This is a genomic window from Achromobacter sp. 2789STDY5608621 (genome assembly GCF_001299375.1).
Classification (GTDB): domain Bacteria; phylum Pseudomonadota; class Gammaproteobacteria; order Burkholderiales; family Burkholderiaceae_B; genus Achromobacter; species Achromobacter insuavis.
Genome location: NZ_CYTU01000037.1, coordinates 1 through 54,678 on the forward strand (window position 1 = coordinate 1; position 54,678 = coordinate 54,678).

The following is a 54,678-nucleotide window of genomic DNA, read 5'->3' on the forward strand; positions in this document are numbered from 1 at the left end:
CGGCGCCCCCGCCGCCGGGGCCGCCCGACTGGCGGGCGAGCGCGGCCTGGACTACCTGTTCGAGCCGATGCTCGAGGGGTTCTATTTCCAGGCGCCCGAGCAGACCTCGCGCGCCCTGTCGATGGCGCTGTGGGCCTTCGGCGCGCGCCGCAGCCGCACGCTGGCGCTGGCGCAAGGCATGCAGTCGCTGCCCGAGGCCCTGGCGGCGCCGCTGGACCTGCGGCTGGACACGCCCGTCACCGCGCTGGACGTGACGCCCGGCCGGGTCTGCGCGCACACGCCGGCGGGCCCGTTCGAGGCCGACAAGGTCGTGCTGGCGGCGCCGGCGGCGCAGGCGCGCGCGCTGTACCGCGGCGACAGCGAGGCGCAACAGGCCCTGCTCGCCACGCCCTACAGCGCCACCCTCAACATCGCCATCGCGTTGCCCGGCGGCCTGCCCGCGCCGCAAGGGCTGGAGGACGTCTACGGCCTGCTGATCCCGCGCCGCGAGCGGCAGGTCATCGCCGCGGTCGGCATCGAGTCGCGCAAGGCCGCCACCTTGGTGCCGGCCGGCGGCGAACTGCTCAACGTCATGCTGGACGGCCGCGCCGGCGCGCGCCTGCAGGACGCCGACGAGCGGCGCGTGCTGGCGGAAGTGCTGCCCGAACTGGGCCGCCATTTCCCCGGCCTGGTCGGCCGCATCGACTTCACCCATTTCTGCCGCTGGCCGGCGGCTGAGCCCCTGTCGGCGGTCGGCCGGGCGCGCGCCATCCGTGATTACCGCCGGCAATGGCGCGACGCCGACCCGGTGGTGCTGGCCGGCGATTACCTGGCCATGCCCACCACCGACGGCGCGGCCCACAGCGGCGAATGGGCGGCCGCGGCCCTGTTGCGAAACCGCGTCACCGGGGCCGATTCCGCTCCCGTCAATCGGTCCGACAATCGCCGCAGATGACCGGAAATGCGTGACGGTTGACTGAGAATGCTTGAGTGCAATCTACACAGGCAACCGGGAACAACGCGGGCAGCACGCCCCCCCGTCGTTCCCGTTGTTTTTCCCCACTCAAGGAGTTCTCCGGATGAAAAAGACGCTGCTCGCGGCCGCCATGTTGACCACTCTTGCCGGCGCGGCCCAGGCTGAAACCTCGGTCACCCTCTATGGCGTCATCGACACCGGCATCGGCTACAACAAGGTGTCCGGCTCGGTCAACGCGACCGACCCCATCACCGGCGCGCCCCGCGCCGTCGACGTCGGCGCCAGCCGCATCGGCATGATCAACGGCGTCCAGTCCGGCTCGCGCTGGGGCCTGCGCGGCTCCGAAGACCTGGGCGACGGCCTGCGCGCCATGTTCACGGTCGAAAGCGGCTTCGACTCGGGCAACGGCACGTCCCAACAAGGCCGCCTGTTCAACCGCCAAGCCACCATCGGCCTGGCCAACGACAGCTGGGGCTCGCTGGAATTCGGCCGCCAGACCACCGTCGGCGGCACCTTCCTGGGCGATATCGACCCCTTCTACACCAGCTTCACCCAGGCCAACATCGGCACTTCCTTCAGCGCCGCCAACACCATGCGCTGGGACAACATGGTCATGTACCGCAGCGCCTGGTCGGACGGCTTCCAGTTCGCCCTGGGCTATTCCTTCAACGCCGACAGCACCGACAAGAACCAGAGCGGCTTCCGCACCGGCGACAACGCGCGCGGCATCACCGCCGGCCTGCGTTACGTCCAAGGCCCGCTGAACGTCTCGCTGACCTATGACCAGCTCAACAGCTCGAACTCGGCGCGCCAGCTCGACGCCGATGGCGACCCTGTCATGGTCGCCGGCAAGCCGGCCGAATTCGACCACTCCGTCACGCCGCGCCAGTACGCCGTGGCGGCCTCCTACGACCTCGAAGTGCTGAAGCTGGCCGCAGCCTATGGCCGCACCACCGACGGCTGGTTCGTCGGCCAGGACCTGGCGGCCAACACGGCGGTCAACGACCAGCTGGGCACCTTCCACTACGCGGCCGGCTTCAAGGCCAACTCCTACATGCTGGGCGCGACCCTGCCGCTGGACGGCATGAGCAACCTGTTCGGCTCGTGGCAGCATGTCTCGCCGTCCAACGACAAGCTGACCGGCGATGACGCCAACATGAACGTCTGGAGCGTGGGCTACACCTACGACCTGTCCAAGCGCACCATGGTTTACGCCTATGGTTCGTACGGCAAGAACTACGCCTTCATCGAAGGCTTGAAGAGCACCGCTGGCGGCGTCGGCTTGCGCCACCTGTTCTAAGCATCCACGCCGGGCCGGCCCTGCCGGCGCCACGCGCGCGACACCGCCACGGATCCGCTCCGTGGCGGTTTTTTTTGGCTTCGGCCTGCGACGACGCGCGGCGCCCTGGCCCGTTTGCCCGGTTTTTCAACGACGAGTGGCCGCCCCTTTCACGATACAAATAGACAGAAAATCACGGTTTTTGCCAGGAAATAGGACTTTTTGACCTACACTAGGGGCTGGGAACCACGTTGGGCGTCATGCTCAACGTGTTGTTCCCTTTATTTTTTCCCTCTACAGCAAGGAGTTCCACGGATGAAAAAGACGCTGCTCGCAGCCGCAATGTTGACCACTTTTGCAGGCGTCGCTCAGGCAGAAACGTCAGTCACTCTCTATGGTGTCATCGACACCGGCATTGGCTACAACAAGATCAAGGGCAGTGGCTATGACGGCAGCAAGCTCGGCATGATCAACGGCATCCAGGCCGGCTCCCGCTGGGGCCTGCGCGGATCCGAAGACCTGGGCGATGGCCTGCGCGCCGTGTTCACGCTGGAAAGCGGTTTCGATTCGGGCAACGGCACCCGCGGCCAGAGCGGCCGCCTGTTCGGCCGCCAGGCCACCCTCGGGCTGGCCAACGACGCCTGGGGCACGATCGAATTCGGCCGCCAGGCCACCGTCGGCTCGAACTACCTGGCCGATATCGACCCCTTCTACACCAGCTACACCCAATCGAACCTGGGCCTGGGTTTCAGCGCGGCCAACACCATGCGCTGGGACAACATGATCATGTATCGCAGCCCCTCGATGAGCGGCTTCCAGTTCGCCGCGGGCTATTCCTTCAACGTCGACGATACCAACAGCGACGAAACCCATTTCCGCACCAACGACAACTCGCGCGGCATCACCGCCGGCCTGCGCTACGTCGAGGGCCCGGTCAACGTCACCCTGACCTACGACCAGCTCAACGGCTCGAACCGCGGCTCGATCGACCACGGCGCGACGCCGCGCCAATACGCCATCGGTGCGTCGTACGACCTGGAAGTGGTGAAGCTGGCCGCCGCCTACGGCCGCACCACCGACGGCTGGTTCGTCGGCCAGGACCTGCCGGCTGGCACGCCCTTCAGCGACGAGTTTGGCACCAACCGCTACGTGGACGGCTTCAAGGCCAACGCCTACATGCTCGGCGCCACCTTCCCGATCGGCGGCGCCAGCAGCGTGTTCACCTCGTGGCAGCACGTCTCGCCGTCCAATGACCGCCTGACCGGCGGCGACGCCAACATGAACGTCTGGAGCGTGGGCTACACCTACGACCTGTCCAAGCGCACCAACCTGTACGCCTATGGTTCGTACGGCAAGGACTACGCGTTCATCGACGGCCTCAAGAGCACCGCGGCCGGCGTCGGCATCCGCCACGTGTTCTAACGCCGGCGCTGCCGGCGCCCCGGCGGCTCGCCGTAGGCGCGCCGGTACATGGCGATGAAGGCGCTGTCGCTGGCATAGCCCACGGCATGCGCCACTTCCGTGACAGACGCGCCCTCGGCCAGCCGGGCCCGCGCCATCAGCAGGCGGCATTGCGTGCGCCAGCGCGTGAACGGCAAGCCGGTCTCCGCCAGAAAGGCGCGCGCCAGCGTACGGCCGCTGGCGCCCACCCGGCGGCCCCAGTCATCGATCGACAGCGCGCAGGCCGGATTTGCCAGCAGTTCGCGCGCGATCGGCGCCAGCCGCCGATCGCGCGGCATGGGCAGATGCAGCGGCGCCGCGGGCGCCGCCGCCAGTTCATCCAGCAACGCGCCCACCAGGCGCTGGCGCGGCCCGTCCAGCGCCTGGTCGGAGGGCCATTGCGTCACGCGCACGATCATTTCGCGCAACAGCGGATTGACGTCGAAGATGCGCGGCTCGCGCGGCAGGTCCGGATAGACCGCCACATCGAAATACAGGCTGCGATAGGCGAACGTGCCCTGCATGGCCGTGCGATGCACGCACCCGGCCGGCAGCCAGGCTGCCTGCAGCGGCGCCAACTGCCCCACCCGGTCGGTGAGATACAGCGTCACCCCGCCTTCCGCCTGATACAGCAATTGCGCGCGTTGGTGCGCATGCCAGTCCGACGCGTGCGCGCGCGTGTCGATCGCCATGCCCACCACGGGGCAGGCGACGAGGTCCGGATCTTCGACGGCATCGGGGGAATAGACAGGCATGTCCGATTGGCGATGTTTTATGGCGCGATAGCGTGATTTTGCGCGCCGCCGCGCGCCTACGCTAGCGGCTTTTCGCATCAAGTCCGTCGCATGTCTTCCCGTCTTTGCTCCCCGTCCGCCTGCGGCGCCCCGCCGCCGTCCTGGCTCGTCATCGCGCTGCTGGCGCTGCCGCAGATCGCCGAGACCATTCTCGCCCCCGCCCTGCCGGATCTGGCGCGCCACTGGCGCCTGGATGCCGCCGCCACGCAGCCGGTCATGGGCGTCTTCTTCGTCGGCTTCGCCGCCGGGGTGTTTCTATGGGGACATCTCGCCGATACCTGGGGCCGCCGCCCCGCCATGCTGGCCGGCCTGGTCACCGGGCTGGCGGGCACGCTGGGCGCGCTGGCCGCGCCGCATTACGCGGCGCTGCTTGGCGGCCGCTTCGTCCAGGCGCTGGGCCTGGCGGCGTGCTCGGTGGTGACGCAGACCGCGCTGCGCGATTGCCTGGACGGCCCGCGGCTGACGCGCACCTTCGTCACGCTGGGCGCGGTGCTGGCCTGGTCGCCCGCCGTCGGACCGCTGACGGGCCAACTGCTGGCCGACCGGCATGGCTATGCCGGCGTGCTGGCAACGCTCGCCGTCGTGATCGCGCTGCTGCTGGGATCGGTCGTCTGGCGCTGGCACGAAACCCGCCCGGCGCGCACCGGCCACGTGCCGCTGGCGGCGCTGGCCGGCCAGATGCTGGCCGACGCCGCGCTGCGCCTGGCGGTGCTGCGGGTCGCCGGCCTGAACCTGCTGGTGTTTTCGTTCTATGCCGCCGGCCCGTTCATGACGGGCCCGCTGCCGGGACTGGGTTTCGGCTGGGTGGGCCTGGGCGTGGCGCTGGTGGGCAGCCTGGGCGCCGCCGCCAACCGCCGGCTGCCCGCCGCCGCGGACGCCGAGCGCCGGGTGCGCTACGGCCTGCGCTGCGTCGCGCTGGGCACGGCGGCGCAGGCCGCCGCCATGGCCTGGCGCCCGGAACCGGGCTGGCTGTGGGCGGCCGCGGCGCTGCCGGTGTTCGCGGGCTATGGCCTGGCGATCCCCAATCTGCTGGGGCCGGCGCTGCGCCGCTACGGGCATTGCCTGGGGCGCGCCGGCGCCCTGTTCGGCCTGGCCTACTACAGCCTGCTGGGGTTGGGGTTGGCGGCCACCTCATGGCTGCCTTTCGACACGCCCCGGCCGTTGTCCCTGGCGTGGCTGGGGTTGGCGCTGGCGTTGCTGCTGGCGCGCTCGAAGCCGGCTTGAATGCGGCCCTCTGCGCAAGACGTCGCGGCGCGCTAGCGCGCGGGCGGGTCGGGCGTCTCGACCGCCAGCCCCTCGGCGCGCCAGTCCGGGAAACCGGCGTCGAGCCGCCGGGCGCGCAGGCCGTGCGCCCGCAACGCGGTGACGGCGTCGGAAGACAGCACGCAGAACGGGCCGCGGCAATAGGCCACGATCTCGTGCGCGGCCGGCAATTCGCCGAGCCGCTCGAGCAACTCGCCGGCGGGGATATTGATGGCGCCAGGCAGATGGCCTTGCGCGAACTCGTCGGCGGGCCGCACGTCCAGCAGCGTCATGCTGCCTTCGCCCAGGCGGTCGAGCAGTTCGTCGCGCGAGATGGCTTCCAGCCCGTCGCGGCGATCCTGGCTGTCCGCCACCAGGCGCCGGATCTCGCTCCGGTTGTGCTGCGCCACGGCCCCGAGGGCATTGAGCAGCCCGGCGATGGGCGCGGTGCCGAGCCGGTAGTACACATGCTTGCCGTCGCGCCGGGTCGCCACGAAACCGGCGCGGCGCAACTGCTGCAGGTGCTGCGAGGTATTGGCGACCGACAGGCCGGACAATTCGGCCAGCCGTTCGACCGGGCGCTCGCCCTGCGCGATATGCTCGAGCAGCACCAGGCGATGGGCGTTGCCCAGCGTGCGGGCGAGTTCGGCCAGTTCGGCCGCGAGAGGGGTCTGGAGGGGTGGCGCGGTCATTGGCGGCGATCTTAGCATTGGGGCCGCGTCAATCAAGCGGGACCTTGAACGACGCCTGGCGTGAACCTGGCGTGACGGTGCAATGAACACGAAACACGTGACTGTCATCATTGGATACTTCTTCAGCCGACCCCGAAACGCTCATTCATGTCCCGCTCGCCCAACTCCGTCCTTCCCCGCCCTTTCACCGCGCGCTGGCGCCCCGCCCTGCGGATCCTGGCCCTGGCCGCGCTGCCGCTGGTGCTGGCCGCCTGCAACGGCAGCAAAGACGATGATGACGACAGCCCCGTCGTCCAGAATCCGGCGCCGCCGACCGACACCCGCAACCAGGCCTATCTGGCGACCAAGCCGGGCGACGTCATCAAGGTCCGAATCGAGGAACTGCACCCGACCCAGGCCGCCATCGGCTACGACCAGATCTACTACAAGCTGGGCCGCTGGCAAGGCGACTTCAACCGTCCCACCTGGGCGGCCGACGCGACCAAGCAGCTGGATTATCTGAACCGCACGGTCGGCAAGAAATTCAGCGACTACTGCGAGGACATGGGCGCCAACACGTCCCAGGCCTTTACCTCCATCGCCCAGCTGCAGGCCGCGCGCCTGGACCAGCCGGCCACCTTCAACTGCACCGCGGCGATGGGCGCAAACCCCACCAACCTGAAGACCGTGGTGGTCGGCTGGGACGGCAATCTGTACCTGACCGACGGCCACCACACGTTCTCGTCGCTGCGCGAGATCGCCGACGGCGGCCCCAAGCTGCCGGTATGGGTCAAGGTCGACGCCAACTACAGCGGCATCGGCACCGCCTCGGCCTTCTGGCAGCGCATGGTCGACGAGCGCAAGGCCTGGCTGCGCGACGGCCAGAACCAGCCCATCACCGTGGACCAGCTGCCGACGCGGGTGGGCATCGCCAACGCGCAGGAAGCCGGCGGCATGCAGGAAGACCGCTATCGCTCGCTGGTGTACTTCACCCGCGACATCGCCTACAGCAACGGCAGCCTGCCGGAGTTCGCGGAGTTCCTGTGGGGCGACTGGCTGCGCCGCCAGGTGGCCGGCGGCCAGCTGCCCGGCCTGGATCAGTACGCCATGGCCGCCCCGGCCACGCCCGCGCAGATCCTGACGGTGAGCACGCTGAGCGCCGCGCTGGCCCCCACCGGCGCCAACGACGGCTATGCCGCCGCCGTGCGCAACGCCGCGCTGAAGATGACCGCGCTGGCCGACACCGACATCGTGTTCCAGGACCGCACGGCGGCCAGCCTGGGCCGCATCCAGCTGGTGGCTGGCGCCCCCAGCGGCTCGCCCACCAAGACCGCGCGCGACACGCTGGAAGAACTGCCGCGCAACGACGTCAAGGCCGACGCCACGCCGCAAGGCACCCCGCGCGGCGCGGGCAAGCTGTGGTTCGCGGTCAACTACCGCGCCTGCGGCAAGCCGGCCACCGGCACCTGCTGGGGCTGGTAGGCGCCGGGGCGGCCACGCCGCCTCAGCGGTCGATCTGCATGGCCGGCCGGGCTTGCACCTTGCCCAGCCAGGCCTGCACCTTCGGGTGCGCCGCCACGCGCGCCCCGAGCATCGTGCTGTAGCCGATCACCGAGCCCACCACCAGGTCGGCCAGCGAGTATTCGGCGCCCAGTATCCAGGGCTGGCGCGCCAGGTGACCGTCCAGCACCGCCAGCAAGACGTCCAGGTCGGCCAGCGCCCGTTCCGCCTGGCTCGGATCGCGTTGGCCTTCCTCGCCGTAGCCGACGTGGAACAGGCGCCACAGCACCGCGCCGTACGACACATAGGCCCACGCGCTCCAGGACATGGCGGCCAGCCGTTGCGGCGTGCCCGCGGCGGGCCACAGGCCGCGCTCGACGCCCCATTGCTCGCCCAGCCACAGCTGGATCGCCAGCCCTTCGAACAGCGGCGCACCGTCCACGGTCAGCGTCGGCACCTTGCCATTCGGATTGATCGCCAGGAATTCGGGGCGATGCTGCTCGCCGGCGCGGATGTCGACCTTCACGCGTTCGTGCGGCACCTGCAGTTCGGCCAGGGCGGCGGCGATCGGGGAGGCGCTGGACTGGGGGTACCAATAAAAGACGATGGACATGGAAAAACTCCGGTTTCGTGGATTCCCGCCGCGGCCCCATGGCCGCTGGCGACGGGATGAACTGTAGAATCCATTGCGGACAGTTTCCGCCCTCGATTCGCTTTATCGTCGACGCCATGCTCACCTCCAGCAACCGCCTCCTGCGCCTGCTTTCGCTATTGCAGACCCGCCGCCACTGGGCCGGAGGCGAGCTGGCGCAGACGCTGGAAGTGCACCCGCGCACCCTGCGGCGCGACATCGACCGGCTGCGCGAACTGGGCTACCCGATCCAGGCCAGCAGCGGCGTGGCCGGCGGCTACGCCTTCCGCGCCGGGCACGCGCTGCCGCCGCTGCTGCTGGACGACGACGAGGCGCTGACGGTGGCGATCACCCTGCGCACCGCCGCCACCGGCACGGTCGGCGGCATCGAGGAGGCCGCGCTGCGCGCGCTGGTGAAACTGGAACAGGTGATGCCGTCGCGGCTGCGGCACAAGATGGATGCCTTGCGCTCGGCGCTGGTGCCGCTGGCCCGCCACACCCCGCTGGTGGACGCGGGCCTGCTGGCCGCGCTGGCGGCCGCCTGCCGCGACCAGCTGCGGGTGAGCTTCGGCTACACCGACGGCCGCGGCCAGGCCAGCACGCGCGAGGTCGAGCCGCAGGGGCTGGCGCACACGGGCTGGCGCTGGTATCTGGTGGCCTGGGATCCGGCGCGCGATGACTGGCGCACGTTCCGCCTCGACCGCATCGCCGGCCAGGTGACGCCGGGCGCGCATTTCCGCCCGCGGCCGCCGCCCGATGGCGGCGACCTGCGCGGCTACGTGGCGCGATCGGTGGGCCAGGCGCCCAACGCCGAGGACGCCCGCGTCATCCTGCACGCGCCGCGGGCGGCGATGGCGGCGCGCATTCCGCCGTGGGCCGGCGAACTCGATGCGCTCGATGACGGCCGTTGCCTGCTGCGTTGCGCCGGCCAGTCGCCGGACATGCTGGCCTACTGGTTGATGACGCTGGACGTGGAGTTCGACGTGCTGGCGCCCGCGGCGCTGGCGCAGCGCCTGCGGCAGGCGGGCGAACGCGTCGACCGCATGCTGCAACGCCGCGCCGCGCGCGACGAGGGCCTCTGACCCCCTGCGTCTGAACCCTGCGTCTGAATCCTGCGTCTGAACCCTATTCCCCGGCCCCTCGGGCCGATGCCGAGGAATGGCACCCGAACCGGTTGTTTATCCGCTGATTGCCCCGATGCGCGCGGGCCGCAGTTCGAGTATCTTGTGACTCCCTCGCACATTCCGGAGCCCCTGCCGCCATGAGTCTCGAACCGACCTCCTCCCCGTCCCAGCCCGCCACCGCCGCCGCGGCGCCGCCCGCCGACGTCTTCCTGCAATTCCTGGTGAACCTGGTGAACAACGGCGGCCAGCTCAAGAGCATCGGCGTGACGCTGCAGATGGGCGGCATGCTGGTGTCCGGCGAGATCGTGTCGGGCGCCGAATACTTCGACCGCTTCGCCGAAACCTTCGCCGACTCGCTGTCGGACGCGGACGGCCAGGCGCGGCAATCGGTGCGCACCTCGCTGGCGGAACTGGGCGACGTGTTCCGGCTGCCGCAACCGGCCGAACCCCTGCCCAACTACATCCACCTGGCCGACGCCCTGTTCTTCACCGCCGACGGCACCCCGATCGCCGGCCAGCCGACGCTGTGGCGCGGCCGCAGCAGCGCCGTGGACGGCTTCATCCTGGGCCGCCTGCAGGCCGCCTGAGCCGGGCGGCCGCGCCAGGGCCTGCCGAACACGACAGGACGCCTCGCACGCGTACCCCTCCGTGCGGGGAGCGCTTCCTAGGGCGAGACGCAGGCGTTGAAACTGCGCCAGGCGGCGCCATCGGCCGCCAGCCAGACCGCCAGGCATTGTGCGCTGAGCGGCGCGGACAGCGTGGCGCCGCGAAACAGCAACCCGGGATGCGAACGCAGCCAGACGAAATCGTGGATGTCCGCGATGTCGTCGGCCACCACTTGCAGGTGGGTGTCGGCGAGACATGCCATCAAGGCGTTGAAGCGGCGTTGCAGCCCGCGGTCGGCGCCGAGTCCGCGCGGGATTTTCAACACCAGGCCGGTCGCGCAAAGCTCGCCACAGGCCACCGGCTGGCCGCCGCAAGTGGCAGGCAGCAGCTGCGCGCGCAGGCCGGGACGGAATTCGGCGTAGCTGGCCACGGCCTGCGCCTGCGGCATCAGGCGCAGGATCAACGGCAACTGGAAGGTGAGACGCCGGGCCGCCAGGTGCGTCCTGTCACGGCGGGCGGCGGCGCCGAAGCAAAGCTGTTCGCGCGACAGGCCCAGGTCGAGATCGGTGCACAGGCGCTGCGCCAGGTCGGCGTCGCCCGGGGCGGTCAGCGCATGATCGAAAGACAGGTCGATGGGCGCGTCAGGCCGGGAAGCGAAAGCCGCCGCGGCCCGCAAGCGGGCACGCTGGGGCGCCAGATCGACGGCGCGCCAGGGCATGAAACTGTCGGCGACCGCGTACTCGTGCACCCGGCCCTGCGCGGTGAAGACCGGCTGGAACCGCAGGAACAGGGATTCTTCGGGCGGGAAGCAGGCGTGAGTGGCGTCACGCATGGCGGGACCGGACCACGGGCGCCGGCCAGAGGCGGCGCGTGGGGGAGAACATCATGGAACCTCATCGGGGCGCGGCCAGGCCGCAATGCCGGCCGTGTCGGACGGAAGACCGGCAGGGATGTGGACGATGGTGCCAAAGGCGGGGCAGCGATTGAACAGGAATATTCTCAATCGGCCGCGTGATCGCGCCTGGATGGATCCGAGCGGGCGCCGGCTGCCCAGGTGCGGCCGGCACGCCCGTCCTGCTTGCATTTTTGAGATTCCTCCCACCGCCCGCGGCCGTCATGAACCCTAAAATTCTGTCCCCTCGTCCGGCTTCGGCGCCGCCGGCTCCGCCCGCGGCCGCCGATGCGGAATAATTCGTCGGTCCCTCCCGCCAACCCGACCGCGCCCCGCATGCAAAGACTCCGCGTCGTCATCGCCGACGATCACCCCCTGGTCCTGATGGCCATGACCGAACTGCTGAAGCAGTACCTGGGCTTCGAGGTCGTCGCCGCGCTGGACTCGCCGACGGCGCTGGTCGAGCAGCTTGCGCGCGACGCGCCGCAGGTGGTCATCACCGACTACGCCATGCCCGGCGACGACCTCTACGGCGACGGCATCCGCTTGGTCAAGTACCTGATCCGCCACTATCCCGGGGTCCGCGTGGTGGTGCTGACCATGGTGTCCAATCCCATGATCGTGTCGGCGCTGTACGACGCCGGCGTCGATGCGGTGGTCTTCAAGCACGACAGCCCGACCGAGATCGTCAGCGCCCTGCAGGCGCTGCAACGCGGCCGCAAATACTATCCGCCCGGCCTGACGCGGCGGCCGTCGCCAGCGGGGCGCGGCGCGCTCATCGGCGACCGCATCAACAGCCTTTCGCCCAAGGAGTTCGAGGTGCTGCGGCATTTCGTGCGCGGCGAGTCGATGATGCAGGTGGCCGGCAGCCTCAAGCGCAGCGTCAAGACCGTCAGCGGCCAGAAGATCTCGGCCATGCGCAAGCTGGACGTACGCACCGACCAGGAACTGGTGGCGTTCTGCGTCGAGCACGGCATGTTCCAATGAGGGTTCGATGAACCCGATAGAGAAGATGGGCATGACGCGGCAATCCCCGGAAACCGTCATCGGCCAGGCGCTGGACCGCCAGGCGATGCAGGCGCTGATCGAGCGGGCCGACGGCCAGCCGCTGGCCTTCGACGACTGCGACTTCCAGGAAGCCGACCTCTCGCGCCTGGATCTGCGCGGCGCCCGCTTCACCGCCTGCGCCATCGCCGGCGCCTCGTTCCAGGGCGCGACGCTGGCCGACAGCGTCTGGCGGCGCTGCCGTGGCGGACAGGCCGTGTTCGCCTCGGCCGACGCCAGCGAGGCGCTATTCGAGCATTGCGACCTGAACAATGCCAACTGGCGCCGCGCGCGCCTGGCGAGCGCCCGCTTCCAGGGCTGCAAGCTGACCGGCGCCGACTTCGACGGCATCGCCTGCCTGGGCTGGACGCTGGAAGACTGCCTGCTGGTGGGCGCGCTGGTGCGCGGCATCTCGTTCCGCAAGTGTGCATTGCAGCAACTGGACTTCTCCGACGCCGACCTGACCGGCTGCGATCTGCGCGACACGGTGTTCCATGGCGGCAGCCTGCGCAACGCCACGCTCAAGAACGTGCGGTTCGAGGGCGCCGACCTGCGCGAGGCCGACCTGGGCGGCATCGACCTGTCCGCCGCCGCGCGGCTGGCCGGCGCGGCCATCTCCAAGACCCAGGCGGCGGCGCTGCTGGCCGAACTGCGCATCACCGTCATCTGACGGCGGCCGCGCCGTCCGCGCGGACGCCCGCAAGGCGCCCGGTCCCGCTACACTCCTGGCGACAGGCCGGTCATCGGCACCGGTCCGCGACCAGGGAACCGCCATGCTCGAAACAGACAGCATTCAAGCGCGCAGGTCCAACGGACAGAAGGCCCGGGAACGCGTCAAGCGTTCGGCCCACGCCGCCCTCGGCAATGTCGACCGGGACCCGATCCGGTTGCTGCGGATCAACAGCGCCGGGCGGGTGCAGGCCCTGATCCCGCTGCGCTACGGCCGCATGGCGGCCTCGCCCTTCACCTTCTTTCGCGGCGCCGCCATCCTGCAGGCGCACGACCTGGCCGGCACCCCGCATACCGGCATCTCCATCCCCATCTGCGGCGACGCCCACCTGCTCAACTTCGGCGGCTTCGCCACGCCCGAACGGCAGCTGCTGTTCGACCTGAACGACTTCGACGAAACCGCCACCGGCCCGTGGGAATGGGACGTCAAGCGGCTGACGGCGAGTCTGGCGGTGGCGGCGGCGCACATGGGCTATGGCCGCGGCGACAGCGCCGACATCGTCATGGCGGCCGCCAGCGAATACCAGCTGCGCATGAACGAGTACGCGCAGAACAGCACGCTCGACGTCTGGTACCAAGGCATCACCTTCGAGCGCATGCTGCAGGACGCGGAAACCCCCGAGGGCCGCCGGTTGATCGGCCGCGCCATGGAGAAGGCCGCCGGCCGCACCAACGAGAGCATGCTGCACAAGATGGCGTACCTGGACGGCGGCCACTGGCGCATCCGCGACGCGCCGCCGGCCATGTTCCACCCCAGCGGCCCGGTGACGCTGCTGGGCAAGGCCGAGCACTGGCCGGACACGCCGACCTGGAAGAAAAAGATGGCCAAGTGCTACGCCGGTTATCTCGACAGCCTGGCGCCGGACCGGCGCGAACTGCTCAAGCACTTCGCGGTGCAGGACGTGGTCTTCAAGGTGGTGGGCGTGGGCAGCGTGGGCACGGTCTGCCTGGTGATGCTGATGGTCGACAGCTGGGGCAATCCGCTGTTCCTGCAGGTCAAGGAAGCGCGCCAATCCGTGATCGCCCGCTATGCCCGCGACAAGGCGCCCGCGCATGACGGCTATCGCGTGGTGGCGGGCCAGCGGCTGCTGCAGGCGGCCAGCGACATCTTCCTGGGGTGGTCGACGGGGCCGCGCGGCAGGCACTATTACTTCCGCCAGTTGCGCGACATGAAAGTGTCGGCCGACGTCGAGAGCTTCAACCAGAAGATCCTGACCGGTTACGCCCGCATGTGCGGCCGCGCGCTGGCGCGGGCCCATGCCAAGGCCAGCGGGCACTCGGTGGAGCTGGCCGCGTACATGGGACGCGCGGGCCAATTCCCCGAGGCGCTGCTGGCGTATGCGCAGGGCTACGCGCGGCAGAACGAGAAGGACTACCGCCGCTTCCTCGGGGCCTGCCGCGCGGGCAAGCTGCCCATGCGCACCGACGAGGACATGGCGGCGGACTTCCGCGTCTGACCGCGCCCGGCCGTCAGGCGCCGGCCACGCCCATGGCCGGATCGCTCACCGTGTGCGCGCCGGTCTCGACGCGGCCGGCGAAGCGGCGGTAGAACGCCGGATCGCTGGAGCAGGTGACGGCGAAGTCATACCACTGCCCGCTGGCCGCCAGCCCCCAGTTGCGAGTGGCCTTGCCGCCGCCCGCCACGTCCAGCGTCACCGCCGCGTCCTGGCGGTACGCCTGCGGCGCGACCGTAAAGGTGCAGGCCTTGGCGCCGGTGTTGAGCAGCTCGGCGTAGACCTCGCCGTTGGCGATGTCGTAGCAGACCCGAATCTCGGGCAGCGCGCCGCTGTCGGCGATGCGGTTGGTGTCGCCCTTGAAATGGCGGTGGTAGCCGTTGGGGCCGAGCACCCACAGGTCGTACATGCCCAGGTTGTCCTGCAATGCGTTCCAGGTGTCCGACAGCGTCTTGCCGGCCTCGACCGCGTAGCGGCGCGGCAGCCGATCCAGGTGATAGCGGTCATAGACGTGGAACACCGCGCCCTGCGTGCCGGTGTTGGCGAACACCAGTTCCACCGTGCCGGCCGCGGCGCAGCGCGCGCTGGTGTGCAGTTCGTACGGCAGCGCGCGCGACGGCCGCGTGCCGCTGGCCTGCAGCGGCAGCTGCATGTCGGTGGGCAGCGGCATCTGCGGCAGGGCTTCCTGCGCGGTGCGCAACTGGTCGGCGGCGGCGCGCGTGGCGCGTCCGGCCAGCGTCGGCAGCGCCTCGGTGTTGGGCGTCTTGAAGTTGAAGGCGCTGGTCAGGTCGCCGCAGACCGCGCGGCGGAACGGGCTGATGTTGGGCTCGGCCACGCCGAAGCGCGCTTCCAGGAAACGCAGCACCGAGGTGTGGTCGAACACCTGCGAGTTGACCCAACCGCCGCGGCTCCAGGGCGAGATCACGTACATCGGCACGCGCGGGCCGGGGCCGTAGACGCGGCCGTCCTTGGTCGCCGGCTGGGTCGTGCTGCCGGCGGGCGAGGCGTGCGTGAAGTACTCGGGCGTCAGGTCGGCATCAGCCAGCGTGGTCTTGCCGGCCGGGCTGCCGCCGGCGTCGCGCGACGGCGCGGACGGCGACGGCACGTGGTCGAAATAGCCATCGTTCTCGTCGAAATTCACCAGCAGCACCGTCTTGCTCCAGACCTCGGGCACGGCGGTCAGCGCGTCCAGCACTTCCTGCAGGAACCAGGCGCCCTGCACCGGGCTCGACGGGCCGGGGTGTTCGCAGTAGATCGACGGCGCGTTCATCCAGGACACCTGCGGCAGCTTGCCGTCGCGGATGTCGCGCTTGAAGGCGTCCAGGTAGTTCTCGGGCGCGGCGCCCGGCAGCGTGTTGGCCACGCCCTTGTAGAGCGGATTGGCGGCATTGTCGGTGGCCGGGTCGTAGGCCTTGTACGGCAGCGCCTGGCCGGTGTTGGCGTAGGGCACGCCCGGCTCGCCGCCGCTGGACACCGGAAAGCCGGAGCTCACGTTGGCCTGGCGGAACGCGCGGAACGCGCCCAGCATGTTGTCGCCCCATTCATCGGGCATGTTCTGGTACGAGATCCAGCTGACGCCGGCCTGCTCCAGCCGCTCGGCGTAGGTGGTCCAGGTGTAGCCCTTGTTGACGTTGGCCGGCAGGCCGTCGATCCAGTCCCACTCGTTGTTGACGAAAGCGGTGTTGGTGGGCACGGCGCCGTTGGTGCCGGTCAGGTGGAACGAGCGGTTGGCGTCGGTGCCGGTATGCATCGAACAGTGATAGGCGTCGCACAGCGTGAACGCGTTGGCCAGCGCGAACTGGAACGGGATCTCGCGTTCCTTGAAGTAGCCCATCGAGATGTCGTTCTTGTGCGTCGGCCATTGCGCCATGCGGCCGCCGTCCCAGGCTTTCTGGCTGTCGTCCCAGCTGTGCGGGGTGCCGGAGGCGCGCTGCGCGTTGTTGGTGGTGCCGTCGATGTGGAACGGCGTCAGCACGGCGCCGTTGGCGCGTTGCTGCTGCCAGACCTTGCGGCCGTTGGCGAGCGGAATCGGGAAGCGGTCGCCGAAGCCGCGCACGCCCTTGAGCGTGCCGAAGTAATGGTCGAACGAGCGGTTCTCCTGCATCAGGATGATGACGTGCTCGACGTCCTTGATGGTGCCGGTGGCGTTGTTGGCGGGGATGGCGAGCGCGCGGCGGATGCTGGGCGGAAAGGCGGCGAGCGCGGCGGCGGCGAAGCCCGCGCCCGTGGCGGTCTGGAGGAAATTGCGGCGGGAGGTCATCAGTTCTACTCGGGATCGTGGAGGTCGGCGCTACCGCCGCTTACGGGGCGCAACGCAGCTGCGGCGCGGTCGGTTGGGTGACCGGCGGCTGCGCGGGATCGTCGGAGGAATCGTCACCGCCACAGGCGGCGAGCGTGGCGGCCGCGAGCAGGACCGCGGCAAGGGTTCTTGCAAGACTCGTGGAGGGCATGGGGAGGTTCTTTGGAAAGAGGAGGACCGACCTTGCCGCGACCAGCCGGCAAGACCCCAGCGAGTCTAGGAATGCGACGTGACAGCGCCGTGAAAGGTGGCGTGCCGAAACGGGCCGCGGCGCGTGCGCGCGGCCTCAGTGTGTGTCCAGATGCGTCAGCGCGCGGGCCGGCTGAAGCGCTGCTCCACCACCACGCCGCCCCATTGCGTGCCCTCGGCTTCCTCGGTCAGCACGAAGCCTTCGGACTCGTACAGATGGCGCGCGGCGTCCAATCCCTTGAAGGTCCACAGATACGTTTCGTCAATATCGAGCGTGTCGACGAAGCGCATCGCGCGCGTCAGCAGCGCGCGGCCGACGCCGAGTCCGCGCAGCGATTCATCGACGATGAACCAGCGCAGATGCGCGGTGCGTTTTTCCAGGTCGCTGTCGATGGCGATGGAGGCCAGCGTGCGGTTGCCGTCGGCATAGCGCCACAGGTTCTTGCCCGGTGCCGGCAGCGCCTCGGCGAAGGCCGCCAGGCCCGTCGCCACCAGGCGCTCGAACACCACGCCGAAGCCGGCGGCCTGCGCGTAGTAACGCGCGTGCAATGCGGCCACGTCGCCGATACAGCCCGGCGCATAGCCTTCCTGGATCTGCAGCTCGATGGCGTCGCTGGCCTGGGCGGCGCGCGTGTTCGGATTCTCGCGCGCCAAGGCGTCGGCATAGAGCGACAGGTAGCGCACCAGGATCTCCTGGTCGGGCGGCGCCAGTTGCCTCAGGGCCCGCGACACCTGCTCGGTGGCGAACTGGTCGATGCGGTTGCGCAGGTCCAGGCCCGCCGGCGTCAGCGACAGGCGCGAGGCACGCGCGTCGCCGCTGTCGGTCTCGCGCGCCACCAGGCCGGCCGCTTCCAGCTTGGCCACCTGGCGGCTGGTGTTGGACTTGTCCAGCCGCAGCACCAGCGCCAGGTCGCGCGCCTGGATGCCAGGCTGCAGGCCGATCTCGATGATGGCGTGCACCGCCGACGGCGCCAGCTCGCTGCCGGCCAGCGAAGGCCGCATGAAGCCGAGCTCGCGCACCAGCTTGCGCGAGAATTCCCGCAGGTCGCGGATGGTCTGTTCGCGGGATCGGGTGGGAAAGTCGATAAGATCCATGGTGGCGCGTCCTGAAGTTGCGGGTCGCAACCAATTTACTTGCGAATCGCAACCAATACAAGCCCCCCTGCTGCCTCATGAAAATCCAATTGCTGTCCGATCTGCACCTGGAATCCGACCCCACTTTCGTCGCGGACCCGACGCCGGGCGCGGACCTGCTGGTGCTGGCGGGCGACATCGGCTCGTACCAGCCGCGCTCGCGGCTGGCCACGGACGACTTCGGCCTGGGCCGCTATGCGCCGCGCCACGGCTGGCCGACGCCGGTGGTGTACGTGCCGGGCAACCACGAATACGACAACCTCGACTTCGACGAGACCCACGAGCGGCTGCGGACGCTGTGCGAGGCGCTGGGGATCCAGTGGCTCGAGCGCGAGACCCTGGTGATCGACGGCGTGCGGCTGGTGGGCACCACGCTGTGGAGCGACTTCGACGCGCTGGCCGCGCCGGGCGACACGCTGACGCAGGCGCTGGCCAAGCGCGGCAAGGCGTTCCGGGCCGCCGATTTCTACCTGGAAAAGGCGCAGATGCGGCGCCACGGCGCGCCCTTCATGGCCGAGCAGATGCGCGAGCAGGGCCTGGCCTGTCAGGCCTGGCTGGAAGCGGCGCTGCGCGCGCCGTTCGACGGCCCCACGGTCGCCATCACCCACTTCGCGCCGAGCCTGGCCAGCGCCGATCCGCGCTACGGCGTGACGCCGGGCACCGCCGGTTTCTGCAACGCGCTGGACCACCTGCTGCCGCTGGCCGACATGTGGCTGCACGGCCACCTGCACTGCCCGCTGGACTACGTGAAGGACGGCTGCCGCGTGGTCGCCAATCCGCTGGGCTACGCCCGCAAGGGCGAGCAGGAGGGCTACCTGCCCGACGCGTTGTGGGACGTGCCGCGCGCGTAGGCTGGCATCGCGGCGGCGTTCAGCGCGCCGCGGTATCGAGTTCGGCCAGCACCTGCCGGGCGACCTCGTCGAGCGAACGCCGGCAGTCCATGGCCACCCGCTGCAATTGGTCGTGCGCGGCCTGCTCGCTCAGGCCGTGGCGGCTGACCAGCAGCCACTTGGCGCGCTCGACCCGCCGCCGTTCCTCCAGCGCGCCGCGCGCCAGCGCCAGCGCGTCGTCCGACTGGCGCAGGCGCTGCGCCTGATCGCGCATCAGGTCGAGGATGGACCGCTCCATGGCCTCGCCCACGCCGTCCTGCGGCGGCACGTCGAGAATGCGGCCCTGCAGCTGGAACAGCATCGCCGGCGCGTCGTCGCCGGCGCGGTCGGCGAAGCGGCTCAGCAGCAGCCGGTGGTTGTCGAGCTCGGCGCGGGTCTCGACGATGCGGCGATGGCATTGCAGCGTCAGGGCCTCGGCCAGCAGGCTTTCGACCGCGCGCATGGCATCGATGCGCTCGGTGCACAGGCCGAACCACAGCTCGGCCAGGCCGGCGTCGACGCGTTCGGCCTCGGAGGTCCGCAGCGCCATGTCGCGCAGCCGCAGCACCGGGCCGGCGCTCTGCTCCAGCCGCTCCCACGCGGCCAGCGCATCCGCGCCGGCGTACTGCGCGAAGCTGTCGAAGCAGCGCTTCTGCAGATCCGCCAGCTCCAGCACGCGGGCCTTCTGCGCTTCGGTGAAATAGCCGGCGGTGTAGCCCATGACGCCATAGGCGCGTTCCTGTCCGCACAGCTCCTTGCCCTGCATGAAATTGAGCAGCGCCACCAGCAGCCGCGTGACGCCCGCGTCGAGCGACGAGTCGGCGGCTTCGAACACCAGCGCGAACAGGCTGGCGATGAGCCGCGTGAAGACCGCGCCGGCCTCTTCCGCCGCCACGCGGCGGTCACGGATGGCGCGGCGCGTGCGCGGCAGCTCGTCCAGGCGGTACAGCGCGTAGGCGATGCAGTTGAGCAGCCGCGCCTTGCCGGCGCTGCGGGTGGCATCCGGTTCCAGCCGGTCGAGGAAGCGGCGCACTTCCTCCTCGACCGCGCAGGCGTCGGAGCTCAGGCCGGCCAGGGTCTGGCGCAGCGCGTCCTGGCCGCCGCACAGATACAGGTTGGACGAACCGCGCTCCTTCTGCAGCACGTGCACCAGCTTGCTGACCAGGGTGGCCAGCTCACAGGTGCTGGCCAACGCTTCGAGTCCGTGCAGCTCGCTGCGGCGGGCCGCCAGGAGGAAGCGCAGGGTCGAGGGCATGGCGTGCTGCGACATGGCGACGATCCTCAGGCCGCGGCGGGCGGCTGGACTTCCACCGCGTCGCCGTTGAAGCGCACCGGCCAGGCCCGCAGCGATTGCTCGGGATACTCGACACAGACGCCATCGCGCAGCCGGAAGTGCTGCTTGTACAGCGGCGAGGCCACCACCAGCTCGCCGGCCAGGTGGCCGACGATGCCGCGGCCGATCACGTTGGCGCCCGACTTCGGGTCGCGGTTGTCGATGGCGTAGAGCGTTTCGCCGGCCACCGCCGGCAAGTAGAACAGGGCCACCTGGCGGCCATCGACCAGCGCCACCACGCCGGAATCGGCGACCAGGTCGCGGCGGGTGCAGACCGGCTGCCACGCGTCCGGCGGGGCATTGAACGGCGCCTCCTGGCGCAGGGCGATCACGACATTCGAGCGCATCAGGCAAGCTCCTCGGCGATGGGAATCACGCGCGCGGCGGGCGCGGGCCGCGGCTGGCCGCGCTCCTGCACGAAGCGGATGTCCGGATCCGCCGCGGCGCTGTTGACGAAGGTGCGGAAACGCTTGAGCTTTTCCGGGTCGGACAGGGCGTTGGCCCATTCGCATTCATAGCGGTCCACCACCAGCTGCATCTGCGCCTCCAGTTCGGCGCCCAGTCCCAGGCTGTCATCGATGACCACGGCCTTCAGGTAGTCCAGGCCGCCTTCCAGCGATTCGCGCCAGACCGAGGTGCGCTGCAGCTTGTCGGCGGTGCGGATGTAGAACATCAGCAGGCGGTCGATGTAGCGGATCAGCGTGGCATCGTCCAGGTCCTGGGCGAACAGTTCGGCGTGGCGCGGGCGCATGCCGCCGTTGCCGCACACGTACAGGTTCCAGCCGTTCTCGGTGGCGATGACGCCGATGTCCTTGCTCTGCGCCTCGGCGCATTCGCGGGTGCAGCCCGAGACCGCGAACTTGAGCTTGTGCGGCGCGCGCAGGCCCTTGTAGCGGTCTTCGATGCGCAGCGCCATGGCGACGCTGTCCTGCACGCCGTAGCGGCACCAGGTGCTGCCGACGCAGGACTTCACGGTGCGGGTGGACTTGCCGTAGGCGTGGCCGGTCTCGAAGCCGGCGGCGATCAGCTCGGCCCAGATGTCGGGCAACTCGTGCAGTTGCGCGCCGAACAGGTCGATGCGCTGGCCGCCGGTGATCTTGGTGTAGAGCTGGTACTTCTTGGCCACGGCGCCGATCGCGATCAGGCCGTCGGGCGTGACCTCGCCGCCCGGGATGCGCGGCACCACCGAATAGGTGCCGTTCTTCTGCATGTTGGCCATGAAGGTGTCGTTGGTGTCCTGCAGCGGCACCCGGTTCGGATCCTGGATCGGGCGGTTCCAGCACGACGCCAGGATCGACGCCACCGTCGGCTTGCAGAGATCGCAGCCGACGTGGCCGCGGCCGTGGCGCGCCAGCAGGTCCTCGAACGATTCGATGCCCTGCACCCGGACGATCGAATAGAGCTCCTGGCGGGTGTAGGGAAAGTGCTCGCACAGGCTCTTGTCCACCGCGACGCCGCGGCTCGCCAGTTCGTGTTCCACCACCTGCTTGAGCAGGGCCGCGCAGCCGCCGCAGCCGGTGGCGGCCTTGGTGCAGGCCTTGACGCCGCCGACGTCGGTGCAGCCGCCGTCGAGCGCGTCGCAGATGGCGGCCTTGCTGACGTTGTGGCACGAACAGATGGTGGCGGTGGCCGGCAGCGCGCCGGCGCCCAGCGCGGGCGCGGCCTGGCCGGCGGGCAGGATCAGGCTGGCCGGGTCGGCCGGCGGCGCGATGCCGTTCTGCGCGTATTGCAGCAGCGTGTCGTAGTAGCTGTTGTCGCCCACCAGCACCGCGCCCAGGACGCGCTTGCCGTCGGCCGACACCACCAGGCGGCGGTACGAGGCGCCCGCCTCGTCGATGTAGCGGTAGCTGCGCGCGCCGGGCGTGGCGCCATGGGCATCGCCGATCGAACCGACGTCCACGCCCAGCAGCTTGAGCTTGGTCGACATGTCGGCGCCGGCGAACGGCGCGCTGTCGTCGCCACAGAGCTCGGCGGCGGCCACGCGCGCCATCTGGTAGCCGGGCGCCACCAGGCCGAAGATGGCGCCGTCGAACGCGGCGCATTCGCCGATCGCGTAGATCGACGCATCGCTGCTGCGGCAATGGCCGTCGACGGCCACGCCGCCACGCTCGGCCACCGTCAGTCCGGCCTGGCGCGCCAGGCCGTCGCGCGGCCGGATGCCGGCCGAGAACACGATCAGGTCGGTTTCCAGCGGCGCGCCCTCGGCAAAACGCATGCGGTAGCGGTACTGCGTGCCATCCTTGATTTCCTGCGTGGCGCGCGACAGGTGCACGCCCACGCCCAGCGCCTCGATGCGCGCCTTGAGCGCGCCGCCGCCGGCCTCGTCCAGCTGCACCGGCATCAGGCGCGGCGCGAACTCGACCACGTGCGCCTCCAGCCCGAGCGACTTGAGCGCATTGGCCGCCTCCAGGCCCAGCAGGCCGCCGCCCACCACCACGCCGCGCCGGGCGCCGTCGGCCGCCGCGCGGATCTGGTCCAGGTCATCGAGCGTGCGGTACACCAGGCGCGAGGCCCCTTCGGCGCCGGCGATCGGCGGCACGAAGGGATAGGAGCCGGTGGCCAGCACCAGCTTGTCGTAGCCATGGCTGCCGGCGGCCGTCACCACCTGTCGCGCGTGGCGGTCGATGCGCAGCACCGGCTCGCCCAGCCGCAACGACAGGCCTGGCCGCTCATAGAACGCGGCGTCGCTCATGGCCATCGATTCGGCATCGCGGCCGCCGATGTATTCGGACAGGTGCACGCGATCGTAGGCGCGCCGGGTCTCTTCGCCGAACACCAGGATGCGATAGCGCGCCAGCGCGCCGCGCTCGATCAGTTGCTCGACGCAGTGATGGCCGACCATGCCGTTGCCGATGACGATCAGGGTCTGCATGGGAGTCGTGGAGGTCGCTGTGCTCATGGGGCTATCCAGGCTGGGCCGTTCGGTTTTCAAAAGACAAACGGCGCCCGGGACTGGTGGGTCCGGGCGCCGTTGCCTGCAAAGCTTGCGTTGTCTGGCCGGACACGGGCCCGGTATGGCAATCAAAGCAATAAGCGTGCCATCGCGATGCCGCCCGCGCGGCGGCCGCCACCCACGCCGCCGCGCACCCAAACGGGTCGGCGGCGCACCACGGCGGTGCAGCCACGCACCACCGCGCGCGCCGCCGGTCCGCGTGCGGCGCGGTCCACCGGCGGCGACCGACTGGCATGGAACTTGCATCGACAGGGCATCGACCCGGCCACGCCGGGAACCAACCAGGGCAATGGCGCCCTGCCCGCCCGGCCGCTGGCCGCGCAGGCAGGGCGCTTTCTTTTTTGGGAACCGAGCATGAGCGGCAGCCAGCGCACCGTGGACACCGTCTGCCCCTACTGCGGCGTGGGCTGCGGCATGACCCTGCACGTGGAACGGGAGCAGGTGGTGAAGATCACCGGCAACCGCGAGCATCCCAGCAACTTCGGCCGCCTCTGCACCAAGGGGTCGTCGGCCCACCTTGCCCTGCGCCAGTCGGGCAGGCTGGAGCACGCCTACGTGCGCGACCGGCGCGGCCAGGACCTGGCGCCGCGGCCGATGGCGGACACCCTGCGCGACACCGCCGGGCGGCTGCGCGCCATCATCGACGCGCACGGCCCCGACGCGGTATCGCTGTACGTATCGGGACAGATGTCGATCGAGGCCCAGTACCTGGCCAACAAGCTGGCCAAGGGCTTCATCGGCACCAACAACATCGAATCGAATTCGCGCCTGTGCATGGCCAGCGCCGGCAGCGGCTACAAGCTGTCGCTGGGCGCCGACGGCCCGCCCGGCTCGTACCAGGACATCGACCGCGCCGATCTGTTCCTGGTGATCGGCGCCAACATGGCCGACTGCCATCCGATCCTGTACCTGCGCATGATGGACCGGGTCAAGGCCGGCGCCCGCCTGATCGTGGTCGATCCGCGCCGCACCACCACCGCCGAGAAGGCGCATCTGCACCTGGCGATCAAGCCGGGCACCGACCTGGCGCTGCTCAACGGCCTGCTGCATCTGCTGCATGAGGCCGGCAAGACCGACGCGGCCTTCATCGCCGCGCACACCGACGGCTGGGAGGCGATGCCGGACTTGCTGCGCGACTACGCGCCCGAGCGGGTCGAGGCGCTGACCGGCATTGCCGCCGCGCAACTGCGCCAGGCCGCCGACTGGATCGGCGCGGCGCCGGAATGGATGAGCTGCTGGACCATGGGGCTGAACCAGAGCACCCACGGCACCTGGAACACCAACGCGCTGTGCAACCTGCACCTGGCCACCGGCCGCATCTGCCGGCCGGGCAGCGGGCCGTTCTCGCTGACCGGCCAGCCCAACGCGATGGGCGGACGCGAGATGGGCTACATGGGCCCCGGCCTGCCGGGCCAGCGCAGCGTGCTGTCGGCCGCCGACCGCGCCTTTGTCGAAGCGCGCTGGGGCGTGCCGGCCGGCACGCTGCATACGCGGCTGGGGCAAGGCACCATCGACCTGTTCCAGCGCATGGCGGCAGGCGAGGTCACGGCCTGCTGGATCATCTGCACCAACCCGGTGGCCAGCGTCGCCAACCGCGCCAACGTGGTGGCCGGGCTGCGCGCGGCGGAACTGGTGATCGCGCAGGACGCCTACCTGGACACCGAGACCAACCGCTACGCCGACATCCTGCTGCCCGGCGCGCTGTGGGCCGAGGCCGACGGCGTGATGATCAATTCCGAACGCACCCTGACGCTGATGCCGCGGGCCGTGCCGCCGCCCGGCGACGCGCTGCCCGACTGGCGCATCATCGCCGGCGTGGCCTGCGAGATGGGCTACGGCCACGCGTTCCAGTACGCCAGCGCGGAGGAGGTGTTCGAGGAGATCGCCGGTTTTTCCAACCCCGCCACCGGCTACGACCTGCGCGGCGCCAGCCATGCGCGGCTGCGCGAGACGCCGCTGCAATGGCCCTGTGCGCGCGCCGACGGCCCCGAGCGCAATCCGATCCGCTATCTCAACGACGGCGTCAGCCAGCCGTGGCGCGAAGAGGACGATGGCGCGCGGCCGCGCCTGGCGTTCGCCACCGCCAACGGCCGCGCGCAGTTCCACGCGCGGCCGCACGCCGATCCGGCCGAGCTGCCCGATGCCGACTATCCCATGGTGCTCAACACCGGGCGGCTGCAGCACCAATGGCACACGCTGACCAAGACCGGCAAGGTGCCGATGCTGAACAAACTCAACCCCGCGCCGTTCGTGGAGATCCACCCCGATGACGCGACAGCGCTCGGCATCGCTGCCGGCGACAACGTTGAGATCCGTTCGCGCCGCGGCCGCGCGGTGCTGCCCGCCGTCGTCACCGACCGGGTGCGGCCCGGCAACTGCTTCGCCCCCATGCACTGGAACGACGTGTATGGCGACGATCTGTGCATCAACGCCGTCACCAGCGACGCCATCGATCCGGTGTCGCAGCAGCCCGAGCTGAAGTTCTGCGCGGTGGCGCTGTGCCGCGTCGCGGTGCCTGCCGGCAGGGCGACGAGCGCCGTAGCGCCGGCCACGTTGGCCATGACGGAAATGGCGGCCGACAATGTTGCCGGCCTGGCCGCGGCACACGCGGCCCCGGCGTTGACAGCGGCCGGGAACCTGGAGACCGGCCCGGCCCTGCAGCCCGTCGCCGTGTCGGCCAGCGGCGCCGCCCCCGCCGAGGCCATGGCCGCGCTACTCGGCCTGACGAGCGGCGCGGAACCGCCCGCGCTGGATGCGCGCCAGCGCCACTACCTGTCGGGTTTTCTCAACGGCTTGCGGCAGGCCGGCGGCGCTCCCGGCATTCCGGAGCTGCCCGTCCACGCGCCTTTCGACGAAGCCACCCGCCTGTGGCTCAACGGCCTGCTGCATGGCCTGTACAGCCGCGCGCCGCGGCCGTTGGCGCCAGCGACCACGCCTGCCACCGACGCGGCGGAGGCCACCGTCCGCATCATCGGCCCGCGCCCGCGCGTGACGCTGCTGTGGGCCTCGCAGACCGGCAATGCCGAATCGCTGGTGGAACGCAGCGCCACCGCGCTGGCCGCGGCCGGTTTCGAGCTGCGCACCGCCTGCATGGCGGACTGCACGCTCGACGCCCTGGCGCGCGCCCAGCACCTGTTGCTGATCACCAGCACCTTCGGCGACGGCGACGCGCCGGACAACGGCCAGGACCTGTGGCGCGCGCTGTCGGCCGCCGACGCGCCGCGGCTGGCGTCGCTGCGCTATGCGGTGCTGGCGCTGGGCGACAGCAACTATGACGCCTTCTGCGGCCACGGCCGCCGGCTCGACCAGCGGCTGGCGCAGCTGGGCGCGCGGCCCTTGCTGGCGCGGGTCGATTGCGACACCGACTACGAGGCGCCGGCCGACGCCTGGCTGGAAAGCGCCATCGCCGGCATCCATGCGGCCAACGCCGAACAGCATGGCCATCCGGCCGGCGGCCTGATGCCTGACGACATCGCGGCGGCGCTGACTGCCGACGCCCCGTCCGGCAGGGCGGCCCCCGCCGCGCCGCCCGAACCTGCCGCCCCGCCCATCGGCGCGCGCCCGGCGCCGCCCTCCCGGACGCGCCCGGCGCCCGCGCGCCTGATCGGCAACCAGCGGCTGAACGCCAGCGGCGACAAGGACACGCGCGCGCTGACGCTGGACATCGCCGGCACCGGGTTGGACTACCAGGCCGGAGACGCGCTGGGCGTCTGGCCGGTGAACTGCCCCGAGCTGGTGGAGGAACTGCTGGCGCAGGCCGGCCTGTCGGGCGACGCGGTGGCCAGCGTGCCGGGCGTCGGCGACATGCCGCTGGCCCGGGCGCTGTCCACGCATTACGAAATCGCGCGCCCCGCGCCGGCCACGCTGGCGCTGATCGCGGAACACACCCGCGATCCCGGCCTGCGGCAATTGCTGGCCGAGGAGTGCCGCGCGGACCTGCGGCAATGGCTGTGGGGCAAGCAGCTGGCCGACGTGCTGCACGCGTTTCCGGCGGCGCTGCCGGCGCAGGCGTGGCTGGGCGCGCTCAAGCGCATGCAGCCGCGCCTGTACTCCATCGCCTCCAGCCCCAAGGCGCATCCCGGCCAGGTCCACCTGACGGTGTCCGCGGTGCGCTACGACAACGGCCGGCGCCAGCGCAAGGGCGTCTCGTCGACCTTCCTGGCCGACCGCGCGAGCGACGCCGACGTGCCGGTCTTCGTGCAGGAGGCCAGCCACTTCCGGCCGCCACGGCAGGGCGACACGCCGATGATCATGGTCGGCCCCGGCACCGGCGTGGCGCCGTTCCGCGCCTTCCTGCAAGAGCGGCGGGCGCGCGGCGATGGCGGCCGCAACTGGCTGTTCTTCGGCGAGCGGCACGCGGCCAGCGATTTCTACTATCGCGACGAACTGCAGGCGCTGCGCGACGACGGCCTGCTGACGCGGCTGGACCTGGCGTTCTCGCGCGACCAGGCCGCCAAGATCTACGTGCAGGACCGCATGCGCGAGCACGGCGCGCGGCTCTGGGCGTGGCTGCAGGAGGGCGCCCATTTCTATGTCTGCGGCGATGCAGGACAGATGGCCCGCGACGTAGACGCCATGCTCAGGCAGGTGGTGCGGGAACACGGCGGCATGGATGCCGACGCGGCGGCGGCCTACGTGGCGCGCATGACCGCGGACAAGCGCTATGTGCGCGATGTGTATTGAAGCGAAGCGGCGCGGCGCGCGGCCGCAATGATCGGCCGGCGCGTCGGCCGGCTCGTGTAGGCATCACCCACGCCGGCATGACCGACGGTTGCGTGCTAGCGGGCGCCGCCGTGGGGATCGTGCGGATCGTCGGCCGCCAGCCCGGCGCCCACGCCCATCATGCCCATGCCCGCGGCGGCGCCACCACCGCCCCCTGCACCCCCGCCCCCGCCCTTGCCGCCGCCCGCCTCGCCACGGGCATTGCCGCCCTTCGCGCCGCCAGCGGCGGGCCGGGTCGGGCCCTGGCGCGGAATCGCCAGGCCGACCGGCACGGGTTCCAGGTTCAGCACGCGGCGGATGAAATCGCGCAACGACACCACCAGCTCGGCGGTCTCGATGCGGCGTCCGGCCACCAGGTCGGCGGCCGCCTGGGCCGCGAGCCGCACCTGGTCCTCGGTGCCCAGCAGGATGATGTCGGACAGCGCCGCCTCGACCGCGTCGCGCACGCGCCGGCGGCGCTCGCCGCCGGGGCCGTCCAGCGCCGCCGGCCGCAGCGGGTCGGCGGCATCGGGGTCGATCTCATCGTCGTGCGCGCCGCTGGCGACGGCCGCTTGCGGCGCGCCATGGCGCAGGTCGCGCAGATGGCTGGGGTCCACCACCAGGTTGCCGGTGAAGGACCCGCCCAGCGTCTTGTAGGCCGCGATCAGGGTGCGCAGGCGCTCGTTGATCTGGCGGTTCTCGCGTTCGCGCCGCTGCTGGATGGTCTGCATCACCAGCAGGCGGATCCCCACCCCGATCAGGGTGATGACCGCCAGGCCCAGCAGCGTGGACAGTACGGTTTGCCAGGAGCTGAAATCGAGATTGCGCATATAGGGTCCTCGTCGCTCCCGGCAAGCGGGATCAAGGCGCCGGATTCGGGTGGCGCACGTGGATCTGGTCGATGGCCTGCAGCACGTCGGACGACAGTTCGACGTCGACGCTATCGATATTTTCCTTCAATTGCTGCAGGTTGGTGGCGCCGATCAGGTTGCTGGTGACGAACGGGCGCTGGTTGACCCAGGCCAGCGCCAGGTGCGTCGGCGAGATGCCGTGCTGGCGCGCCAGTTCGACGTACTCGCGGGTGGCGGCCTCGGCCTGCGGGTTGCTGTAGCGGGTGAAGCGCGTATACAGCGTCAGGCGGGCGTTGGCGGGACGGGCGCCGTCCAGGTACTTGCCGCAAAGCATGCCCATGGCCAGCGGCGAATAGGCCAGCAGGCCCACGCCTTCGTGGTGGCTGAATTCCGACAGGCCGATCTCGTAGACGCGATTGAGCAGGCTGTAGGCGTTCTGGATCGTAGCGATGCGCGCCAGGCCGAGATTGTCGGAGGCCTTCAGGAACTGCGACACGCCCCACGGCGTTTCGTTGGAGACGCCGACGTGGCGCACCTTGCCGGCGCGCACGAAGTCCTGCAGCACCGACAGGGTTTCCTCGATCGGCACGGTGTGGTCGTCCTTGACCCACGGATACGACAGCTGGCCGAAGGTAGCGGTGGTGCGGTCGGGCCAGTGCAGCTGGTACAGGTCCAGGTAATCCGTCTGCAGGCGCTTGAGGCTGGCGTCCAGCGCCTCGGTCAGGTTCTTGCGATCGAGGAAGGTCTTGCCGTCGCGGATGTGGCCGGGACGCTTGGGATCGCGCACCGGGCCGGCCACCTTGCTGGCCAGCACGATGTCCTGGCGCCGCTTGCTGCGCGCCAGCCAGGTGCCGATGTAGGTTTCGGTCAGGCCCTGGGTTTCCGGCTTGGGCGGCACCGGGTACATTTCGGCCACGTCGACCAGGTTGACGCCGCGCTCGAGCGCGTAGTCCAGCTGCTGGTGGGCCTCGGCCTCGGTATTCTGCTCGCCCCAGGTCATGGTGCCCAGGCCGATCAGGCTGACGTCCAGGTCGGTACGGCCGAGTTTGCGGTATTTCAAGTTCTGCTCCGTGCGGAATCTCTGAAGGGAACGGTTACCTTACCGCAACTCTGTTGGCGTTTTGCTGACGGCGCCCCGCCGTTGGCCCACCCCGTGGACGCCGGCGCGGCCCCGACCCGGCGCCGCGCCGTCCCGCGTCAGGCGATGGCCTGGCGCACCCAGCCCAGCACGTCATCGTGCCGCGGCGCCCAGCCCAGTTCGCGGCGCGCCTTGCCCGCCCGCACCCGGCTGTTGGAGCCGAGCGCGTAGGCGCCCAGGTCCTTGCCCCAATAAGCCACCGCCTGCGCCGGATCCCAGGCCTGGGCCGGTCCCAGCCCCAGGGCCTGGCCGATGGCGCCGACCAGGTCGACGAAGGCGGTCTCGCCGTTCTCGACGAAATAGAAGCTGCCGGCCGGCGCCTTCTCCAGCGCCAGGTGATACAGCGCCGCGACATCGGCGATGTGCACGTTGGACCAGCGGTTCAGGCCCCGGCCGACGTGGCGCGCGATGCCGCTTTCGCGGGCCTGCGCCACCAGCGGCGGGATCTGCACGCTTGCGGCGCGCGGCCCCTCGGTCGAACCGTAGATCAGGGTGTGGCACAGCACCACGCTGCGCACGCCCGGCGCGCTGGCGTGGATCAGGTCATTGATGGCGATGCGCGCCACCTTGCCCGGCACCGGCGCCACCGGCGTGGTTTCGTCGAACACCGCGTCGGACGGCTCGCCCAGCGCGTCGTCGGCGACCAGGCTGCTGCCGCTGGTATGGATGAACGCCTTGCCGCTGCCCGCCAGCGCGCCCAGCAGGGCCTCGACGGCGCCGCGATGGTCGCTGTCGGCGGCGTTGATGACCGCGTCGGCGGCGCGCGCCTCGGCCGCCAGCAGCGCCGCGTCATCCAGCGTGCCCAGCACCGGTTCGATGCCGAAGCCGCGCAGTTCGGCGGCGCGGTCGGGATTGCGGATCAGGCCGCGGACCTGGTGGCCGGCCCTGGCCATCGAGGCGGCGACGGCGCCGCCGATGAACCCGCTGGCGCCGGTGATGAATAGCTTCATGGAATGGCTCCTTGTGAAATCTGGTTGGCGCGCGCGGCGCCGATGGCGTGCCTCAGTCCCAGGCGGCGGCCAGGCCTTCCGGGCTGACTTCGCGGCCGTTGCGTTCCAGCGCGGCGATCTGCGCCATGTCGGCGTCGGTCAGGCGCAGGTCGCGGGCCAGCAGGTTGCTCGCCAGGTTCTCGCGCCTGGTCGACGACGGGATCACGGCGAAGCCGCGTTGCAGCGCCCAGGCCAGAGCGACCTGCGCCGGCGTGGCGTTGTGGCGCTGCGCGATCTGGCCGATCACCGGATCCTTCAGCACCTTGCCGTAGGCCAGCGTCATGTACGACGTGACGGGGATGCCCTGCTGGTTCAGGAAGTCCACCAGCGCCGCATTCTGCAGGTAGGGGCTGAGCTCGATCTGGTTGGTGGCGATGGCGTCCTTGCCGACGGCGGCGATGGCCTCGCGGGTCTCGGCAATGGGGAAGTTGGAGATGCCGATCTGGCGCGTCAAGCCCTGCTCGCGGGCATCCATCAGGCCGGCCATCATCTCGGCGATGGCGACGCCGTTGCCGGGCGCGGGCCAGTGGATCAGGGTCAGGTCGACGTAGTCGGTGCGCAGCTTGGCCAGGCTGTCCTTCAGGCTGGGCACGAGCTTGGCGCGGCCATAGTTCGGCACCCAGATCTTGGTGGTCAGGAACAGGTCGGCGCGGGCGATGCCGCTGGCCTCGACAGCCTGGCCGACCTCGGCCTCGTTCTCATAGATCTGGGCGGTATCGACGGCGCGGTAGCCGACGTCCAGCGCGTTGCGCACGGAATCGATGACGACCTGGCCCTGCAGGCGGAAAGTGCCGACGCCAAAAGACGGGATGCTCATGTAAAACTCCTGGGTAGGTGTTGGAATGCACCCAGTGTGCCCGCACGATCCTTGCGGAATAAGCCCTGTATCGGCGAAAGACTTTTGATATAACGTCAAATATGAAAACGACACTCGACGAAATGCAGGTCTTTATCGCCATCGTCGACAGCGGCTCGATCACCGCCGCCGCCGATGCGCTGCAGCAGACCATTTCCGCCACCAGCCGCACCATGACGCGGCTGGAGGAAAAGCTGCAGACCACGCTGATGCGCCGCACCACCCGGCGGCTGGAACTGACCGAGGAAGGCCGCGCCTACCTGGAGCAGGCCCGCAAGATCATCGCCGCGGTCGAAGAGACCGAGGAGCAGATGCACGCGCGCCGCAACCAGCCGGCCGGGCGGCTGCGGGTCGACGCCGCCTCGCCCTTCATGCTGCACGTGATCGTGCCGCTGGTGCCTGGCTACCGCAAGCGCTATCCCAAGGTCGAGCTGGAACTGAACAGCAATGAGGGCAACATCGACCTGCTGGAACGCCGCACCGACCTGGCGCTGCGCATCGGCAGCCTGAAGGATTCGTCGCTGCATGCCGTGCCGATCGGCCGCAGCCGCGTGCGGGTGCTGGCCAGCCCCGGCTACCTGGCGGCGCACGGCACGCCCAAGCGCGTGGCCGACCTGGCGGACCACAGCCTGCTGGGCTTCTCGCAACTGGAATCGCTCAACGAGTGGCCGCTGGAGGATGCCGACGGCCAGCCGCTGCACATCCAGCCGGCGATCCGCTCGTTCAGCGGCGAGACGCTGCGGCAACTGGCGCTGAACGACGCCGGCATCGTCTGCCTGTCGGACTTCATGACGCGCGCCGACCGCCAGTCCGGCGCGCTGCGCCAGCTGTTTCCGCGCCAGACGCTGGACGTGCGCCAGCCGGTCAACGCGGTCTATTACCGCAACACCGCGATCTCCTCGCGCATCAAGTCGTTCATCGATTACCTGGTCGAGTCGCTGGGGCCGCGCGGCTTCGACGAATGAGCGCCGCCCGCGCCGGGCCCGCGGCGGCGGCTCCGGCATAATGGCTGCCTGAACCGCAATCTCACGCATCACCCATGAAAAGCAGCTCCCCAGGCGGACTCGTCTACTCCACCGACGGCGGCCGGATGTGCCCGCAATGCCGCCGCCCGCTCGCCGATTGCCAGTGCAAGGCGGCGGCCCGGCCCGTGCCGGCCCCTGGCGGCGTGCGCGTCTCGCGCGAGACCAAGGGCCGCGGCGGCAAGGCCGTGACCGTGGTCAAGGGCCTGCCGCTGGACGACGACGCCCTGGCCGCGCTGGGCAAGCAGCTGCGCACCGCCTGCGGCTCGGGTGGCACCGTCAAGGACGGCGTCATCGAGGTGCAGGGCGACCATTGCGACCGCATCCTGGCCGCGCTCGACAAACTCGGCCATCGCGCCAAGCGCGCCGGAGGTTGACCCTCATGATCCTGGACCCCGCCATCGTCGACAGCTGGCACGCCCACGTCTATTTCAATGCCGACAGCCGCGACGCGGCCTGGGCGCTGCGCGAACAGGCCATCGCCGCGTTCGGCGACAGCATCCAGATGGGCCGCTTCCACGAGCGCCCGGTCGGCCCGCATCCGCAATGGAGCTATCAGCTCGCCTTCGCGCCGGCCACGCTGCCGCGGGTGCTCACCTGGCTGGCGCTCAACCATGGCGCGCTGGATGTGTTCCTGCATCCCAACACCGGCGAATCGCTGCGCGACCACCGCGACTGCGCGGTGTGGATCGGCCACAGCCACACGCTGAACCTGGCCGCGCTCGGCGGCTGATCCCCGCGCGCTTGCCGTGCTCGGCGCGCATCCGCGACCCGCCGGACGCGCCCCCTTCCGCCTGACGACGCCCGACATGAACCTGCACTACCGCCCAGCCCATCCCGACGACGCCGCCGCCTGCATCGACCTGCGCGGCCGCACCCGCGAGAACGCCTTCTCGGCCGAAGACCTGCGCGCGCTCGGCATCACGCCTGAAAGCTGGCGCGACGGCATCCGCGACGGATCGCTGCCCGGCGTGGTGGCGCTGGCGGACGGCGCGCTGGCCGGCTACTGCTTCGGCGATCGCGACAGCGGCGAGATCCTGGTGCTGGCCCTGCTGCCGGCCTGCGAGGGCCGCGGCATCGGCCGCGCATTGCTCGACCAGGTCATGCAGACGCTGCGCGGGCTGGGCCACGAACGCCTGTTCCTGAGCTGCGCGGCCGATCCGGGCGTGCGCTCGCACGGCTTCTACCGGCGGCTGGGGTGGACGCCCACCGGCGAGATCGACGCGGCCGGCGACGAAGTGCTGGCCTATCGATTCCGCTAGGGCCTACGCGAAGCGCGCCATCAGGAAATCAATGAACGCCCGCGTGCGCGCCGACAGGTCGCGCTTGCTGGGGTAGTACACGAACAGGTCGGCCGAGGGCAGGATGAACTCGGGCAGCACCACCCGCAGCCGCCCGCTCTCCAGGTACTTGGCCAGATCCCACTCCGAGCGCACCAGGATGCCGTGGCCATCGAGCGCCCAGTTCAGCACGATGTCGCCATCGTTGCTGGACAGCGCGCCATGCACCTTCACGGTCTCGGCGCGGCCGTCGCGGGTGAAGCGCCAGACGCCATAGGCGTCCTCGTTCTGCCGGTGGATGATGCATTGATGACTGGCCAGGTCGCGCAGGCTGGCGGGCGTGCCGTGCCGCGCCAGGTAGCGCGGCGCCGCGCACAGGAAGCGCCGGTTCGACAGCACGCGCCGGGCGACCAGGCGCTGATCGGGCAAGGCGCCGAAGCGGATGCCCAGGTCCACGCCGCTTTCCACCAGGTCGATGGGCCGGTCGGTGACGTCCAGCTGCACCTCGACCTGCGGATGCTGCGCGGCGAACTCGGACACGATGGGCGCGATCGCGGTGCGGCCGAAGCCGAGCGTCGCGTTGATGCGCAGCAGGCCCTTGGGCACGGAACCGCTGGACGACACCACCTCTTCCATTTCGCGCACGTCGGCCAGGATGCGCGTGGCGTAGTGCAGGTAGGTTTCGCCTTCGGGCGTGAGGCTGATGCTGCGGGTGGTGCGGTTCACCAGCCGCACGCCCAGCCGCGCCTCCAGCTGCGCCAGGCGCTTGGTGGCCGCCGGCGGCGTCAGGTCGAGCAGGCGCGCCACCGTCGACAGGTTGCGGTGGCGCGCCAGCAGCACGAAGAACTCCAGGGAAGATGCCAGATCGTGGTTCACGGCGGGAAACGCCTCATGCGGACGAGGCCGGCGACGGCAGGCGAGCGCCGGAATCTTTAACTTCAAGTTAATAAAGTAGTGCCTGATAGCGAATCATAATGCCGCATCAAGCCAATAATCTACGGTTTTCCCATCCCCGCCCCCGGCCAGGAGACACCATGAAAATCGTCGAAATCCGCGAGAAGACCGTCCCGATCAGTTCCCCCATCCGCAACGCCTACATCGACTTCAGCAAGATGACGCTGAGCCTGGTGGCCGTGGTGACCGACGTGGTGCGCGACGGCCGGCGCGTGATCGGCTACGGCTTCAACTCCAACGGCCGCTATGGCCAGGGCACGCTGATGCGCGAACGCTTCATCCCGCGCGTGCTGGAGGCCGACCCCGCCAGCCTGCTCGACGACAGCGGCGACAACCTCGATCCGCACCGGGTCTGGGACGCCATGTACATCAACGAAAAGCCGGGCGGCCATGGCGAACGCTCGGTCGCCATTGGCACCATCGACATGGCGGTGTGGGACGCGGTCGCCAAGATCGCCGGCAAGCCGCTGTTCCAGCTGCTGGCCGAGCGCTACGGCAATGGCCGCCCCGACCGCCGCGTGTTCGTCTATGCGGCGGGCGGCTACTACTATCCGGGCCAGGACCTGGGCAAGCTCAAGGACGAGATGCGCGGCTACGTCGACCGCGGCTACACCGTGGTCAAGAAGAAGATCGGCGGCGCCTCGCTGGACGAAGACCTGCGCCGCATCGACGCCATCCTGGGCGTGCTGGGCGATGGCAAGAAACTGGCGGTGGACGCCAACGGCCGCTTCGACCTGGACACCGCGATCCGCTACGCCAAGGCGCTGTCGCAGTACGACCTGTTCTGGTACGAGGAAGCCGGCGACCCGCTCGACTTCGAACTGCAGGCCACGCTGCGCAACTACTACGACAAGCCGATGGCCACCGGCGAGAACCTGTTCTCGATGCAGGACGCGCGCAACCTGATCCGCTACGGCGGCATGCGGCCGGACCGCGACTGGCTGCAATTCGACTGCGCCCTGAGCTACGGCCTGGTGGAATACCTGCGCACGCTCGACATGCTGCGCCAGCACGGCTGGTCGGCCAGCCGCTGCATTCCGCACGGCGGCCACCAGATGTCGCTGAACATCGCCGCCGGCCTGGGCCTGGGCGGCAATGAATCCTATCCGGACCTGTTCCAGCCCTATGGCGGCTTCCCCGACGGCGTGCGGGTCGACAACGGCTACGTCACGCTGCCCGAACTGCCCGGCATCGGCTTCGAGGGCAAGGCGGACCTGATCGCCGAGATGCGCAAGCTGGCGGAGTAAGGCGGCCGCCAGACGCCGGGACGCCGCGCGTCCCGGCGCGCGGATCAGGCGACGCCCGCGACGCCCGCGTCGCCCTCGTCCAGCGGCGTGCGCAGATAGCGCCCCGGCGTCATGCCGAAGGCGCGCTTGAACATGGCGATGAAATTGCCGGGCGTGGCGTAGCCCAGCGCGTCGGCCACCTGCGCCACCGGCTGGCCCGCGCTCAGGCGTTCCAGCGCATGGATCAGGCGCAGTTGCTGGCGCCACTGCGCGAACCCCAGGCCGGTCTCGTCGCGGAACAGGCGCTGCGCGGTGCGCGGCGCCAGGCCGGCGTGCGCGGCCAGCACGTCCAGCGGCCGGCTGTCGGCCGGGTCGTCGGCCAACGCCTGCGCCAGCCGGGCCAGGCGCCGGTCGCGCGGCCACGGCAGGTGCAGGCGTTCGCGCGGCGCCGCCTCGATCTCGTCCAGCAACACCGCCGCGAAGCGCGCGCGCGCCGGATCCAGCGCCAGCTTGTCCGGCCAATCGGCCGCGCGCAGGACCATGGCGCGCAACACCCCGTCCACCCCCAGCACGCAGGGCGCCGCCGGCAACGCCGCGGCGGCCCGCGGATGCACCAGCGCGACCCAGCCGCTGGCGGCGCCCGCCACGCTGACCCGGTGCCGCAGCCCCGGCGGGATCCAGCCCGCGCGCTGCGGCGGCAACAGCCATGCGCCCGCCTCGGTGCGCACCCGCATCGCGCCGCTGTCCACCCCGAACAACTGCCCGCGGGCATGGGCGTGCCAATCGTATTCGCGCGAGCCCAGCCGGAACTCGCTGCCCGGCGCGTCGGCGCCATGGAACACGTACACGGCCGGGCCGTCGAGCAATTCGCTGTAGTCGGGCGCGGGGGCAGCGGTCTGGCGGGTTCGCATGATTTGTTGGCGCGCCGGCATTACCGGCGCGGACGCGCTTGCGCGCAAGCTGTGGGGGTGCCGGCGACGCCGGCTTGCTTCGAGGACATTATGCAGAATCTCCACGTTTCCATCATCGGCGCCGGCCTGGGCGGACTGTGCCTGGCGCAGGGGCTGGCGCGGGCCGGCATCGAGGTCGACGTCTACGAGCGCGACGCGCGCACCGACAGCCGGGTGCAGGGCTACCGCCTGCGCATCGACGCCACCGGCCAGGCGGCGCTGGCGCACTGCCTGCCGCCCGACCTGTACGCCCTGTTCCAACACAGCTGCTCGACCCACGACCAGCCCGGCGGCATGTTCGACGCGCAACTGCGGCCGCTGCCGCAGCGCGCCTCGGCCACCTGGCGTCTGGACGGCGCCGACACCCCGCCCGACCGCTCCGCCCACCGCCAGACGCTGCGCGAGATCCTGCTGTCGGGCCTGGGGCCGCGGGTGCATTTCGGCCATGGCTGCGCCGGCCTGGACGCGGCGGGGCTGCGCCTGGATGGCCTGCCCGCGCGGCCCGGCACGCTGGTCGTGGCCGCCGACGGCGTGCATTCCGCGCTGCGGCGCCAGCATCTGCCGCAGGCCGCGCCACGGGACACGGGCACCGTCACGATCTTCGGGGTGGCGCCGCTGGGCAGCCTGGCAGGCGATGCGCTGCCCGCGGATCTGCGGGCCGGCGCGGGCGTGGTGTTCGGACCCGGCTATGCGCTGGTGCTGGACGCCATGCGGCTGCCGGCGCTGCCGCCGCTTGCGCAGCGGATCGCCCCCGCCAGCCGTCTCAGTGATATCCCCAACTACCAGTACTGGGCCGTGATCGGCGAACGCGCCGCGGTGCTGGGCGAGGACTCGCCCCTGCCCGACGCCGACGCGGCCCCGCGGGATGCGGATGCCGGCCGTCGCTGGCAGCGCGCCGCCGAGCGGCTGCTCGCCCCGGTGCATCCCGCGCTGGCCGCCATGGCGGCCGCCAGCGATCCGGCCGGCATCGCCCTGAAGACCGTCTACAGCGCGCCCGCCCTGCCCCGCTGGACGCAAGCGGGCCTGACCTTCCTGGGCGATGCCGTCCACGCAATGAGCCCGGCGGGCGGATTGGGCGCGAACACCGCCCTGGCCGATGCGCAATCGCTGGCGGCGTTGCTGGCGCAGACGCGACAAGGCCTGCCGCTGGAGCAGGCCTTGCAACGCTATGAGGAGAGTCTGCGGCAACGCGGAGCGCTGGCCGTCGGCCAATCGACGCAGGCCGCCGCGCGCATCATGGGGCGGGACGGCTGACGCCCAGGGCGCGGATGCGTGGGCGATAATCAGCGGCTTGAAGCCGCCTCCCGACTCTCGACCCGACATCCCTCAGCCACCATGCGCATGCGTTCAACGTCCGGCCGTCGCCTCATTGCTGCTCTTGTCCTGAGCGCATCGCCCCTGGCGCATGCGCAGGACTGCCAGGCGGACGACTACTCGCCGATATGCACGGACATGCGGGCGCAGGCCGCCTACGAGCAGGCCGACAGCGACCTCAACGGCGTGTATCAACGGCTTCTGAAAACCCTGTCGCAACCCCGGAACGAGGTGCTTGACTATCCCCCGCTGAAGACCCGGTTCGTCGAGGCCCAGCGGCGGTGGGTGCGCTTTCGCGACAGCGAGTGCGCCGCGTGGTACCTGATCAATCAGGCCGGGACCGGGCGCAATGCGGACCAGATGGCATGCCTTCTGCGCAGGACGCAACAGCGGACCCAGCAATTGCAGGAGTGGCAGGCCAATCTGCCCTAGCGCGCGCATGACGCTCGCGCCGGGCATCCGACCCGGCCCTGTCGGCGCCGCGGGCGGCGTCGACAGGGCCAGGCGTTCAACGCGCGATCACGGCTCGGCGGGTTGCTGCTCCAGCGCCGGCGCTTTGCGCGCCTTGCGCAGGAACGACACCAGCTGCCACACGACGGCCGCGCCGATCAGCGCCAGCAGCGTGCCGCTGATCGGCCGCGTCAGGAACACGCCGAACTCGCCGCGGCTGAGCAGCATGGCGCGGCGGAAGTTCTCTTCCAGCATCGGGCCGAGGATGAAGCCCAGCATCAGCGGCGCCGCTTCCATGCCCAGGCGCAGGAACAGGTAGCCGATCAGGCCGAAGATCGCCGTGATGTAGATGTCGTCCAGGTTGTTGTTGATGCTGAACGTGCCGATGCAGCAGAAGAACAGGATCGCCGGGAACAGCACCGTGTACGGGATCTTGAACACCGACAGCCAGTAGCGCACCAGCGGCACGTTCAGGATCAGCAGGAAGCAGTTGCCCACCCACATGCTGGCCACCAGGCCCCAGAACAGGTCGGGGTGGGTGCCGATCATGTTGGGACCGGGCTGGATGCCCTTGACGATGAACGCGGCCAGCATCAGCGCCATGACGGCGTTTTCGGGGATGCCGATGGCCATCAGCGGGATGAAGCTGGTGCGCGCGGCCGCCTCGTCGGCCGCCGCCTGGCCCGCCACGCCTTCGATGGCGCCGTTGCCGATCTCGTGGCGGTACTTGCTGAAGCGCTTGTCGGCCGCATAGGCGGCGAACTGCGCGATCGTCGGGCCGCCGCCCGGCAGGATGCCCAGCACCGAACCCACCACGCTGCCGCGCAGCGCGCTGGGGATGATGCGCTTGAACTCGGGCCACGTCGGGATCAGCTTGATCTTGCCGTTGAACGGCGTCAGCGTGTTGCGGTTGTCCAGGTTCTTGACGATCTCGGCGATGCCGAAGCAGCCCAGCGCGATGCTGATGAGGCCCACGCCGTCCTGCAGGAAGGCCAGGTCCATCGTGTAGCGCGCCACGCCGCTGTTGACGTCGGTGCCGATCACGCCCAGCAGGATGCCGATCATGGCCATCGCCAGGCCATTGAGCAGGCTGCCGCTGCTGACGAAGCTGACGCAGAAGAAGCCCAGCAGCATCAGCGCGCAGTAGTCGGCCGGGCCGAACAGCAGGCCGACTTCGCCCAGCGCCGGCGCCATCGTCGACAGCACCACGATCGCCACGGTGCCGCCGATGAAGCTCGACACGCCCGCGGTGAACAAGGCCAGGCCGGTCTTGCCCTTCAGGTTCATCTGATACCCGTCGATGCAGGCGACGATACTGCTCGCATGCGGGATCTTCATCGTGATCGCGCTGACGCTATCGCCGTACTGCGCGCCGTAGTAGATGCCGGCGAGCATGATCAGCGCACCGCCGGTGGGAATGGAATACGTCAGCGGCAACAGCAGGCTGATGGTCGACAGCGGGCCCAGGCCCGGCAGCAGGCCGACCAGCGTGCCGACCACGCAGCCGATCGCGCAGTACATCAGGTTCTGCAGGGTCAGCGCGTGCTCGAAACCGAACGCGAGATTGTTCAACATCTCCATCATGATGGCTCTCCCTCAGTACAGCGGCAGGTTCAGGCCGAGCAGGTTGCGGAAGGCGAATGCCACCGCGATCAGGCCCAGCGAGATCTTGATATTGCGCACCACCGAGTACGAGGTGCCCGCCAGCGTCGAGCAGAACACCAGGAAGACGATGCCCACGATCATGTTGATGAAGCCCGACACCACCGCGAAGCCGCACAGGCTCAGCATGATGATGGCGATGTTCTTGATGCTGTAGCTCAGCGGCACCGGCGGCACGAAGCGCGAACGCACCACCGAGATCACCCCGATCACGCCCAGCAGCGAGCTGACCATCAGCGGGAACAGGCCCGGCCCCGAGCGGCTGAACGACCCCAGTTGGTACTTCAACGCCGCCAGCCCGAACAGCAGGGCGAAGGCGATCATGAAGAGCCCCGCGACAAAGTTTCTATTGCCCAAATACATAAGACGCGCCCTCCCAGGCATTGCGTTTTTTTCGCTTGTTATTGCCACCCGGTTTCTCAAACCGGTCTGGTTTCCCCGCCTGTCTTCCCGCTGAAAATTTCGGTGCTGCGGACGAGGTCGGCAGATAGTAGAGAGCGACACTTCCAATCAGCTTTCGCTTTTTGCGCCGAAACGCGCGAATGACTTATCGCTTTCCCGTAGGTCTGGCGACATGAAGCTGACTGCTTCCTGAATTGATGTCAAAATGACAACGGCCCGCGGCCTCACCCCCCATTCAGCGAGACGAAAGCCGCGTGCGCGGGCCGTTCCGGCAAGACGGATCGGGTCGGTGGAAAGACAGGAAAAACGTCCGCGAGCGGGACCGGGAAAGATCGGCGCGATGCAACCGCATCGCGCCACGACAAGCGCCATCTCCGGCGACATCCATGCATCACCCGCGTCGCATTGCGCGACGCTGGCGCGGCCGTCACCACACGGGATGACGGACCGCCATGCGCGTCGGCGCGCGGCGCGTCATGCGCCTCACGCGCCGCCGCGCCAACCGCGCCGGATCAGGCCGGCAGCGCCGCCATGCGGGGCGCGGCGCCGTGCGCATCGCCGCGCAGCTTGAACAGGGCCACGGTGCCGGCCAGCGCGCCGGCCTGGTCGCTCAGCATCGCCGAGGCCGCCGCCGACTGTTCCACCAGCGCCGCGTTCTGTTGCGTGGCCTGGTCCATCTCCGACACGCTGCGGTCGATCTGGCTGATGCCCACGCTCTGTTCGGCCATGGCGCCATGGATCTCGCTGACAAGACGCTGAACACGCGACACGCCTTCAACGATCTCGTGCATGGTCGAGCCGGCCGCCTGGACCCGCTCGGTGCCGCTGCGCACGTTCTGCACCGATGCCTGGATCAGCGTGCGGATCTCCTGCGCCGAGGCCGCGCTGCGCTGCGCCAGCGTGCGCACCTCGCCCGCCACCACGGCGAAGCCGCGGCCCTGTTCGCCGGCCCGCGCGGCCTCGACCGCCGCGTTCAGCGCCAGGATGTTGGTCTGGAAGGCGATGCCGTCGATGACGCTGATGATCTCGGTGATGCGCTCGGACGACTGCGCGATCGCGCCCATGGTGCTGACCGCGTCGGTCACCACCTGGCCGCCGCGCTCGGCCGCCTGGCTGGCTTCGGTCGCCAGGCGCGTGGCGTGCTCGGCGGCCTCCTCGGTCTGGCGCACGCTGGAGGTCAGCTCGGTCAGCGCCGACGAGGTCTCCTGCAGCGAGCCGGCCGACACTTCGGTGCGTTGCGACAGGTCGCGGTTGCCCATCTCGATCTCGCGCGTGGCCGAGGTCATCGAGTGCACGCCGTTGCGCACGTCCAGCATGACGTGGCTGATCTTGTCGACGAAGGCGTTGAACGACGACGAGATCTGCGCCACTTCGTCATGCCCCACCACCGCCAGCCGGTGCGTCATGTCGCCGTCGCCCGAACCGATGGTGTCCATGGCGTCGCGCACCGCCGACAGGCGCTTGAAGGCGCGCGAGGTCACCACGCTGGCCAGCAGCACGGCCACCAGCGTCAGCACCACCATCGAGATCAGCGTGGCGTTGAACACCTGCGACAGGCCGGCGGTGGCCTCGGCCTCGTCCAGCGCGATCACCAGGAACCAGTCGGTGCCGGCGATCGGACGCGCCTTGAGCAGCTTGGGCGCGCCGCCCAGGCTCAGCACCAGCGGCGCGGCGCCGTCGTGCGCCATGCCGGCCAGCACCGCCGGCGTCAAGCCGGCGGCCACGTCGGTGGACGGCTTGAGCGCCAGCTTGTCGTCGACGTGCGAGATCACCTGGCCGTCGGTGGCCAGCACGAACGCGGTGCTGGAAGGCGTGGGCCGGATCGCCTTGATGACGTCCTTGATGCCGTCCAGCGCCACCGCGCCGCTGACGGCGCCGGTGGTCTGGCCGGCGCGCACGATCGGCGCGGTGAAGGCCACGTAGGGCTTGCCGGTGCCGGAATCGCCATACGGCTTGGTCACGGTCAGCTTGCCGGCGGACACCGCGCTCTTGTACCAGGGACGCGCGGTGGGATCGTAGTCGGCCGGCGTCTGGGCGGTCGAGAAGTAGCTCTTGTCGGACCAGCCGATGCTGGTGATGGGAAAGCCGTTGGTCTCGCCCATGAGCTTGGTCAGGCCGCGCGGATCGCCCTTCTCCACCACCGCGGCGGTGGCCGATACCGCCAGGGCCTTGTCGGCCGACCAGCGTTCGATGGCGCTGGCGTTGCCGGCGGCGATGGCGTCCAGGTCCGCGGAGATGGTTGCCATCATGTTGTCGCGCACGATGTGATAAATCGCAATGCCCGAGAGCACTAGCGCGCCGATGACGGTGAAGCAGGTGATCAACAGGATCCTGTTGCGCAACGAGGTGATTTTCATGCTTGTCTTCTTACTGCAACTGCCCATGCCGGGGGGCACGGGTATCCAGGTACGCGACGACGCAAGCGTCCGCGCCATCCTGGCTTACGGCAATGCAACATAGGACTTTAGGAAGGCAGGGCAGGCATAATGTCGACAAGGCCGCTCCCTGGGCCGAGGACCCGGGGCCGGCATCGATGCGTCAGTGTTTTTTTGGGAGCTTTCGTTGGACCCGATACTCGCCGAACTGTCGGCGTCACTGCAGGCGGCCAAATCGGTCGAACAGTTGACGCGCCCTCTTCTGGATATGCTCGGAGCCGTCACCGGCCTGGAATCCACCTATCTCACCTCGATCGATCCGGACGAGGACCAGCAGCACGTGCGCTACGCGCGCAACGTCGGCGCGCTGCAGATTCCGGAAGGCCTGTCGGTGCCGTGGTCGGACACGCTGTGCAAGCGCGCGCTGGAAGAAGGCCGCATGTCCACCAGCGACGTCGGCGCCTGCTGGCCCGATTCCGACGCGGCGCGCCAGCTCGGCATCCAGACCTACGTCAGCACCCCGATCCGCACCGACGACGGCCTGCTGCTGGGCACGCTGTGCGGCGCCAGCGCCCGCCGCCAGGACATCGCGCCGCAGGCCGAGGCCATCATGCGCCTGTTCTCCAGCGTGATCGCCAGCTTCCTGGAACGCGAACAGCTGGTGGCCGAACTGCGCACCGCCAACACCAAGCTGATGGCCTACGCGCTGACCGATCCGCTGACCGGCCTGCCCAACCGCCGCGCGCTGTACGAGGAACTGGACCGCCTGCGCGGCCGCGCGCTGCGCGAAGGCGGCAGCGTGCTGGTGGGCGTGGTCGACCTGGACGGCTTCAAGGGCATCAACGACACCTACGGCCACCAGCTGGGCGACGCCTTCCTGCAGGAAGTCTCGCGGCGCCTGGCGATGGCGCTGCGCGCCTCCGACATGGTCGGGCGGCGGGGCGGCGATGAATTCGTGCTGATCGGCCCCGGCCCCGCGCTGGCGCGCGGCGACGCGGCGCCAGGCCACGAGGCCGAACGCGGCGATGCCGAGGAAGCGGCGCGCTCGCTCGAAGACCGCGCCGCCGCCGCCACCGTCGGCCGCTACCCGCTCGGCGACATCGCCCTGCCCTACGAGGGCGCCAGCGTCGGCGTGGTGGCGCTCGATCCGCGCGGCCTGGCGGCCGAGGAAGCGGTGCGCCTGGCCGATGCCCGCATGTACGAGATCAAGCGCGCCCGCAAGGCGGCCCGCGTCATCCACTGAGTCCCCCGCCCGCGCAGGGCGGCGGCCCGGCCCCTGATCCGGGCCGGGCTTGCACAACACATAAGCAACTGCTAATGTGTTGCCATGATCGAAAACGACATCTTCAAGGCCCTGGCCGACCCGACCCGCCGCGCGCTGTTCGACAAGCTGGCGGCGGGCGCCATGAACGCCAGCGCGCTGCGCGAGGGCCTGGACATCAGCCAGCCCGCGGTCTCGCAGCACCTGGCGGTGCTGCGCCAGGCGCGGCTGGTGCGCGAGGAACGCCAGGGTCGTTTCGTCAATTACGAAGTCGACCCGGACGGCCTGGCGCTGCTCGCCGGCTGGCTGTCGAAGTACCGCGCCTGGTGGCCGGCGCGGGTCGACGCCCTGAAGACGCTGCTCAAGGACATGGACCAATGACCCACACGGACGCCGCCTCGCGGGACACGCCCCTGGTGCTCGACTACGAACTGGATGCGCCGCCCGAGAAGGTCTGGCGCGCCCTCAGCATCCCCGCCCTGCGCGAGCAGTGGCTGCCGGACGGCGCGCTGGCCGATCCCGAGCCGCTGGCCGCGACGCCCGGCGTCGAAGTCCGCTACCGCATGCGCGACACGCTGCCGCCCTGCCTGGAAAGCGTGGTCACGTTCCAGCTCAATCCCACCGCCGACGGCGGCACCCGCCTGACCATCATCCACGCCCCCGACGACGCGCGGCTGGCGCGGCCCGCGCCGCAAGCCGCGAACGATGCCTGGCCGGCCTTCAAGCTCGCCGCCTGACGCCGCCTTTCCCTTTGATGCAAGACAGGAGTTCGCGCATGAGCGAAACGATGCAGCTCGTCCCGATGGTGGTGGAACAGTCCGGCCGCGGGGAACGTTCGTTCGATATCTATTCGCGCCTGCTGCGCGAACGCATCATCTTCCTGAGCGGCGAGGTCAATGACGCCGTGTCGGCCCTGGTGTGCGCGCAGCTGCTGTTCCTGGAAGCCGAGAATCCCGGCAAGCCGATCCACCTGTACATCAATTCGCCCGGCGGCGTCATCACCAGCGGGCTGGCCATGTACGACACCATGCAGTTCATCAAGTCGCCGGTGCACACCCTGTGCATGGGCACCGCGCGCTCGATGGGATCGTTCCTGCTGATGGCCGGCGAGCCCGGCCATCGCGCCGCGCTGGCCAACGCCAGCCTGCACGTGCACCAGCCGCTGGGCGGCTTCCAGGGGCAGGCCTCGGACATGCTGATCCACGCCGAGGAAATGCAGCGCACCAAGCAGCGCATCATCCGCCTCTATGCCGAGCACTGCGGACGCAGCTACGAAGACGTCGAGCGCAGCCTCGATCGCGACCGCTACATGAGCGCCGAAGAGGCGGTGGACTGGGGCCTGATCGACCACGTCATGGATGCGCGCTCGGCCGGCTTCTGACGCGCCCCCCCGCGGCGCGCGTCGTCACCCGGCCGACGCGGCGCGCCCGCTACGCCTCGGCCAGCCTGCGCTGGTGGCGCGCCCGCAGCACGCCGTTGGCGGCGGCGCCCAGCGCCAGCAGCACCGCGGTTCCCAGGAACACCGCCGGCATGCCGAAATGGCCGCCGATGAAGCCGCCCAGCAAGGGGCCGGCCACCTGGCCGACGTACTGCGCCGAGATCGACATGCCCAGCACATTGCCGCCGACGCCATCGGGCACGTTGTGGCGGATGACGCTGGTGACGCACGGCAACAGCCCGCCCAGCGCCAGGCCCATCAGGAAACGCAGCGCCACCAGTTGCCAGCCGGCGGTGACGAAGGCCTGCGGGATCAGCAACAGCGCGGCCACGGCCAGCGCGCCGACGATCACGGTCCAGTGGCCGACACGGTCGGCCAGCCGGCCCAGCCGCGAGGCAGACAGGATCGCGCCCAGCGCCGCCGCCGACATGACCACGCCCGACACCAGCGTGACGCGCGCCGGATCCTCCACCAGCTGGCCCACGTAGACCGTGATGATCGGCTCGATCGACATGGTGGCGAACATCAGCAGCATGCCGGTCGCCAGCATCGCGGCCACCGGCCGCTTGTCGGGGATCTGCGCCCAGCCGCCGCGGCGCTTGCCGTCCTGCCTGGCCGACTTGGGCGGGCGCGGCATTTCCTTGATGAGGAACACGGTGGCCAGGAACGCCAGGAAGATCACGCCGCCCGCCAGCAGGAAGGTGGCGCGGATGCCGATCAGCGGCGGCAGCGCGCCGCCGATCAGCGGGCCCACCAGGTTGCCCGCCATGATGCCGGCCGACAGCACGCCCAGCGCCCAGCCGGAACGCGCCTTGGGCGCCTGCATCGCCACCAGGATGGTCGAGCCCGACGCGTAGCCGCCGGCCAGGCCCACCAGCAGCCGCAGCAGCACCAGCTGCCACACGCTCTGCACCATGCCGGTCAGCGACATACAGATCGCCATGCCGAACGAGGCGCGCACCAGCATCAGCTTGCGGCCATAGCGGTCGCCCAGCCGGCCCCACAGCGGCGCGACCAGCGCCGCGGCGAAGAAGGTGGCGCCGTAGGCCACGCCCGACCACTGCACGATGGCCGCATGGCCCTGCACGCCCAGCTCTTCCACGTACAGCGGCAGGAACGGCAGCAGCAGCGTCATCGCCACGATGGTGCTGAACGAGCCGGCGAAACAGACGGCCAGGTTGCGGCGCCAATGGATGTTCTCGGCCGGCGCGGCGCTGTCGGCGCGTTCCGGGGAAGTGGACGAAGTCATGGGGGAAGGCCTTGGCGCTGTCGGGCGTGGAGTCGTGGAACCGGGATTGTTGCCAGCCTCGTCCCCCGCAGCAAGGCCAGCCGCGATACCGGTATTGCCGCTACCCCCCAGACGCGCGGCTACTGCGCGGCGCCGCGCAGCCAGGCCGTGGGCGTGGCGCCGCGATGCGCCTTGAAGGCCTTGATGAAATGGCTGAGGCTGGAAAAGCCGATGCGGTAGGCGGTCTCGGTGACCGAGCAGCCGCGCCGCAACAGGCGCGCGGCGGCGTCCATCCGGGTCTGCAGCAGGCAGCCATGCACCGATTGCCCGTAGAGCGACATGAAGCCGGCCTGCAGCCGCTTTTCGCTCAGGCCCACGGCCTGCGCCAGTTGCCGCACGCCGCCGCAATCGGCGTAGTCGCGCTGGATGCGGCGGTGCGCTTCGGCCAGCCGCCTGCGGTCGGCCGGCGGCGGCAGGTCGGCGGCGCCGCGGCCGGCCAGGTGCGACAGCGTCAGCGCCAGGGCCTCCTGGGCCTTGCCCTGCAGATACAGCGCGGCGATCTCGCCGCGATCCTGGTTCCAGGCCAGGATCTCGCTGGCCACGCGCGCCAGGCCCGGCCACAGCGGCAGCAGCGCCAGCTGCGCATCGCGCGCCGGCACGCTGCCATCGGCCGCGAAGGCGCTGGACGGCACCTGCTGCAGGGTGCGCCGCCACAAGGCGCGCACGGCCTCGCTGGAAAACCGGATGTCGACCGCGCGGATGTTGCGCCGGCCCTTGAAATCGTCCCAGCCAGGCACCGGTTCGGCGGTGCCGTGCACGATGACGCTGCCCGGCTGGATGCTCAGGGCCGCGCCGCCGTCGAAGCCCAGGCCGAACTGCCCTTCGAGCACGATCGCCACGCCGACGCAGGACTCGGCCGCGCCGCTGGCCGCCCAGTCGGACTCGGGCCGGCCGTCGAGGCAGCCGATCGAGATGCCGCCCGGCAGCTCGTGCTGGGTGCGGATCTCGAGCCAGTCCGGCGGCAGCAGGCGCAGCAGGTCCTGCGCGGTGAGCGGCGCGCCGCGGTCCGGGGCAAGGCGGGGCTGAGAGGCCATTTTGTTCCTATTCCGCAATTTCCGGCGCGGATTCGCTAGCGCGACCGCCGCCAGGCCTGGATGATAACAATTTTCATCCGCATCAAGCCCTACATGCTCGCCTCTTCAGACCCGCTCCGCGCGCGCAGCGAAACCACCGCGCTGTTCGTCTTCAACACCCTGTGCCTGACGGCAATCATGGCTTTCATGCCGGTGATCGGCCCGGTCGTGCGCGGCCTGCGCCTGGCCGAATGGCATGGCGGCCTGGTGGTCACCGTGGCCGGCGTGCTGTGGATGCTGATGGCGCGCTACTGGGGCCGCCGCAGCGACCGCATCGGCCGCCGCCGCGTGCTGCTGCGCGCCGCCGCCGGCTATATCGTCAGCTATCTGTTGCTGGCCGTGGGCCTGGACCTGATGCTGCGCGAGCCGCCGCCGGTGTGGCTGGCGCTGCTGGCGCTGATGGCGCTGCGCGCGCTGATCGGCGCCTTCTACGCCGCCATGCCCACCGTCAGCGCCGCCCGCATCGCCGACGTCACCGCGCCGGCACAGCGCGGCGCGATGATGGCCAAACTGGGCGCGGCCAACGGCCTGGGCATGGTGCTGGGGCCCGCCATCGGCGGCCTGCTGGTCAAGGACAGCCTGACCCTGCCGCTCTACCTCGCCGCCGCGCTGCCGCTGCTGGGCACGCTGTGGCTGGCCGCGAAGCTGCCGTCCGACGCCGCGCACGAGCCGCGCGCCACGCCGCCGCTGAAGCTGAGCGACCCGCGGCTGCGCCTGCCGCTGGTCGCCATGCTGCTGGCCATGGGCGCCGTCATCACGGCGCAGATGATCGTCGGCTTCTACGCCATGGACGCGCTGCGCCAGGCGCCCGGCCCCGCGGCGCGGACGGCGGCGTGGGCCATGACCACCGTCGGCGTCATGCTGATCCTGGTGCAGGTGGGGCTGGCCAAGGCCCGCCGCATGAACGCGACGCGCTGCCTGGCGGGCGGCGCGCTCTTGTCCGGCATCGGCTTCCTGCTGGTGCCGGTGCTGGGCGGCGCCGCCGGCCTGGTGGCGTGCTACGCCATCATGGCCGCGGGCATGGGGCTGGTGTTCCCGTCGATCCAGACCCTGGCCGCCAACGCCGTCAGCGCCGACGAGCAAGGCATCGCCGCCGGCTCGGTGATCGCGGTGCAGGGCATGGCGATGGTGGTGGCGCCGCTGGTGTGCACGCTGCTGTACGGCGTGCGTCCGTGGATGCCTTATGTGGTGGCCGCCGGCCTGTTGCTGCTGGTGGCGCTGGCCGCGACGCTCAAGCCGCGCCGGCCCCTGGCAGCCCCGTCGGCGCCGTGAGCGGCGCGGACTGCGCGGCCGCGCGGGTCCAGCGATCGGCGACGTTCTCGCCCGCCACCCGCAACAGGCGCAAGCCGGCGGGCCGTAACGCGACGCGATAGCCGGCGGCGGCGCCAGCGCCGCCCACCAGCCCGGTTTTCTCCAGCGGCCGCAGGCGCCGCAGCAGCGCCGAACGCGACGCGCCCAGGGCGGCGGCCAGCGTCGCCAGCGACACCGGTTCGCCGCGCGCATCGGCCAGCCGATGCAGCAGCGCGAAGTCGTCCAGGTCGATGCCGTGATGCGTGGCCAGCACGTCATCGAGCTGGAACCGCAGGCCGACATAGCCGCCATGCCACGCCAGGCAGGCTTCGATGGCGTCCGGCGTCATGGCGTGGCTCCCGCCGGTTCGTAACCCGCCTCGCCCTGGCAGGGGATGTCCTGGCGCCACAACGCCACCAGGTCCTCCAGCTCGCGCGCGGCGTCGAAGGCCGGGTCGGCGCGCGGCTTGACCCGGTCCAGCACGTCGAAGGTGAAGCTGGCCTCGCCATGCTCGCGCCAATCGCGGCGCAGCAGCGCGTTGCGATGCGTGCCCTGGCGCAATTCGAAGCGGTGCCGGTTGAGCGCGCCGTCGGCATTGGCGCTGCCGGCCACCAGCGCGCGGCCGCTGATCCGGTTGCGGATCGCGTAGACGCCGGCCAGGGTCTTGGTCTCGAGGTACTGCCGTTTGAGGGTCTGTCGGTCTGTCATGTCCAGGGCTCGTCCACAAGGAACGCGCGCCGGGATTCCGACGCGTCAATGTGGATTATTTTATCCGGGTAAATATTGTCAGTCAATAATACCCGGATAAAACAAACGCCCTGTCGCGCTATTCCGTGATGCGGATGTTGGCCTGGTCGATGATGACCTGGTAGCGCTTCATCTCGGCGTCGATGAACTTGGCGAAGGCCGCCGAATTCTTGACCGACGGTTCGAAGCCCAGGCCATTGAGCTGCTCGACAATCTTGGGATTGGCCATCACCTTGGCCGAGGCCGCTTCCAGCTTGCGCAGCACCGGCTCGGGCAGCTTGGCCGGGCCCCACACGCCATACCAGGAATAGAACTCGAAGTTCTTCTGGCCCTGCTCCTTCATGGTCGCCAGGTCGGGCAGCAGCGGACTGCGCGCGGCGCCGGTCACGGCCAGCGCCTTGAGCTTGCCGGCGCGCACCATCGGCAGCGACGACAGCATCGGGTCGATCAGGCCCTGCACCTGGCCGCCGACCAGGTCGGACAGCGCCGGGCCGCCGCCGCGATAGAGCACGATGGGGATCTGGTCCAGGCCGTTGTCATGCAGGAACGAGGCCGCGGCCAGATGCCCGGCCGAGCCGAAGCCCGAAGTGGCGAAGGAGTACTTCTGCGGCTCGGCCTTGAGCAGCTTGACCAGGTCGCCCACATTGTCGGCCGGCACCTTGGGATAGACGCTGAAGATCAGCGCGCCCTGCGCCAGCTCGCTGATCGGCGTGAAGTCCTTGACCGAGTCGAACTTGATGGTCTTCTTGTACAGCAGCGGATTGATGGCGTGGATCGACGCGTTCAGGTACAGCGTGTAGCCGTCCGGCGCGGCCCGCGCGACGTAGGCAGCGCCGATCATGCCCGACGCGCCGGCGCGATTTTCCACCACGATCGACTGGCCCAGCTCCTTGCCCAGCTGTTCGGCATACAGGCGCGCCACGCCGTCGACCGAGCCGCCCGGCGGGTGCGGCACCACCAGCGTGATCGGACGCTGCGGATAGGCCGCGTCGGCGGCCAGCGCGGCGGCGCCGCAGGTAATGCCCATGGCCGCCAGCGCGGCGGAGAACAGCCGGGTGAACGGCGCGGGACGGGACGGCGAACGGAACATGATGAATCTCTCTTGGCGATGGCGCGTCCATTCCGGACGCGCAGGGGCCGACCACGCCACCGGCCGCGACGCTCGCGGCCGCCATGTCGTGGATCGTCAACATGCATCCGGCGGCTATTGCCGCCGGAACAGGGGAATCAGGCCGCCTTGAGCTGCGCGGAGCTGAAGCCGTACTTGGCGTCCAGCCCCAGCTCGCGCACGATGCGCAGGCCCTTGGCCAGGGCATCGCCCTCCAGGCCGCGCAGCGGCCGGCGCAGATCGCCGACCGGCAGGCCCACCGCCTTCATCAGCGACTTGATGGCGACCGGGTTGATGGCCGAGTACGAGTAATGCAGCATCGGCAGCAGGCCCAGGTAGCCTTCGCGGAAGCTGACCGACACGTCCGGCGTGTCCCACGGACGCGAGATGTCGGCCATCTCTGCGGGCGCGATGTTGCCGGTCATGTTGGCGGTGCCGTGGCCGCCCAGGCTCATGGTGGGCACCACCAGGCCGAGGTTGGGCGAGTCGCAGCACATCACCGACACATCGGGACGGCCACGCAGCACCTGCGCCACCTGGCCGACGCGGGTGGTCGATTCCTTGTGCACCACGTAGTTGGGGTGCTTGAAGATGCGCAGCAGCTGGTCCCAGTGCAGGTCGCTCTTGACCCGCGGCGGGTTGTTGTAGATGCCCAGGGGCAGGTCGGTGGCGTCGGCCACTTCGAGGAAATAGGCTTCGGTGTCGGCCTCGGACGCGCAGATGTAGGCGGGCGCGGCCAGGATCGCGCCGTCGGCGCCGTTGGCGCGCGCGAACTTCAGGTAGTCGATGGTGCTGTCGGTGTTGTTGCCGGTGCAGCCGTAGAACAGCTTCATCTTGCCGGTCTTCATCTTGGCCGTCTCGACGATCACCTGGCGGCGCTCTTCGGGCGACAGCAGCGAGACCTCACCCGTGGATCCCATGATCAGCACCGCGGCGGTGCCGTTGTCTTCCTGGAACTTCAACAGACTGCGGAAGGCGCTGAAATCGACGCTGCCGTCACGATTGAACGGCGTGACGATGGCGACGAAGGACCCCTGGATTTTCATTTTGCTCATGACCTGCTCCACATGCGGAAGGACTGCTCAATCAAAAAAAGCCAGGCTGGCGCGCGGTCGTTGGCGCCTGCACCTGACCATTCCCCTTGCTGCTTTCGCAGTATAGGAAGAGCGGCCCCGAAAATTTTTCTATTTTCCACACTTTCGCAGGGCCTGAAAGACAAAGAATTTCTAAGGCAATGCCGTTAAGTTATGAAGATTTCCACAACAATACGCTTTTCACGGCGCCACCCGCATGTCCGAAGCGATCTCCCGTTATCCGTCCCTGTCTCACTGGGGCGCGTACACCGCGCTGGTGCGTGACGGCCGCGTCATCGGCTGCGAGCCGTTCGCTCACGACCAGGCTCCGTCCCCGCTTATCCACACGATGCCCGACATGGTGCATTCGCCGCTGCGCATCGCCCGCCCCAGCGTGCGCGCCAGCTGGCTCAGGCACCGCGGCGCGCCCGAACTGCGCGGCGTCGACGGTTATGTCGAGGTCGACTGGGACACCGCGCTGGCGCTGGTGCACGATGAGCTGCAACGGGTGCGCGCGCAGCATGGCCCGACCGCCATCTTCGGCGGTTCATATGGCTGGTCGTCCGCCGGACGGCTGCACCACGCGCGCACGCTGACGCACCGTTTCCTGTATGCCGGCGGCGGCTGCGTCGACCAGTCGGGCAACTACAGCTGGGGCGCGGCGCAATTCCTGCTGCCGCACATCATCGGCACCTATGCCCCCGTGACCGGCCGCATCACCGACTGGAACAGCGTGGTCGGGCACACCCGGCTGCTGATCGCGTTCGGCGGCATCCCGCTGCGCAACACCCAGATCGCCTCGGGCGGCGCGGGCGACCACAGCGCCCCCGGCTGGCTGGCGCGGGCGCGCCAGGCCGGCATGCGCGCGGTGGTGGTCAGCCCCACGCGCGCCGACGCGCCGGCGGCGCTGGCCGCCGAATGGATCCCCATCCGTCCCAACACCGATGCCGCGATGATGCTGGGCATGGCGCACACGCTGCTGGCCGAGAACCGCCACGACCGCGACTTCCTGGCGCGCTGCTGCAACGGCTTCGAGCAGTACGCCGACTACCTGCTGGGCCGCGCCGACGGCCAGCCCAAGGACGCGGCCTGGGCCGAGCGCATCTGCGGCGTGCCGGCCGATACCATCCGCGCGCTGGCGCGGGACGCGGCCGGCGCCCGCACGCTGCTGTCGTGCTCGTGGTCGCTGCAGCGCGGCCATCGCGGCGAGCAGCCCTACTGGGGCAGCGTCGCGCTGGCCGCCCTGCTCGGCCAGATCGGCCTGCCCGGCGGCGGCTTCGCCTTCGGCCATGGCTCGATGAACGGCGCCGGCAATCCGCGCCCCGACCTGCCCGCGCCGGAGATGCGCGCCGGCCGCAATCCGGCCGGCGCCTCGATCCCCGTGGCGCGCCTGACCGACATGCTGCTGCGGCCGGGCGAGCCGTACGAATTCAACGGCAGGACCGGCATCTATCCGGACATCCGCCTGGTCTACTGGGCCGGCGGCAATCCGTTCCATCACCACCAGGACCTGAACCGGCTGATGCGGGCCTGGGCGCGGCCCGAGACCATCATCGTGCACGAGCCGTGGTGGACGCCGACCGCGCGCCGCGCCGACATCGTGCTGCCCGCCACCACCACGCTGGAACGCAACGACATCGGCGGCTCATCGCGCGACCGCTACCTGCTGGCGATGCGGCAGGCGGTGGCGCCGGTGGGCCACAGCCGCAACGACTTCGACATCTACCGCGAACTGGCCGCGCGCGGCGGCTTCGAGCAGGCCTACACCGAGGGCCGCGACGAGATGACCTGGATCCGCCACATCTACGAACAGATGCGGCCGGCCTGGGAGGCGGCGCAACTGACGCTGCCCGCCTTCGACGAATTCTGGGAACGCGGCCACGTCGCGCTGCCGCCGCCGGCGCGCGACTTCGTGCTGTTCGAGCAGTTCCGTGAAGACCCCGCCGCGCATCCGCTCAAGACCCGTTCCGGCCGGCTCGAACTGCACAGCGCCGCCATCGCTGAATTCGGCTACGACGACTGTCCGCCGCATCCGGCCTGGCTGCCGCCGGTGGAATGGCTGGGCGCCGAGCGCGCCGCGCGCTGGCCGCTG

50 protein-coding genes (1 of these 50 only partly in view) are annotated in these 54,678 nt (G+C 70.1%); 25 read left to right on the forward strand and 25 right to left on the reverse strand.

The genetic code is table 11. The features are described from left to right. The 3 genes from AOZ53_RS25195 to AOZ53_RS25205 all read left to right on the forward strand — a co-directional run. Nucleotides 1–934, forward strand: a 934-nt coding sequence (locus AOZ53_RS25195; RefSeq protein WP_054489822.1) for an FAD-dependent oxidoreductase, incomplete at its 5' end; no start/stop codon positions are given. Between the two features lie 124 nt (nucleotides 935–1,058). Continuing rightward, entirely contained in the window at nucleotides 1,059–2,255 is a 1,197-nt protein-coding gene (locus AOZ53_RS25200) for a porin (protein ID WP_054428717.1), read from the forward strand. A gap of 294 nt (nucleotides 2,256–2,549) precedes the next feature. After that, the gene (locus AOZ53_RS25205) at nucleotides 2,550–3,656 is read left to right on the forward strand and encodes a porin (RefSeq protein ID WP_054428718.1); all 1,107 of its coding nucleotides are present in this window, start codon (nucleotides 2,550–2,552) and stop codon (nucleotides 3,654–3,656) included. Here AOZ53_RS25205 and AOZ53_RS25210 read toward each other — a convergent pair. Next, the gene (locus tag AOZ53_RS25210) at nucleotides 3,653–4,429 is read right to left on the reverse strand and encodes an AraC family transcriptional regulator (RefSeq protein ID WP_054489824.1); all 777 of its coding nucleotides are present in this window, start codon (nucleotides 4,427–4,429) and stop codon (nucleotides 3,653–3,655) included. The genes AOZ53_RS25205 and AOZ53_RS25210 overlap by 4 nt on opposite strands. A 90-nt stretch (nucleotides 4,430–4,519) precedes the next feature. Between AOZ53_RS25210 and AOZ53_RS25215 the strand changes: the two genes are divergently transcribed. Further along, the gene (locus tag AOZ53_RS25215) at nucleotides 4,520–5,692 is read left to right on the forward strand and encodes a multidrug effflux MFS transporter (protein ID WP_054489826.1); all 1,173 of its coding nucleotides are present in this window, start codon (nucleotides 4,520–4,522) and stop codon (nucleotides 5,690–5,692) included. 32 nt (nucleotides 5,693–5,724) lie between these two features. Here AOZ53_RS25215 and AOZ53_RS25220 read toward each other — a convergent pair whose 3' ends face one another. After that, on the reverse strand, nucleotides 5,725–6,402 hold the full coding sequence (locus tag AOZ53_RS25220; protein WP_054428721.1) for an ArsR/SmtB family transcription factor: 678 nt from the start codon (nucleotides 6,400–6,402) through the stop codon (nucleotides 5,725–5,727). A gap of 147 nt (nucleotides 6,403–6,549) precedes the next feature. Between AOZ53_RS25220 and AOZ53_RS25225 the strand changes: the two genes are divergently transcribed. Further along, entirely contained in the window at nucleotides 6,550–7,863 is a 1,314-nt protein-coding gene (locus AOZ53_RS25225) for a ParB/Srx family N-terminal domain-containing protein (protein ID WP_054489828.1), read from the forward strand. 22 nt (nucleotides 7,864–7,885) lie between these two features. Here the strand turns inward: AOZ53_RS25225 and AOZ53_RS25230 are convergent, their stop codons facing one another. After that, nucleotides 7,886–8,494: a glutathione S-transferase family protein gene (locus tag AOZ53_RS25230; RefSeq protein ID WP_054428723.1), complete on the reverse strand. Its 609-nt coding sequence runs from the start codon at nucleotides 8,492–8,494 to the stop codon at nucleotides 7,886–7,888. A 116-nt stretch (nucleotides 8,495–8,610) separates the two neighbouring features. Between AOZ53_RS25230 and AOZ53_RS25235 the strand changes: the two genes are divergently transcribed. Further along, on the forward strand, nucleotides 8,611–9,594 hold the full coding sequence (locus AOZ53_RS25235; protein WP_054489831.1) for a helix-turn-helix transcriptional regulator: 984 nt from the start codon (nucleotides 8,611–8,613) through the stop codon (nucleotides 9,592–9,594). A gap of 179 nt (nucleotides 9,595–9,773) precedes the next feature. Next, nucleotides 9,774–10,223, forward strand: coding sequence for a gas vesicle accessory protein GvpU (gene gvpU / locus AOZ53_RS34825; protein ID WP_197286521.1), 450 nt, complete (start codon nucleotides 9,774–9,776; stop codon nucleotides 10,221–10,223). Nucleotides 10,224–10,300: 77 nt separating this feature from the next. Here the strand turns inward: gvpU and AOZ53_RS25245 are convergent, their stop codons facing one another. Beyond that, nucleotides 10,301–11,074, reverse strand: a complete 774-nt coding sequence (locus AOZ53_RS25245; RefSeq protein WP_054428725.1) for a hypothetical protein — start codon at nucleotides 11,072–11,074, stop codon at nucleotides 10,301–10,303. 396 nt (nucleotides 11,075–11,470) lie between these two features. Between AOZ53_RS25245 and AOZ53_RS25250 the strand changes: the two genes are divergently transcribed. The 3 genes from AOZ53_RS25250 to AOZ53_RS25260 all read left to right on the forward strand — a co-directional run bounded on the left by AOZ53_RS25250 (nucleotide 11,471) and on the right by AOZ53_RS25260 (nucleotide 14,364). Further along, nucleotides 11,471–12,121: a response regulator gene (locus AOZ53_RS25250; RefSeq protein WP_054489833.1), complete on the forward strand. Its 651-nt coding sequence runs from the start codon at nucleotides 11,471–11,473 to the stop codon at nucleotides 12,119–12,121. A 31-nt stretch (nucleotides 12,122–12,152) separates the two neighbouring features. Next, nucleotides 12,153–12,848 carry a pentapeptide repeat-containing protein gene (locus AOZ53_RS25255; protein WP_054489872.1) on the forward strand — a complete coding sequence of 232 codons (696 nt, stop codon included), beginning with the start codon at nucleotides 12,153–12,155 and terminating at the stop codon, nucleotides 12,846–12,848. A 103-nt stretch (nucleotides 12,849–12,951) separates the two neighbouring features. Then, complete coding sequence (locus AOZ53_RS25260; RefSeq protein ID WP_054489834.1) at nucleotides 12,952–14,364, forward strand: DUF2252 domain-containing protein; 1,413 nt, start codon at nucleotides 12,952–12,954, stop codon at nucleotides 14,362–14,364. 13 nt (nucleotides 14,365–14,377) lie between these two features. Here AOZ53_RS25260 and AOZ53_RS25265 read toward each other — a convergent pair whose 3' ends face one another. The 3 genes from AOZ53_RS25265 to AOZ53_RS25270 form a co-directional block, all read right to left on the reverse strand. Beyond that, complete coding sequence (locus tag AOZ53_RS25265; RefSeq protein ID WP_054489836.1) at nucleotides 14,378–16,621, reverse strand: phosphocholine-specific phospholipase C; 2,244 nt, start codon at nucleotides 16,619–16,621, stop codon at nucleotides 14,378–14,380. Between the two features lie 40 nt (nucleotides 16,622–16,661). After that, entirely contained in the window at nucleotides 16,662–16,811 is a 150-nt protein-coding gene (locus AOZ53_RS35125; RefSeq protein WP_180187771.1) for a hypothetical protein, read from the reverse strand. A 155-nt stretch (nucleotides 16,812–16,966) separates the two neighbouring features. After that, nucleotides 16,967–17,944, reverse strand: a complete 978-nt coding sequence (locus AOZ53_RS25270; RefSeq protein WP_054489838.1) for a helix-turn-helix domain-containing GNAT family N-acetyltransferase — start codon at nucleotides 17,942–17,944, stop codon at nucleotides 16,967–16,969. Nucleotides 17,945–18,021: 77 nt separating this feature from the next. Between AOZ53_RS25270 and AOZ53_RS25275 the strand changes: the two genes are divergently transcribed. Further along, entirely contained in the window at nucleotides 18,022–18,834 is an 813-nt protein-coding gene (locus tag AOZ53_RS25275; protein ID WP_054489840.1) for a metallophosphoesterase, read from the forward strand. A 19-nt stretch (nucleotides 18,835–18,853) separates the two neighbouring features. Here AOZ53_RS25275 and AOZ53_RS25280 read toward each other — a convergent pair whose 3' ends face one another. Genes AOZ53_RS25280 through nirB form a run of 3 tightly spaced genes read right to left on the reverse strand, consistent with a single transcriptional unit; the run spans nucleotide 18,854 to nucleotide 23,084 of the window. Beyond that, nucleotides 18,854–20,122 (reverse strand): nitrate- and nitrite sensing domain-containing protein, encoded by a 1,269-nt coding sequence (locus tag AOZ53_RS25280; protein WP_054428731.1) that lies wholly within the window; start codon nucleotides 20,120–20,122, stop codon nucleotides 18,854–18,856. An 11-nt stretch (nucleotides 20,123–20,133) separates the two neighbouring features. Further along, nucleotides 20,134–20,532 carry a nitrite reductase small subunit NirD gene (gene nirD / locus AOZ53_RS25285; protein ID WP_197286522.1) on the reverse strand — a complete coding sequence of 133 codons (399 nt, stop codon included), beginning with the start codon at nucleotides 20,530–20,532 and terminating at the stop codon, nucleotides 20,134–20,136. Further along, nucleotides 20,532–23,084, reverse strand: coding sequence for a nitrite reductase large subunit NirB (gene nirB, locus AOZ53_RS25290; protein WP_054489842.1), 2,553 nt, complete (start codon nucleotides 23,082–23,084; stop codon nucleotides 20,532–20,534). Before nirB ends, nirD begins: the two co-directional genes overlap by 1 nt. Nucleotides 23,085–23,492: 408 nt before the next feature. Between nirB and AOZ53_RS25295 the strand changes: the two genes are divergently transcribed. Beyond that, the gene (locus tag AOZ53_RS25295) at nucleotides 23,493–27,821 is read left to right on the forward strand and encodes a bifunctional nitrate reductase/sulfite reductase flavoprotein subunit alpha (protein WP_054489876.1); all 4,329 of its coding nucleotides are present in this window, start codon (nucleotides 23,493–23,495) and stop codon (nucleotides 27,819–27,821) included. A 95-nt stretch (nucleotides 27,822–27,916) separates the two neighbouring features. On the opposite strand, the gene AOZ53_RS25300 is transcribed toward AOZ53_RS25295, so the two are convergent. From AOZ53_RS25300 to dkgB, 4 genes are all read right to left on the reverse strand, one after another. Next, nucleotides 27,917–28,669, reverse strand: a complete 753-nt coding sequence (locus AOZ53_RS25300; protein ID WP_054489844.1) for a hypothetical protein — start codon at nucleotides 28,667–28,669, stop codon at nucleotides 27,917–27,919. A 31-nt stretch (nucleotides 28,670–28,700) separates the two neighbouring features. Then, complete coding sequence (locus AOZ53_RS25305) at nucleotides 28,701–29,750, reverse strand: NADP(H)-dependent aldo-keto reductase (protein WP_054428736.1); 1,050 nt, start codon at nucleotides 29,748–29,750, stop codon at nucleotides 28,701–28,703. A gap of 137 nt (nucleotides 29,751–29,887) precedes the next feature. After that, a complete protein-coding gene (locus AOZ53_RS25310) occupies nucleotides 29,888–30,778 on the reverse strand; it encodes an NAD-dependent epimerase/dehydratase family protein (RefSeq protein WP_054489846.1) in 891 nt (296 codons plus the stop codon). A gap of 52 nt (nucleotides 30,779–30,830) precedes the next feature. Beyond that, nucleotides 30,831–31,634 carry a 2,5-didehydrogluconate reductase DkgB gene (gene dkgB / locus AOZ53_RS25315; protein ID WP_054428738.1) on the reverse strand — a complete coding sequence of 268 codons (804 nt, stop codon included), beginning with the start codon at nucleotides 31,632–31,634 and terminating at the stop codon, nucleotides 30,831–30,833. A gap of 101 nt (nucleotides 31,635–31,735) precedes the next feature. On the opposite strand from dkgB, the gene AOZ53_RS25320 reads away from it, so the two are divergent. The 4 genes from AOZ53_RS25320 to AOZ53_RS25335 all read left to right on the forward strand — a co-directional run bounded on the left by AOZ53_RS25320 (nucleotide 31,736) and on the right by AOZ53_RS25335 (nucleotide 33,957). Beyond that, nucleotides 31,736–32,638 carry a LysR family transcriptional regulator gene (locus tag AOZ53_RS25320; RefSeq protein ID WP_054428739.1) on the forward strand — a complete coding sequence of 301 codons (903 nt, stop codon included), beginning with the start codon at nucleotides 31,736–31,738 and terminating at the stop codon, nucleotides 32,636–32,638. Nucleotides 32,639–32,712: 74 nt separating this feature from the next. Next, nucleotides 32,713–33,072 (forward strand): translation initiation factor Sui1, encoded by a 360-nt coding sequence (locus AOZ53_RS25325; RefSeq protein WP_054428740.1) that lies wholly within the window; start codon nucleotides 32,713–32,715, stop codon nucleotides 33,070–33,072. A 5-nt stretch (nucleotides 33,073–33,077) separates the two neighbouring features. Then, the gene (locus tag AOZ53_RS25330; RefSeq protein WP_054428741.1) at nucleotides 33,078–33,428 is read left to right on the forward strand and encodes a DOPA 4,5-dioxygenase family protein; all 351 of its coding nucleotides are present in this window, start codon (nucleotides 33,078–33,080) and stop codon (nucleotides 33,426–33,428) included. Nucleotides 33,429–33,504: 76 nt separating this feature from the next. After that, entirely contained in the window at nucleotides 33,505–33,957 is a 453-nt protein-coding gene (locus AOZ53_RS25335; RefSeq protein WP_054428742.1) for a GNAT family N-acetyltransferase, read from the forward strand. A 3-nt stretch (nucleotides 33,958–33,960) separates the two neighbouring features. On the opposite strand, the gene AOZ53_RS25340 is transcribed toward AOZ53_RS25335, so the two are convergent. Next, nucleotides 33,961–34,851, reverse strand: coding sequence for a LysR family transcriptional regulator (locus AOZ53_RS25340; protein ID WP_054428743.1), 891 nt, complete (start codon nucleotides 34,849–34,851; stop codon nucleotides 33,961–33,963). A gap of 158 nt (nucleotides 34,852–35,009) precedes the next feature. Here AOZ53_RS25340 and AOZ53_RS25345 point away from each other — a divergent pair, with 158 nt between their 5' ends. Continuing rightward, entirely contained in the window at nucleotides 35,010–36,176 is a 1,167-nt protein-coding gene (locus AOZ53_RS25345; RefSeq protein WP_054428744.1) for a mandelate racemase/muconate lactonizing enzyme family protein, read from the forward strand. Between the two features lie 44 nt (nucleotides 36,177–36,220). Here AOZ53_RS25345 and AOZ53_RS25350 read toward each other — a convergent pair whose 3' ends face one another. Continuing rightward, complete coding sequence (locus AOZ53_RS25350) at nucleotides 36,221–37,066, reverse strand: AraC family transcriptional regulator (protein ID WP_054489878.1); 846 nt, start codon at nucleotides 37,064–37,066, stop codon at nucleotides 36,221–36,223. 90 nt (nucleotides 37,067–37,156) lie between these two features. On the opposite strand from AOZ53_RS25350, the gene AOZ53_RS25355 reads away from it, so the two are divergent. Together AOZ53_RS25355 and AOZ53_RS25360 are read left to right on the forward strand one after the other, a co-directional pair. Then, nucleotides 37,157–38,359 (forward strand): FAD-dependent oxidoreductase, encoded by a 1,203-nt coding sequence (locus AOZ53_RS25355; protein WP_054489848.1) that lies wholly within the window; start codon nucleotides 37,157–37,159, stop codon nucleotides 38,357–38,359. An 87-nt stretch (nucleotides 38,360–38,446) separates the two neighbouring features. Then, entirely contained in the window at nucleotides 38,447–38,851 is a 405-nt protein-coding gene (locus AOZ53_RS25360; protein ID WP_054489852.1) for a lysozyme inhibitor LprI family protein, read from the forward strand. Nucleotides 38,852–38,938: 87 nt separating this feature from the next. Here AOZ53_RS25360 and AOZ53_RS25365 read toward each other — a convergent pair whose 3' ends face one another. The 3 genes from AOZ53_RS25365 to AOZ53_RS25375 form a co-directional block, all read right to left on the reverse strand. Then, nucleotides 38,939–40,450 (reverse strand): tripartite tricarboxylate transporter permease, encoded by a 1,512-nt coding sequence (locus AOZ53_RS25365; RefSeq protein WP_054429243.1) that lies wholly within the window; start codon nucleotides 40,448–40,450, stop codon nucleotides 38,939–38,941. Between the two features lie 15 nt (nucleotides 40,451–40,465). Then, nucleotides 40,466–40,894, reverse strand: a complete 429-nt coding sequence (locus AOZ53_RS25370; protein ID WP_054476464.1) for a tripartite tricarboxylate transporter TctB family protein — start codon at nucleotides 40,892–40,894, stop codon at nucleotides 40,466–40,468. Between the two features lie 551 nt (nucleotides 40,895–41,445). Continuing rightward, nucleotides 41,446–43,290: a methyl-accepting chemotaxis protein gene (locus AOZ53_RS25375; RefSeq protein ID WP_054428748.1), complete on the reverse strand. Its 1,845-nt coding sequence runs from the start codon at nucleotides 43,288–43,290 to the stop codon at nucleotides 41,446–41,448. A gap of 205 nt (nucleotides 43,291–43,495) precedes the next feature. Here AOZ53_RS25375 and AOZ53_RS25380 point away from each other — a divergent pair, with 205 nt between their 5' ends. The 4 genes from AOZ53_RS25380 to AOZ53_RS25395 all read left to right on the forward strand — a co-directional run bounded on the left by AOZ53_RS25380 (nucleotide 43,496) and on the right by AOZ53_RS25395 (nucleotide 45,950). Beyond that, complete coding sequence (locus AOZ53_RS25380) at nucleotides 43,496–44,551, forward strand: sensor domain-containing diguanylate cyclase (protein ID WP_197286523.1); 1,056 nt, start codon at nucleotides 43,496–43,498, stop codon at nucleotides 44,549–44,551. Between the two features lie 84 nt (nucleotides 44,552–44,635). After that, nucleotides 44,636–44,950 carry an ArsR/SmtB family transcription factor gene (locus AOZ53_RS25385; protein ID WP_054428750.1) on the forward strand — a complete coding sequence of 105 codons (315 nt, stop codon included), beginning with the start codon at nucleotides 44,636–44,638 and terminating at the stop codon, nucleotides 44,948–44,950. Next, complete coding sequence (locus AOZ53_RS25390) at nucleotides 44,947–45,306, forward strand: SRPBCC family protein (protein ID WP_054489856.1); 360 nt, start codon at nucleotides 44,947–44,949, stop codon at nucleotides 45,304–45,306. The genes AOZ53_RS25385 and AOZ53_RS25390 overlap by 4 nt, the downstream gene beginning before the upstream one ends. A gap of 38 nt (nucleotides 45,307–45,344) precedes the next feature. Next, a complete protein-coding gene (locus AOZ53_RS25395; protein WP_054489858.1) occupies nucleotides 45,345–45,950 on the forward strand; it encodes an ATP-dependent Clp protease proteolytic subunit in 606 nt (201 codons plus the stop codon). Nucleotides 45,951–45,999: 49 nt separating this feature from the next. Here the strand turns inward: AOZ53_RS25395 and AOZ53_RS25400 are convergent, their stop codons facing one another. Next, a complete protein-coding gene (locus AOZ53_RS25400; RefSeq protein WP_054489860.1) occupies nucleotides 46,000–47,256 on the reverse strand; it encodes an MFS transporter in 1,257 nt (418 codons plus the stop codon). A 119-nt stretch (nucleotides 47,257–47,375) separates the two neighbouring features. Beyond that, a complete protein-coding gene (locus AOZ53_RS25405) occupies nucleotides 47,376–48,329 on the reverse strand; it encodes a helix-turn-helix transcriptional regulator (RefSeq protein WP_054428754.1) in 954 nt (317 codons plus the stop codon). A gap of 93 nt (nucleotides 48,330–48,422) precedes the next feature. On the opposite strand from AOZ53_RS25405, the gene AOZ53_RS25410 reads away from it, so the two are divergent. After that, a complete protein-coding gene (locus tag AOZ53_RS25410; RefSeq protein WP_054489879.1) occupies nucleotides 48,423–49,640 on the forward strand; it encodes an MFS transporter in 1,218 nt (405 codons plus the stop codon). Here the strand turns inward: AOZ53_RS25410 and AOZ53_RS25415 are convergent. From AOZ53_RS25415 to AOZ53_RS25430, 4 genes are all read right to left on the reverse strand, one after another. Next, a complete protein-coding gene (locus AOZ53_RS25415; RefSeq protein WP_054476454.1) occupies nucleotides 49,600–50,007 on the reverse strand; it encodes a helix-turn-helix domain-containing protein in 408 nt (135 codons plus the stop codon). The two genes, AOZ53_RS25410 and AOZ53_RS25415, sit on opposite strands and share 41 nt — an antisense overlap. Then, on the reverse strand, nucleotides 50,004–50,366 hold the full coding sequence (locus AOZ53_RS25420) for a GIY-YIG nuclease family protein (protein ID WP_054428756.1): 363 nt from the start codon (nucleotides 50,364–50,366) through the stop codon (nucleotides 50,004–50,006). Before AOZ53_RS25420 ends, AOZ53_RS25415 begins: the two co-directional genes overlap by 4 nt. 118 nt (nucleotides 50,367–50,484) lie before the next feature. Then, the gene (locus AOZ53_RS25425; RefSeq protein WP_054428757.1) at nucleotides 50,485–51,495 is read right to left on the reverse strand and encodes a Bug family tripartite tricarboxylate transporter substrate binding protein; all 1,011 of its coding nucleotides are present in this window, start codon (nucleotides 51,493–51,495) and stop codon (nucleotides 50,485–50,487) included. Nucleotides 51,496–51,632: 137 nt separating this feature from the next. Then, complete coding sequence (locus tag AOZ53_RS25430; RefSeq protein ID WP_054428758.1) at nucleotides 51,633–52,568, reverse strand: 4-hydroxy-tetrahydrodipicolinate synthase family protein; 936 nt, start codon at nucleotides 52,566–52,568, stop codon at nucleotides 51,633–51,635. Between the two features lie 235 nt (nucleotides 52,569–52,803). Here AOZ53_RS25430 and AOZ53_RS25435 point away from each other — a divergent pair, with 235 nt between their 5' ends. Then, on the forward strand, nucleotides 52,804–54,678 hold the 5' portion of the coding sequence (locus tag AOZ53_RS25435) for a molybdopterin-dependent oxidoreductase (protein ID WP_054489861.1). Its footprint extends 444 nt past the window's final position; the window shows 1,875 of its 2,319 coding nt (coding positions 1–1,875); it begins with the start codon at nucleotides 52,804–52,806; the stop codon falls past the right edge of the window.

What these genes read in the sequence shown, in the direction of transcription:
- AOZ53_RS25200 (WP_054428717.1), top strand. Translation starts at nt 1,059, where the DNA reads ATGAAAAAGACGCTGCTCGCGGCCGCCATGTTGACCACTCTTGCCGGC.
- AOZ53_RS25205 (WP_054428718.1), top strand. Translation starts at nt 2,550, where the DNA reads ATGAAAAAGACGCTGCTCGCAGCCGCAATGTTGACCACTTTTGCAGGC.
- AOZ53_RS25210 (WP_054489824.1), bottom strand. Translation starts at nt 4,429, where the DNA reads ATGCCTGTCTATTCCCCCGATGCCGTCGAAGATCCGGACCTCGTCGCC.
- AOZ53_RS25215 (WP_054489826.1), top strand. Translation starts at nt 4,520, where the DNA reads ATGTCTTCCCGTCTTTGCTCCCCGTCCGCCTGCGGCGCCCCGCCGCCG.
- AOZ53_RS25220 (WP_054428721.1), bottom strand. Translation starts at nt 6,402, where the DNA reads ATGACCGCGCCACCCCTCCAGACCCCTCTCGCGGCCGAACTGGCCGAA.
- AOZ53_RS25225 (WP_054489828.1), top strand. Translation starts at nt 6,550, where the DNA reads ATGTCCCGCTCGCCCAACTCCGTCCTTCCCCGCCCTTTCACCGCGCGC.
- AOZ53_RS25230 (WP_054428723.1), bottom strand. Translation starts at nt 8,494, where the DNA reads ATGTCCATCGTCTTTTATTGGTACCCCCAGTCCAGCGCCTCCCCGATC.
- AOZ53_RS25235 (WP_054489831.1), top strand. Translation starts at nt 8,611, where the DNA reads ATGCTCACCTCCAGCAACCGCCTCCTGCGCCTGCTTTCGCTATTGCAG.
- gvpU (WP_197286521.1), top strand. Translation starts at nt 9,774, where the DNA reads ATGAGTCTCGAACCGACCTCCTCCCCGTCCCAGCCCGCCACCGCCGCC.
- AOZ53_RS25245 (WP_054428725.1), bottom strand. Translation starts at nt 11,074, where the DNA reads ATGCGTGACGCCACTCACGCCTGCTTCCCGCCCGAAGAATCCCTGTTC.
- AOZ53_RS25250 (WP_054489833.1), top strand. Translation starts at nt 11,471, where the DNA reads ATGCAAAGACTCCGCGTCGTCATCGCCGACGATCACCCCCTGGTCCTG.
- AOZ53_RS25255 (WP_054489872.1), top strand. Translation starts at nt 12,153, where the DNA reads ATGACGCGGCAATCCCCGGAAACCGTCATCGGCCAGGCGCTGGACCGC.
- AOZ53_RS25260 (WP_054489834.1), top strand. Translation starts at nt 12,952, where the DNA reads ATGCTCGAAACAGACAGCATTCAAGCGCGCAGGTCCAACGGACAGAAG.
- AOZ53_RS25265 (WP_054489836.1), bottom strand. Translation starts at nt 16,621, where the DNA reads ATGACCTCCCGCCGCAATTTCCTCCAGACCGCCACGGGCGCGGGCTTC.
- AOZ53_RS35125 (WP_180187771.1), bottom strand. Translation starts at nt 16,811, where the DNA reads ATGCCCTCCACGAGTCTTGCAAGAACCCTTGCCGCGGTCCTGCTCGCG.
- AOZ53_RS25270 (WP_054489838.1), bottom strand. Translation starts at nt 17,944, where the DNA reads ATGGATCTTATCGACTTTCCCACCCGATCCCGCGAACAGACCATCCGC.
- AOZ53_RS25275 (WP_054489840.1), top strand. Translation starts at nt 18,022, where the DNA reads ATGAAAATCCAATTGCTGTCCGATCTGCACCTGGAATCCGACCCCACT.
- AOZ53_RS25280 (WP_054428731.1), bottom strand. Translation starts at nt 20,122, where the DNA reads ATGTCGCAGCACGCCATGCCCTCGACCCTGCGCTTCCTCCTGGCGGCC.
- nirD (WP_197286522.1), bottom strand. Translation starts at nt 20,532, where the DNA reads ATGCGCTCGAATGTCGTGATCGCCCTGCGCCAGGAGGCGCCGTTCAAT.
- nirB (WP_054489842.1), bottom strand. Translation starts at nt 23,084, where the DNA reads ATGAGCACAGCGACCTCCACGACTCCCATGCAGACCCTGATCGTCATC.
- AOZ53_RS25295 (WP_054489876.1), top strand. Translation starts at nt 23,493, where the DNA reads ATGAGCGGCAGCCAGCGCACCGTGGACACCGTCTGCCCCTACTGCGGC.
- AOZ53_RS25300 (WP_054489844.1), bottom strand. Translation starts at nt 28,669, where the DNA reads ATGCGCAATCTCGATTTCAGCTCCTGGCAAACCGTACTGTCCACGCTG.
- AOZ53_RS25310 (WP_054489846.1), bottom strand. Translation starts at nt 30,778, where the DNA reads ATGAAGCTATTCATCACCGGCGCCAGCGGGTTCATCGGCGGCGCCGTC.
- dkgB (WP_054428738.1), bottom strand. Translation starts at nt 31,634, where the DNA reads ATGAGCATCCCGTCTTTTGGCGTCGGCACTTTCCGCCTGCAGGGCCAG.
- AOZ53_RS25320 (WP_054428739.1), top strand. Translation starts at nt 31,736, where the DNA reads ATGAAAACGACACTCGACGAAATGCAGGTCTTTATCGCCATCGTCGAC.
- AOZ53_RS25325 (WP_054428740.1), top strand. Translation starts at nt 32,713, where the DNA reads ATGAAAAGCAGCTCCCCAGGCGGACTCGTCTACTCCACCGACGGCGGC.
- AOZ53_RS25330 (WP_054428741.1), top strand. Translation starts at nt 33,078, where the DNA reads ATGATCCTGGACCCCGCCATCGTCGACAGCTGGCACGCCCACGTCTAT.
- AOZ53_RS25335 (WP_054428742.1), top strand. Translation starts at nt 33,505, where the DNA reads ATGAACCTGCACTACCGCCCAGCCCATCCCGACGACGCCGCCGCCTGC.
- AOZ53_RS25345 (WP_054428744.1), top strand. Translation starts at nt 35,010, where the DNA reads ATGAAAATCGTCGAAATCCGCGAGAAGACCGTCCCGATCAGTTCCCCC.
- AOZ53_RS25350 (WP_054489878.1), bottom strand. Translation starts at nt 37,066, where the DNA reads ATGCGAACCCGCCAGACCGCTGCCCCCGCGCCCGACTACAGCGAATTG.
- AOZ53_RS25355 (WP_054489848.1), top strand. Translation starts at nt 37,157, where the DNA reads ATGCAGAATCTCCACGTTTCCATCATCGGCGCCGGCCTGGGCGGACTG.
- AOZ53_RS25360 (WP_054489852.1), top strand. Translation starts at nt 38,447, where the DNA reads ATGCGTTCAACGTCCGGCCGTCGCCTCATTGCTGCTCTTGTCCTGAGC.
- AOZ53_RS25365 (WP_054429243.1), bottom strand. Translation starts at nt 40,450, where the DNA reads ATGGAGATGTTGAACAATCTCGCGTTCGGTTTCGAGCACGCGCTGACC.
- AOZ53_RS25370 (WP_054476464.1), bottom strand. Translation starts at nt 40,894, where the DNA reads ATGTATTTGGGCAATAGAAACTTTGTCGCGGGGCTCTTCATGATCGCC.
- AOZ53_RS25375 (WP_054428748.1), bottom strand. Translation starts at nt 43,290, where the DNA reads ATGAAAATCACCTCGTTGCGCAACAGGATCCTGTTGATCACCTGCTTC.
- AOZ53_RS25385 (WP_054428750.1), top strand. Translation starts at nt 44,636, where the DNA reads ATGATCGAAAACGACATCTTCAAGGCCCTGGCCGACCCGACCCGCCGC.
- AOZ53_RS25390 (WP_054489856.1), top strand. Translation starts at nt 44,947, where the DNA reads ATGACCCACACGGACGCCGCCTCGCGGGACACGCCCCTGGTGCTCGAC.
- AOZ53_RS25395 (WP_054489858.1), top strand. Translation starts at nt 45,345, where the DNA reads ATGAGCGAAACGATGCAGCTCGTCCCGATGGTGGTGGAACAGTCCGGC.
- AOZ53_RS25400 (WP_054489860.1), bottom strand. Translation starts at nt 47,256, where the DNA reads ATGACTTCGTCCACTTCCCCGGAACGCGCCGACAGCGCCGCGCCGGCC.
- AOZ53_RS25405 (WP_054428754.1), bottom strand. Translation starts at nt 48,329, where the DNA reads ATGGCCTCTCAGCCCCGCCTTGCCCCGGACCGCGGCGCGCCGCTCACC.
- AOZ53_RS25410 (WP_054489879.1), top strand. Translation starts at nt 48,423, where the DNA reads ATGCTCGCCTCTTCAGACCCGCTCCGCGCGCGCAGCGAAACCACCGCG.
- AOZ53_RS25415 (WP_054476454.1), bottom strand. Translation starts at nt 50,007, where the DNA reads ATGACGCCGGACGCCATCGAAGCCTGCCTGGCGTGGCATGGCGGCTAT.
- AOZ53_RS25420 (WP_054428756.1), bottom strand. Translation starts at nt 50,366, where the DNA reads ATGACAGACCGACAGACCCTCAAACGGCAGTACCTCGAGACCAAGACC.
- AOZ53_RS25425 (WP_054428757.1), bottom strand. Translation starts at nt 51,495, where the DNA reads ATGTTCCGTTCGCCGTCCCGTCCCGCGCCGTTCACCCGGCTGTTCTCC.
- AOZ53_RS25430 (WP_054428758.1), bottom strand. Translation starts at nt 52,568, where the DNA reads ATGAGCAAAATGAAAATCCAGGGGTCCTTCGTCGCCATCGTCACGCCG.